Source organism: Corynebacterium sp. LK10 (assembly GCF_008042455.1).
Taxonomy (GTDB): Bacteria; Actinomycetota; Actinomycetes; order Mycobacteriales; family Mycobacteriaceae; genus Corynebacterium; species Corynebacterium jeikeium_D.
Window position 1 is genome coordinate 115011 of record NZ_NOVT01000022.1, and the last position, 57671, is coordinate 172681.

Annotated in this window: 47 protein-coding genes and 1 tRNA gene (2 of these 48 cut by a window edge); 27 read left to right on the plus strand and 21 right to left on the minus strand. The window is 58.5% G+C overall.

The genetic code is table 11. The features are described 5' to 3' along the window. Positions 1–938 carry the start of a transketolase gene (tkt, locus tag CHU70_RS09950; protein WP_147719042.1) on the minus strand. The gene continues 1162 nt to the left of window position 1, outside the view, so 938 of the gene's 2100 nt are visible here — the first part of the coding sequence; its start codon is at positions 936–938; the stop codon falls past the left edge of the window. A 289-nt stretch (positions 939–1227) separates the two neighbouring features. On the opposite strand from tkt, the gene CHU70_RS09955 reads away from it, so the two are divergent. Beyond that, positions 1228–2142, plus strand: a complete 915-nt coding sequence (locus CHU70_RS09955) for a heme o synthase (RefSeq protein ID WP_172954651.1) — start codon at positions 1228–1230, stop codon at positions 2140–2142. Between the two features lie 382 nt (positions 2143–2524). On the opposite strand, the gene CHU70_RS09960 is transcribed toward CHU70_RS09955, so the two are convergent. The 4 genes from CHU70_RS09960 to mptB all read right to left on the minus strand — a co-directional run bounded on the left by CHU70_RS09960 (position 2525) and on the right by mptB (position 7168). Then, positions 2525–3538: a heme A synthase gene (locus tag CHU70_RS09960; RefSeq protein ID WP_016422745.1), complete on the minus strand. Its 1014-nt coding sequence runs from the start codon at positions 3536–3538 to the stop codon at positions 2525–2527. Positions 3539–3631: 93 nt separating this feature from the next. Then, positions 3632–4435: an ABC transporter permease gene (locus tag CHU70_RS09965; protein WP_147719041.1), complete on the minus strand. Its 804-nt coding sequence runs from the start codon at positions 4433–4435 to the stop codon at positions 3632–3634. Next, complete coding sequence (locus tag CHU70_RS09970) at positions 4435–5403, minus strand: ABC transporter ATP-binding protein (RefSeq protein WP_147719040.1); 969 nt, start codon at positions 5401–5403, stop codon at positions 4435–4437. The genes CHU70_RS09965 and CHU70_RS09970 overlap by 1 nt, the downstream gene beginning before the upstream one ends. A gap of 25 nt (positions 5404–5428) precedes the next feature. Then, positions 5429–7168, minus strand: a complete 1740-nt coding sequence (mptB, locus tag CHU70_RS09975) for a polyprenol phosphomannose-dependent alpha 1,6 mannosyltransferase MptB (protein ID WP_048734179.1) — start codon at positions 7166–7168, stop codon at positions 5429–5431. Between the two features lie 185 nt (positions 7169–7353). Here mptB and CHU70_RS09980 point away from each other — a divergent pair, with 185 nt between their 5' ends. The 7 genes from CHU70_RS09980 (at position 7354) to CHU70_RS10010 (ending at position 13804) form a co-directional block, all read left to right on the plus strand. After that, a complete protein-coding gene (locus tag CHU70_RS09980) occupies positions 7354–8052 on the plus strand; it encodes a metalloregulator ArsR/SmtB family transcription factor (protein ID WP_048734176.1) in 699 nt (232 codons plus the stop codon). Next, complete coding sequence (sufB, locus tag CHU70_RS09985; protein ID WP_016422750.1) at positions 8049–9515, plus strand: Fe-S cluster assembly protein SufB; 1467 nt, start codon at positions 8049–8051, stop codon at positions 9513–9515. The genes CHU70_RS09980 and sufB overlap by 4 nt, the downstream gene beginning before the upstream one ends. Positions 9516–9520: 5 nt before the next feature. Further along, the gene (gene sufD / locus CHU70_RS09990) at positions 9521–10711 is read left to right on the plus strand and encodes a Fe-S cluster assembly protein SufD (RefSeq protein WP_048734172.1); all 1191 of its coding nucleotides are present in this window, start codon (positions 9521–9523) and stop codon (positions 10709–10711) included. Positions 10712–10803: 92 nt separating this feature from the next. Continuing rightward, on the plus strand, positions 10804–11565 hold the full coding sequence (gene sufC / locus CHU70_RS09995; RefSeq protein ID WP_049190726.1) for a Fe-S cluster assembly ATPase SufC: 762 nt from the start codon (positions 10804–10806) through the stop codon (positions 11563–11565). After that, positions 11558–12811, plus strand: coding sequence for a cysteine desulfurase (locus CHU70_RS10000; RefSeq protein ID WP_147719039.1), 1254 nt, complete (start codon positions 11558–11560; stop codon positions 12809–12811). The genes sufC and CHU70_RS10000 overlap by 8 nt, the downstream gene beginning before the upstream one ends. A gap of 20 nt (positions 12812–12831) precedes the next feature. Next, positions 12832–13347, plus strand: a complete 516-nt coding sequence (gene sufU / locus CHU70_RS10005) for a Fe-S cluster assembly sulfur transfer protein SufU (protein WP_016422754.1) — start codon at positions 12832–12834, stop codon at positions 13345–13347. Further along, on the plus strand, positions 13340–13804 hold the full coding sequence (locus CHU70_RS10010) for a metal-sulfur cluster assembly factor (RefSeq protein ID WP_016422755.1): 465 nt from the start codon (positions 13340–13342) through the stop codon (positions 13802–13804). The genes sufU and CHU70_RS10010 overlap by 8 nt, the downstream gene beginning before the upstream one ends. A 404-nt stretch (positions 13805–14208) precedes the next feature. Here CHU70_RS10010 and CHU70_RS10015 read toward each other — a convergent pair whose 3' ends face one another. Both CHU70_RS10015 and CHU70_RS10020 read right to left on the minus strand, forming a co-directional pair. Then, positions 14209–15672: an amino acid permease gene (locus CHU70_RS10015; protein WP_070429720.1), complete on the minus strand. Its 1464-nt coding sequence runs from the start codon at positions 15670–15672 to the stop codon at positions 14209–14211. 98 nt (positions 15673–15770) lie between these two features. After that, positions 15771–16979, minus strand: coding sequence for a lycopene cyclase family protein (locus CHU70_RS10020; RefSeq protein WP_147719038.1), 1209 nt, complete (start codon positions 16977–16979; stop codon positions 15771–15773). Between the two features lie 20 nt (positions 16980–16999). Here CHU70_RS10020 and CHU70_RS10025 point away from each other — a divergent pair, with 20 nt between their 5' ends. Further along, complete coding sequence (locus CHU70_RS10025; protein ID WP_038625400.1) at positions 17000–18631, plus strand: ABC-F family ATP-binding cassette domain-containing protein; 1632 nt, start codon at positions 17000–17002, stop codon at positions 18629–18631. Here the strand turns inward: CHU70_RS10025 and CHU70_RS10030 are convergent. The 6 genes from CHU70_RS10030 to acnA form a co-directional block, all read right to left on the minus strand. Then, positions 18628–19386 (minus strand): response regulator transcription factor, encoded by a 759-nt coding sequence (locus tag CHU70_RS10030; RefSeq protein ID WP_224433497.1) that lies wholly within the window; start codon positions 19384–19386, stop codon positions 18628–18630. The genes CHU70_RS10025 and CHU70_RS10030 overlap by 4 nt on opposite strands. After that, on the minus strand, positions 19379–21655 hold the full coding sequence (locus tag CHU70_RS10035; RefSeq protein WP_147719037.1) for a sensor histidine kinase: 2277 nt from the start codon (positions 21653–21655) through the stop codon (positions 19379–19381). Before CHU70_RS10035 ends, CHU70_RS10030 begins: the two co-directional genes overlap by 8 nt. Positions 21656–21700: 45 nt before the next feature. Then, positions 21701–22447: a glutamine amidotransferase gene (locus tag CHU70_RS10040; RefSeq protein WP_080969614.1), complete on the minus strand. Its 747-nt coding sequence runs from the start codon at positions 22445–22447 to the stop codon at positions 21701–21703. 47 nt (positions 22448–22494) lie between these two features. After that, positions 22495–23244 (minus strand): glutamine amidotransferase-related protein, encoded by a 750-nt coding sequence (locus tag CHU70_RS10045; protein ID WP_016422762.1) that lies wholly within the window; start codon positions 23242–23244, stop codon positions 22495–22497. Positions 23245–23386: 142 nt separating this feature from the next. Then, positions 23387–23953 (minus strand): TetR/AcrR family transcriptional regulator, encoded by a 567-nt coding sequence (locus CHU70_RS10050; RefSeq protein WP_016422763.1) that lies wholly within the window; start codon positions 23951–23953, stop codon positions 23387–23389. A 222-nt stretch (positions 23954–24175) separates the two neighbouring features. After that, the gene (gene acnA, locus CHU70_RS10055; RefSeq protein WP_080971469.1) at positions 24176–26962 is read right to left on the minus strand and encodes an aconitate hydratase AcnA; all 2787 of its coding nucleotides are present in this window, start codon (positions 26960–26962) and stop codon (positions 24176–24178) included. Between the two features lie 367 nt (positions 26963–27329). On the opposite strand from acnA, the gene CHU70_RS10060 reads away from it, so the two are divergent. The 6 genes from CHU70_RS10060 to CHU70_RS10085 all read left to right on the plus strand — a co-directional run bounded on the left by CHU70_RS10060 (position 27330) and on the right by CHU70_RS10085 (position 34282). Next, complete coding sequence (locus tag CHU70_RS10060) at positions 27330–27839, plus strand: DUF6676 family protein (protein ID WP_016422765.1); 510 nt, start codon at positions 27330–27332, stop codon at positions 27837–27839. A 630-nt stretch (positions 27840–28469) separates the two neighbouring features. Then, positions 28470–30089, plus strand: coding sequence for a DIP1281 family NlpC/P60 protein (locus CHU70_RS11470; protein ID WP_016422766.1), 1620 nt, complete (start codon positions 28470–28472; stop codon positions 30087–30089). A gap of 54 nt (positions 30090–30143) precedes the next feature. Then, positions 30144–31148 carry a MoxR family ATPase gene (locus tag CHU70_RS10070; protein WP_070567091.1) on the plus strand — a complete coding sequence of 335 codons (1005 nt, stop codon included), beginning with the start codon at positions 30144–30146 and terminating at the stop codon, positions 31146–31148. Further along, positions 31148–31996: a DUF58 domain-containing protein gene (locus CHU70_RS10075; protein ID WP_070567087.1), complete on the plus strand. Its 849-nt coding sequence runs from the start codon at positions 31148–31150 to the stop codon at positions 31994–31996. Before CHU70_RS10070 ends, CHU70_RS10075 begins: the two co-directional genes overlap by 1 nt. Positions 31997–32111: 115 nt before the next feature. After that, the gene (locus CHU70_RS10080; RefSeq protein ID WP_049190713.1) at positions 32112–33104 is read left to right on the plus strand and encodes a VWA domain-containing protein; all 993 of its coding nucleotides are present in this window, start codon (positions 32112–32114) and stop codon (positions 33102–33104) included. Positions 33105–33223: 119 nt separating this feature from the next. Beyond that, positions 33224–34282 (plus strand): ferrochelatase, encoded by a 1059-nt coding sequence (locus tag CHU70_RS10085; RefSeq protein ID WP_069359553.1) that lies wholly within the window; start codon positions 33224–33226, stop codon positions 34280–34282. Positions 34283–34322: 40 nt separating this feature from the next. Here the strand turns inward: CHU70_RS10085 and CHU70_RS10090 are convergent, their stop codons facing one another. After that, complete coding sequence (locus CHU70_RS10090; RefSeq protein ID WP_147719035.1) at positions 34323–35180, minus strand: hypothetical protein; 858 nt, start codon at positions 35178–35180, stop codon at positions 34323–34325. A gap of 65 nt (positions 35181–35245) precedes the next feature. On the opposite strand from CHU70_RS10090, the gene CHU70_RS10095 reads away from it, so the two are divergent. From CHU70_RS10095 to CHU70_RS10105, 3 genes are all read left to right on the plus strand, one after another. Next, positions 35246–36100, plus strand: a complete 855-nt coding sequence (locus tag CHU70_RS10095) for a DUF3097 domain-containing protein (RefSeq protein ID WP_048734135.1) — start codon at positions 35246–35248, stop codon at positions 36098–36100. 60 nt (positions 36101–36160) lie between these two features. Next, entirely contained in the window at positions 36161–36598 is a 438-nt protein-coding gene (locus tag CHU70_RS10100; RefSeq protein WP_042388696.1) for an NfeD family protein, read from the plus strand. Between the two features lie 91 nt (positions 36599–36689). Beyond that, entirely contained in the window at positions 36690–38090 is a 1401-nt protein-coding gene (locus CHU70_RS10105) for an SPFH domain-containing protein (protein WP_048734130.1), read from the plus strand. A gap of 4 nt (positions 38091–38094) precedes the next feature. Here CHU70_RS10105 and CHU70_RS10110 read toward each other — a convergent pair whose 3' ends face one another. Both CHU70_RS10110 and CHU70_RS10115 read right to left on the minus strand, forming a co-directional pair. Then, a complete protein-coding gene (locus tag CHU70_RS10110; RefSeq protein WP_049190712.1) occupies positions 38095–38667 on the minus strand; it encodes a hypothetical protein in 573 nt (190 codons plus the stop codon). A gap of 127 nt (positions 38668–38794) precedes the next feature. Beyond that, entirely contained in the window at positions 38795–39466 is a 672-nt protein-coding gene (locus CHU70_RS10115) for a TVP38/TMEM64 family protein (RefSeq protein WP_052317814.1), read from the minus strand. Between the two features lie 386 nt (positions 39467–39852). Between CHU70_RS10115 and CHU70_RS10120 the strand changes: the two genes are divergently transcribed. The 3 genes from CHU70_RS10120 to meaB all read left to right on the plus strand — a co-directional run bounded on the left by CHU70_RS10120 (position 39853) and on the right by meaB (position 45152). Then, a complete protein-coding gene (locus tag CHU70_RS10120; protein WP_070858592.1) occupies positions 39853–41745 on the plus strand; it encodes a methylmalonyl-CoA mutase family protein in 1893 nt (630 codons plus the stop codon). A gap of 8 nt (positions 41746–41753) precedes the next feature. Beyond that, entirely contained in the window at positions 41754–43973 is a 2220-nt protein-coding gene (gene scpA / locus CHU70_RS10125; protein WP_070862621.1) for a methylmalonyl-CoA mutase, read from the plus strand. A gap of 66 nt (positions 43974–44039) precedes the next feature. Beyond that, positions 44040–45152 (plus strand): methylmalonyl Co-A mutase-associated GTPase MeaB, encoded by a 1113-nt coding sequence (gene meaB, locus CHU70_RS10130; protein ID WP_147719034.1) that lies wholly within the window; start codon positions 44040–44042, stop codon positions 45150–45152. Between the two features lie 60 nt (positions 45153–45212). Here the strand turns inward: meaB and CHU70_RS10135 are convergent, their stop codons facing one another. Then, positions 45213–45545: a metalloregulator ArsR/SmtB family transcription factor gene (locus CHU70_RS10135; protein ID WP_048734120.1), complete on the minus strand. Its 333-nt coding sequence runs from the start codon at positions 45543–45545 to the stop codon at positions 45213–45215. Between the two features lie 186 nt (positions 45546–45731). On the opposite strand from CHU70_RS10135, the gene cls reads away from it, so the two are divergent. Next, the gene (cls, locus tag CHU70_RS10140) at positions 45732–47225 is read left to right on the plus strand and encodes a cardiolipin synthase (protein ID WP_070862619.1); all 1494 of its coding nucleotides are present in this window, start codon (positions 45732–45734) and stop codon (positions 47223–47225) included. Between the two features lie 77 nt (positions 47226–47302). On the opposite strand, the gene CHU70_RS10145 is transcribed toward cls, so the two are convergent. Further along, positions 47303–47388 (minus strand) — tRNA-Leu (locus CHU70_RS10145). A 226-nt stretch (positions 47389–47614) separates the two neighbouring features. Here CHU70_RS10145 and CHU70_RS10150 point away from each other — a divergent pair. After that, entirely contained in the window at positions 47615–48187 is a 573-nt protein-coding gene (locus CHU70_RS10150) for a YbhB/YbcL family Raf kinase inhibitor-like protein (protein ID WP_049170574.1), read from the plus strand. Between the two features lie 138 nt (positions 48188–48325). Here the strand turns inward: CHU70_RS10150 and CHU70_RS10155 are convergent, their stop codons facing one another. The 3 genes from CHU70_RS10155 to CHU70_RS10165 form a co-directional block, all read right to left on the minus strand. Continuing rightward, positions 48326–49426: a quinone-dependent dihydroorotate dehydrogenase gene (locus CHU70_RS10155; RefSeq protein ID WP_049189276.1), complete on the minus strand. Its 1101-nt coding sequence runs from the start codon at positions 49424–49426 to the stop codon at positions 48326–48328. After that, positions 49427–50590, minus strand: a complete 1164-nt coding sequence (locus CHU70_RS10160) for a hypothetical protein (RefSeq protein WP_179078157.1) — start codon at positions 50588–50590, stop codon at positions 49427–49429. It lies immediately after the preceding gene. Between the two features lie 108 nt (positions 50591–50698). Further along, positions 50699–51634: an aldo/keto reductase gene (locus CHU70_RS10165; RefSeq protein WP_070862694.1), complete on the minus strand. Its 936-nt coding sequence runs from the start codon at positions 51632–51634 to the stop codon at positions 50699–50701. 132 nt (positions 51635–51766) lie between these two features. On the opposite strand from CHU70_RS10165, the gene CHU70_RS10170 reads away from it, so the two are divergent. The 4 genes in view from CHU70_RS10170 to metH are tightly spaced (at most 49 nt apart) and all read left to right on the plus strand, a layout consistent with a single transcriptional unit that may run on beyond the window. Beyond that, positions 51767–52648 (plus strand): undecaprenyl-diphosphate phosphatase, encoded by an 882-nt coding sequence (locus CHU70_RS10170; protein ID WP_040361409.1) that lies wholly within the window; start codon positions 51767–51769, stop codon positions 52646–52648. Between the two features lie 18 nt (positions 52649–52666). Then, positions 52667–54022, plus strand: a complete 1356-nt coding sequence (gene mshC / locus CHU70_RS10175) for a cysteine--1-D-myo-inosityl 2-amino-2-deoxy-alpha-D-glucopyranoside ligase (RefSeq protein WP_070604591.1) — start codon at positions 52667–52669, stop codon at positions 54020–54022. 2 nt (positions 54023–54024) lie between these two features. Then, complete coding sequence (locus tag CHU70_RS10180) at positions 54025–54432, plus strand: hypothetical protein (RefSeq protein WP_016422788.1); 408 nt, start codon at positions 54025–54027, stop codon at positions 54430–54432. A gap of 49 nt (positions 54433–54481) precedes the next feature. Next, a protein-coding gene (gene metH / locus CHU70_RS10185; protein WP_070429709.1) for a methionine synthase crosses the window boundary here: on the plus strand, positions 54482–57671 show its 5' portion. Its footprint extends 470 nt past the window's final position; 3190 of the gene's 3660 nt are visible here — the first part of the coding sequence; it begins with the start codon at positions 54482–54484; the stop codon falls past the right edge of the window.

Below are 57671 nucleotides of genomic sequence, written 5' to 3' on the forward strand. Positions count from 1 at the left end.
ACCTCGTCAGCGACGTCAAAGCTCTTGTCGGTATCGAAGCCGAGAGCTTCCTTGATGCCGACAATCTCCTCGCCACCAAGAGCAGCACCGTGCGATGCGCCGGTGTTCATCTTCGTCGGAGCCGGGTAAGCGATCACAGTACGAACGCGAATGAAGGTCGGACGCTCCGTATCCTTCTTGGCCTCCTCGACAGCAGCCTCGAGTGCCGCGACGTCCTCGCCGCCGTCAACCTCAATGACCTGCCAGCCATAAGCACGGTAGCGGTCCGCGACATTCTCGGTGAAAGCAATGGTGGTGTCGTCCTCGATGGAGATGCCGTTGTCATCCCAGAAGACAATCAGGTTGCCCAGCTGCTGAGTGCCGGCCAGCGAGCCGGCCTCGGCAGTGACACCCTCCTGAACGTCACCATCAGAAGCGATGACGTACACGTAGTGATCGAACGGAGACTCACCCGGAGCAGCTTCCGGGTCGAACAGCCCACGTTCCCGTCGCGAAGCCATGGCAAAACCGACAGCCGACGCCAGCCCCTGACCCAGCGGGCCAGTGGTGATTTCCACGCCGTCAGTGTGGCCGTACTCCGGGTGACCCGGGGTGAGAGCGTCCCACGTACGCAGCGCCTTCAGGTCATCGAGCTCCAGGCCAAAACCGCCGAGGTACAGCTGGACGTACTGCGTCAGAGAGGTGTGACCACAGGAGAGAATGAAACGGTCACGGCCGATCCACTTCGTATCCTTCGGGTCATGGCGCATAACGCGCTGGTAAAGAGAGTAAGCCAGCGGTGCGAGGCTCATCGCAGTGCCGGGGTGCCCCGAACCTGCCTTTTCAACGGCGTCTGCGGCCAGCACACGGGCCGTATCAACGGCCTTCGTATCAAAGTCAGACCAGTCCGAGGGGTAGTTGCGCACAACCCGTGCTTCATGCTCAGTCGACAGTGTCACGTGAATGACTCCTAGTATCCAAATGGATTAGTAAAATTCTCCTCCATACTAACTAGGATTGCGCGCTCCGGGTTCAAACCGGGCCGAATAGCTGAGAGATAAGTCTCAGAGGGCGCGCCGCACATGCTTTACGACGGTCATTATTGGAACCGTTATGATTACCGGTAAACTGATTGCCTGCCCCTCATTTAATTTTGCGGAAAAACTCGTCGGGAACTTTCCGACCGTTACATCCGACTATCTGTAAACGGGGGGTTTGTTTATGGCGCGTGAAAGGGACATTGCTTTGTTGGAAACAGTCAAGGCGTATATTGCACTGACTAAGCCAAGAATTATCGAGCTCCTGCTCGTCGCGGCCATTCCCGCAATGCTTCAGGCTGATCGCGGTCATGTTCACGTTGGACTGATTCTTCTCACCTTGTTCGGTGGTTGGTTGGGTGCCGCAGCTGCGCACACCTTCAACATGGTCATGGATTACGACATTGACCAGAAGATGCGCCGTACTCGCCGTCGCCCGCTCGCGCGCAACCAGGTTAGCCGTCGAGCGGCAGCGATTTTCGGCACTGTCTTGATGATTGCGTCGTTCCTATGGCTGTGGTTGCTGTGTAACTCGCTGCTGGCCGCCGTTTTCATTCTGATTACGATTGCCTTCTACATCTTCGTCTACACGTTGTGGCTGAAGCGCCGTACTGATCAGAACGTAATTTGGGGTGGCGCTGCGGGTTGTATGCCGGTGATGGTCGGCTGGGCCGTGATCACTGACAACAACCCGGAGATTACGGGGCTGGCTCACTGGTGGCAGGCATTCATCCTGTTCCTGCTTATCTTCTTCTGGACTCCGCCGCACACCTGGGCATTGGGCCTGCGCTACAAGGAGGACTACAAGGCCGCTGGCGTGCCGATGATGCCAGTGGTCAAGCCGGCAATCGTCGTTTCCAAGCGCATTATTTACTACACCGCCGCGACCGTGATTACCACTCTGCTGTTGGTTCCGTACGCGGGTTGGATCTATCTGATTGGCGCCGTTGGCGCTGGTGCCTGGTTCCTGTGGGGCGCCATTGACCTGCACCGCCACGTTAAGACCGGTGGCAAGATCAAGCCGATGAAGCTGTTCTTCATGTCGAACAACTACTTGTCTATCGTCTGTGTGGCGCTTTCTCTCGATGCCGTACTCGGATTGCAGACAATTTCGAGCATGTTCTAGGGCAGCTGCTGAGCTCCTTTGAAGAGGCCCTTTCCGGTTGCGGGAAGGGCCTCTTTTTGTGTGTGGAGATGGGCACGGGCTGCAAATGTGAAACTGTGCGAGTTTATGACACTTTCAGGCCATTTTTCGCGCGATTTCTGTCATAAACATAGTCAGTAACTCGGATCGATAGGTGGGCAGACCGCCCCCTTGCACCGCCCGCGCAGCCCGCACCGCCCGCGCAGCCCGCTAGCCACTGGGAAACGCACATCCGAGCACACGGAGCCGAGCAGACAGCAGAACCGCCTAAACACGCACAACCAAAGCGCGTGTTTAGGCGGTTCAAGCAGGAATCAACAGCCGGTAACCACAGTGGTTAATACAGCCGCTGACCGGCAGCTAGCTACGCGGTAACCTCGACGTTCTTCTCCGAAGCAACAGTGGCGGCAGCCGCATCGCCTTCAAGCGAGCCAGTGACTTCTGCGCTCCCACCGACAGTGCGGTAACCGTGCTGGAAAAGTACTGCAGTCAAAGCGGTGCAGATACCAGATCCGGCAACGTGAACCGGCACCAATGCCTCCGGTACACCGGACCAATACTGAATCATTCCAACTACGCCCTGAGCCAAAATGAACACAACGAGTGCGATGGCAACCTTACGCACAGGTGCAAAGGCTTCCGAGGCCAGCAGACCGAAAATGAGGCCGATAACCAGGCCAAGGTAGAGGTACATAAAACCAGCGTGGATATGCGCCAGGTCAACAATCGGTAGCTGGAGGCGATCCTCCGGGAGCACCGAAGCATCTCCAGCGTGTGGTCCGGCACCGGTGACCATAGTTCCGGTAATCAGCGTCATCGTCAGGGCCAAGCCGGAGGCGGCAGCCAGATAGCGCAGATAGCGCGGGTACATGCGGGTAGCAGTGCCGTCGTCAGGCTCAGAAATCTTGACGAAAAGCATGCCAGCGAGCCAGACCAGAATCATCGAAGGCAGGAAGTGCAGCGCTACGGCGTACCACTTCAGGTCAACCCAAACGGAGATACCGCCGATAACAGCCTGGACGATAACGCCGAGACCGTTGAGGAAAGCCAGCAACTTGATTTCCTGACGGCGACCGACACGCATAACCGAAAGGAAGAGCAGAAGTGTCAGCGCAACCAGCACAAAGGTGAGCAGCCGGTTGCCAAACTCAATAATCTGATGGAGCATTTCTGCTTCCCCCGCGACAGGAACGAAGCTGCCTGGGTGACATTCAGGCCACGAAGCACAACCGAGACCTGAACCAGTAACACGGACGATAGAACCGGTTACCGCAATTGCCGCCTGCGCAATCAAAACCAGCAGGGCATAGAGCTTCTGGCGCCCGATTGGTGTCAGCGGCAAAAACGATAGGGGCAAACTTCGATCTGCAGTATTCACATTAAGAAATTCTACCCATGCTGGCGGAAAATGGTAATAAGCGAAACCCCTGCGTTGGGCTGCGCTTTTCTATGCAGATTCCCCGACAGATTCCTAGTCATTCGGCATATCAAAACGGAACCAGCGGGCCGCGAATGCAGCGACAAGGACGCCCCACACAAGTAGCACCCCGACAGCTGACCAATGGACGGACATGGCCAATGCCGCGGAGATCACGTCGGTAAGCGCGACGGACGGCAAGAGGTGCAGCAGTACAGAGCTGATGCCATCTAGCGACGGTGCGACGGCCACATAAGTAGTAGCACCAATAAGGAGGAACCAGATCAGGTTGGCGAGACCTAGGATTAGCTCGGCCCCCAACGTGCCGCCCATGAGCAAGCCCAATGAAGTAAAAACGAACGTTCCCAGAAGCATCCCCACATAAGCCAATAGCCAGCCGCCAATCGAGAGCTCTGCGCCAAGAGCGAGCCCCACGAGGCTGAACAGTATGTATTGCAACGTGACAGTAGTGCAGACCGACACAATCTTGCCTGCAATAATGCCCCACGGTGGCACGCCTGAGGCACCGATGCGCTTCAGGGCTCCGTAACGACGGTCAAAGCCCACGGCAATTGCCTGCCCCGTAAAACCTGCAGACATGACGGAAATCGCCAGCACCATGGGGAAGATGCGCTCGAGCGGATCATCGAGTTCCAACACAGGCACCATCACCAGTCCGATGAGCATCGCCAACGGGATAATGATGGTGAGGAGCATTTGCTCACCGTGCCGCCAGAAGAGCTTCGTCTCCAACCACGCCTGCGACATGACCAACGTCGCCATGTCGGAACGCTGCGGCTCCGGGGCGAAAGTGCCCTTAGCAAAGCGGGAGGCATCAGACCTCGGTGCGGTAGTCATTAGCTCCTCATCTCCGTTCCAGTGATCTGCAAGAAGACATCTTCAAGCGATTGCGTCGCCTTATTCAACGAGGTGATCAACACCTCTTGTCGCTCGCAACTCTGCGCCAATACAGTCAAGGCGCGCGGTGAAGCCTCACCAATCAGTGAGAACTCTCCACCGCCAGAACGCTGCAGACGCTGCGAAAGACCAGACTCGCTAAAGCTGCGGTTGACCTCTTCGAAGTCAAGGCTGCCTCGAACGCTGACCTTCATAGCAGTGCTTGACGACGTCCCATGGAGCGCCGATGCGCCTGCGCTAGTGATTTCCTCGGTGGTGCCGGCCACAACTAAATGGCCTCGGTCGATAATCGCAACGTCGTCGGCAAGCGATTCGGCCTCGTCCATCAGATGCGTTGTCAGGACTACGGTGACCCCATCCCGGCGCAGCGACGAGATGAGATCCCAGACGGCTAGACGGGACTGAGCATCGAGGCCTGCTGTCGGCTCGTCGAGGAACACAAGCTCCGGACGTCCGACCAGGGCACATGCGAGCGACAGTCGCTGCTGCTGACCGCCAGAGAGCCTGCGGTAGTTCGTCTTACGATGGCGTTCTAGGCCAACGATTTCAAGGAGCCAATCAGTGTCCAGCGGGTTTGCGGAGTAACTGGCAACGAGGTTCAGCATTTCGCCAACGCGAACACCGGGGTAGGCACCTCCGCCCTGGAGCATGATGCCAATGCGGCTGCGCAGTGCTGTGGTTTGAGTGACCGGGTCGAGATCGAGAATGCGAATTCGCCCTTCATCCGGCTTGATGAAGCCCTCACACATTTCAACGGTTGTGGTCTTACCAGCGCCGTTGGGGCCGAGGAGCGCAAGAACCCTACCTCGATCCAGGGAAAGCGAAAGGTCTGATACAGCCTCAACGTCATCGAATTTCTTCGTTACGTTCTCAAGGCGCAGAGCAGGAGAATTGGCAGCGTTATTCACGGTTAGTCAGTCTAATCTCACAGTTTTAATGAAGGCGAAATACCTTAGATCGCGTCGAGTACGCCAAGATGACGAACATGACTGCGACGAAGAATACCAACGCCAGTAGGTAAATCTGAGCGACGGTGCCCGGAGGCAACCCCAGGCCGCGTGGTAGTACTACAAAACTGAAAATTGCCGAGTACAGAACCACGGCAATGCGAAATTGTACCCGGTTGGCCCAAGCGGACAGGGGCACGATGGCCCATAGCAGGTACCAGGGGTGCACGACGGGGAAGAGGATTACTAGAGCGAACATCGCGAGGCCGTAGCCGCCGAGCGGGTGAATGCGCCCACGGAACGTCGCTAACAGCATGCGCAGGAGCCAGGCAGCCACCAGCACTACGCCAATGCCGCGGGTAAACAGCAAAGCACTGTCGCTGATATCGCCGAGCCCCAGAAGCCTGCCGAAGAAACCAGCGATGATCCCGAGCAGGGTAGTCAACGACATCCAACTGCGCACCGTTGCGGCGCCACCCTGCGCGGTGATCCAACCAAAGCCCAGACCAGTTCCTAAGGAAACAACGACTGCCGTGACGACGGTTATTGCGCCCGTCACTACCGCGGAAAGAGCAACGGCCTTCCAAGTGCTGCCAAACTTTCGGGCCAGCCACATGCCGGCAAAGCCGAGCGCCACGAAACCGGTGACTTTGACCATTCCGGCAAGGCTGATGAGCACGATACCGCCTGCATACAGCGCCCACGATCTACCTCGGCTTTGGTTCTCGTGTCCGATCGGTCCGGGTTCTGGCAGCTCATCGGGCACCATCGATTGCGCAGGGCCGTGGATAGCTCGCAGACACAGTTCGAGACCAACGAGCAGGAGAGCCAGCAGCAGGGCCTCATTGTGGATACCGCCCACCAGGTGCAGCAATACCAACGGATTGAGCGTGCCCAGCCAGAGGGTGAACTGAGAGCTAACGCCGCAGCGGCGACCAAGCTGCACCAGCGCCCAGGACACCACGAGAAGCGAAACAATGGCGACAAGTCGATGCAGAAAGACGGAAGCGATGACCCCGTCGCTGGTTATCTTGGCGATACCCCATGCCACTGCGAGGGCCGTGGGACCGTATGGGCTCGGCGAGTGCGACCAAATCAATGGCACCGATCGGGCAAGTGGGTCGTTGGCTCCCAATAGGTCAACAGGTCCTGCGAGGTAGGGATCCATACCCCGCTCCACAATTGCAGCCTGCGCCAAATAGGAATAGATATCCTGCGTAAACAGGGGAGCGGTAAACATCAAGGGCAATACCCATGCCGCGTAGGTGCGTATGAGCATCGGAGTAGTCACTGCGGTGACGCGAGTCCGCGCACCGGCCAGAACGAAAGCGCCGACACCCAACCAGGCTGTGACTAACATGCCAATGCCCACGAAGGTGACGATTGTCGTTGCCACCAACATTCGACCGAGGATTAGCCCAAGTGGTGTACCCCAAAACTCATTTCCAACCACCGGTGTCGCGCCTGCGCCAATCCCAGCGACCATAATAAAGATCGCACCGAGAGCACCCAGCCAACGCAGCCAGGTGAAGCGTCTGAGTTCGCGGTAATTGATGCGGTGTTGGAGCGGCTGTTCTGAGCCCTGGTGGAGGGTTGCCGACCTAGAACCGGCCAGACCAATTTTCGGAATGGCGTCACGCACCCCGAGAGCGTCGTCGAAGGCGGACGAGCGGCGCGGGGTAGGTCGGTTAGTTTTCACAAAGTCACATAGTAGACGATTCGACACGCCGAAAGGGCGTTCTAATCAGCGACGTTGCATTGATATTTAAATGCGTTGGACATTGTGGCCCAATTACGACACAATTATGTTGTCTAATACACCAGCGGCGCAAGTGGGATACTTGCCTCGCTGAGCCACCTAGACACCCATTATTATCCAGCAGTCCAATCGCAGGAGGTGACTCACCAGTCATGGCAGATCGGAAGCCGACAGTCAATGATGGTGATACGCGCAAGCGCATTCTCCAATTGCTTCTGGAACACAACCCGGCGTCCGCGACTTTTATCGCAGACACCCTGGGACTATCCGCTGCAGGCGTCCGCCGTCATATTGACATTCTGGTGGACGAAGGTCTTGCCGAAACCGCTCCGGCACCCAGCACCGGCCCCCGGGGCCGAGGCAGGCCAGCAAAGTCCTATCGCCTGACAGATCGGGGCCGCGCTAGATTCGGGCACGCTTACGACGATCTTGCCAGTGCAGCTCTGACCGCACTGCGCAAGGCCGGTGGTGAGCAGGCAGTTGCCCAGTTTGCCCGTCAGCGCATTGATGACATTCTGCTCGGCGTCACCCCAGTGGGGCAGGACGCAGAGAAGGAAGAGGTCGTAGAGGCCGTCGTCGATGCTTTCCGACGGGCCGGGTACGCGGCAACTATCAACCAGAACACTGGCGGCGTGCAAATTTGCCAGCACCATTGCCCAATTAGCCACGTAGCCTCCGAGTTTCCGGAGCTCTGCGCGGCGGAGCATGAAGCCGTTAGTAAATTATTAGGTCAGCACACCCAACCGTTGGCGACTATCGCTGATGGAAACGGTATCTGCACTACGAATATCCCACTCACTCCCGTAACAAAGACACTTACTGAATCGCCACAAGAAAGGAGCGGAGAATGACCCTCGCCCATGAGAACTCCACCGACGTGGCTGAATCCACGAAGGCTGCCACTCCGCAGACTGACGAAGAGATTATCGAGTCCATTGGTGCCTACCAGTTCGGTTGGCACGACCCGGATACCGCTGGCGCTTCCGCGAAGCGTGGCCTGTCTGAAGCGGTCGTTCGCGATATTTCGGCTAAGAAGAACGAGCCGGAGTGGATGCTTGAACGTCGCTTGAAGGCTTTGGAAATCTTCGACCGCAAGCCGCTGCCCACCTGGGGCGCGGATCTGTCGGGCATCGACTTCGACAACATTAAGTACTTCGTTCGCTCCACCGAGAAGCAGGCCCAGACCTGGGAAGACCTGCCGGAGGATATTAAGAACACCTACGACAAGCTCGGCATTCCGGAGGCTGAGAAGCAGCGCCTGGTCGCAGGTGTCGCCGCTCAGTACGAGTCTGAGGTTGTCTACCACCAGATTCGCGAGGATCTGGAGGCCCAGGGCGTTATCTTCCTGGACACCGACACCGCTCTCAAGGAGCACCCGGAGCTGTTTAAGGAGTACTTCGGCACCGTCATTCCGTCCGGTGACAACAAGTTCTCCGCTCTTAACACCGCAGTCTGGTCCGGCGGCTCCTTCATTTACGTGCCGAAGGGCGTCCACGTGGACATCCCGCTGCAGGCATACTTCCGTATCAACACGGAAAACATGGGACAGTTCGAGCGCACGCTCATTATTGTCGACGAAGATGCCTACGTGCACTACGTCGAGGGCTGTACCGCTCCGATTTACAAGTCCGACTCGCTGCACTCGGCTGTTGTGGAGATCATCGTGAAGAAGGGTGGCCGCTGCCGCTACACCACGATCCAGAACTGGTCGAACAACGTCTACAACCTGGTTACCAAGCGCACCAAGTGCGAAGAGGGCGCAACCATGGAGTGGATTGACGGCAACATCGGTTCCAAGGTCACCATGAAGTACCCGGCAGTGTGGATGACCGGTCCGCATGCCAAGGGCGAGGTGCTGTCCGTGGCTATGGCTGGCGAGGGCCAGTTCCAGGACACCGGCGCCAAGATGGTGCACATGGCTCCGCACACGAGCTCCAACATCGTGTCCAAGTCCGTGGCCCGCAACGGTGGCCGCGCTGCCTACCGCGGTCTGGTGCAGGTCAACAAGGGTGCCAAGCACTCGCACTCCAACGTCGAGTGTGACGCACTCCTGGTGGACACGATTTCACGTTCGGACACGTACCCATACGTGGATGTCCGCGAGGACGACGTCACCCTCGGCCACGAGGCAACGGTTTCCAAGGTCTCTGACGATCAGCTTTTCTACCTGATGAGTCGCGGCATCGAAGAAGAAGATGCAATGGCCATGGTCGTGCGCGGCTTTGTCGAGCCCATCGCCAAGGAGCTCCCGATGGAATACGCCCTCGAGCTCAACCGCCTCATTGAACTGCAGATGGAAGGTTCGGTCGGTTAATACCAATGACTACGACGATTAACAACGAAAACCAGGCTGCTCATAGCCGTCGCGTGCTGGCGAACAAGGGCGACGTTTTCTCATCCTTCAACGTGGAGGACTTCGCCGTGCCGCATGGCAAGGATGAAGAGTGGAAGTTCACGCCGCTGCGTAAGCTCCGCGGTCTCCACAACGGCACCGCAGCAGAGCCGGTTGCAGCCTCAATTTCGGTCGAGACTGCTGGTCAGGATGGCGTCGCTGTGGACGTCGTCAAGCGTGCCGACGAGCGTCTTGGTCGCGCCGGCGCCCCAACGGACCGCGTGGCAGCACAGGCGTACTCCAACTTCGACGATGCGCACATCGTGACCTTCGCGAAGAACTCGGTGTCCAAGGAGCCTGTCGTCATCGACATCGATGGTCCGGGCGAGGACAAGGTGTCCTACGGCCACATTGTCATTGACGTGCAGTCCCATGCCGAGGCCGTCTGCGTCATTAACTACCGAGGCAGTGGCACGTTCGCGGACAACATCGAGTTCGTAATCGGCGACGGCGCCAAGCTGGGCGTCGTGACCATGGTGAACTGGAACGAAGATGCCGTTCATGGTTCGGCGCACCACGTTCGTGTCGGCCGGGATGCTACGCTGCGCCACACTGTCGCAACGTTTGGCGGCGAGGTTGTCCGTATCGTTCCGCGCGTTGCTTTCACGGCACCCGGCGGCGACGTCGATCTGCTGGGCGTGTACTTCGCCGATGCCGGTCAGTACTTTGAAAACCGCATGCTGGTCGACCACGCTGTGCCGAACTGCCGCTCCAACGTGATGTACAAGGGCGCGCTGCAGGGCGAGCCGAATGTCGCTCATCGTGAGGCCCGCACCGCGTGGGTGGGAGACGTGCTCATTCGTGCAGAAGCTACTGGCACCGACACCTACGAGCTCAACCGCAACCTGCTGCTCACCGAGGGCGCGCGTGCCGACGCAGTTCCGAACCTGGAGATTGAAACCGGTGAGATTGCCGGTGCTGGTCACGCTGCCACCGTCGGCCGCTTCGACGAGGAACAGCTCTTCTACCTGCTCTCGCGTGGTATTCCGGAGCTGGCCGCTCGCCGTCTGGTGGTTCGCGGCTTCTTCAGCGAGGTCATCAACCTGATTCCGGTCGAGTCCGTTCGCGAGAAGCTTGAAAAGCTCGTTGACGAAGAGCTCAACACCGCTGGCTTCTAACCGCTTATCTTCTTTCTCACCCTTTCCGTCCTGTCACCCCGGAAGTGCCGGGGGACAGGCCACTTACACCGATTAAAGGAAAAGATTTCACTATGAGCACTTTGGAAATCCGTAACCTCCACGCGCAGGTGCTGCCGACCGACGAGTCCGCCGAGCCCAAGGAGATTTTGAAGGGCGTCAACCTGACGATTAAATCCGGCGAAACCCACGCTGTGATGGGGCCGAACGGCTCTGGTAAGTCCACCCTGAGCTACACCATCGCAGGTCACCCGCGTTACGAAGTCACCGAGGGCGAGATTCTCCTCGACGGCGAAAACGTGCTGGAGATGAGCGTCGACGAGCGTGCTCGCGCTGGCCTCTTCCTGGCAATGCAGTACCCGGTCGAGGTCACCGGCGTGTCCATGTCCAACTTCCTGCGCTCTGCAGCGACCGCTGTCCGTGGCGAGGCACCGAAGCTGCGTCACTGGGTCAAGGAGGTCCGTGAGGCAATGGCTGACCTGGAGATCGATTCGTCGTTCTCCGAGCGCTCCGTCAACGAGGGCTTCTCCGGTGGCGAGAAGAAGCGTCACGAGATTCTGCAGCTCGACCTGCTGAAGCCGAAGTTCGCCATCCTGGACGAGACCGACTCCGGCCTGGACGTCGACGCTCTGCGCGTTGTCTCTGACGGCATTAACCGCTACCAGGACGAAAACGACGGCGGCATTCTGATCATTACTCACTACCAGCGCATCCTGAACTACGTGAAGCCGGACTTCGTCCACGTCTTCCACGATGGTCGCTTCATCACCTCCGGTGGCCCGGAGCTTGCAGACGAGCTGGAAGAGCACGGCTACGAGAAGTACATCAATGCCTAACGCCGAACTACTCACCCCATCACTCCGCGAGGACTTTCCGATTCTGTCGCGCACTGTCCGTGACGGAAAGCGGCTGGTCTACCTGGACTCCGGAGCGACCTCGCAGCGCCCCAAGCAAGTCATCGATGCTGAGGTGGAGTTCCTAACCCACCACAATGCACCGGTGCACCGCGGTGCCTACGAGATTGCTGAGGAGGCCACGGACGCCTACGAAGATGCCCGCGAAGCCATCGCTGGCTTCATCGGCGCCGACTATGACGAGCTGGTCTTCACCAAGAACGCCACCGAAGCGTTGAACACAGTGGCATTCGTGCTTGGCGACGACCGCGCAGGTCAGTACCAGGTCGGCGAAGGTGACGAGATTGTCGTCACCGAGCTGGAGCATCACGCGAACTTGGTGCCGTGGCAGGAGCTGGCTCGCCGCACCGGTGCGACACTGCGTTGGTATGGCGTGACTGAAGACGGCCGCATTGATATGGACTCGCTGGAGCTCAGCGAGAAGACCAAAGTTGTGGCCTTTACCCATCAGTCAAACGTCACCGGTGCAGTAACCGATGTGAAGGAAATGGTGCGCCGTGCTCGCGAGGTCGGAGCGCTGGTAGTCCTCGATGCCTGCCAGTCGGTGCCGCATATGCCTGTCGACGTCAAGGAGCTCGATGTGGACTTCCTGGCGTTCTCCGGCCACAAGATGCTCGGCCCCAACGGGGTCGGCGCGCTCTACGGTCGCCGGGAACTGCTCGAGGCACTGCCGCCGTTCCTCACTGGTGGCTCGATGATTGAGGTCGTCACCATGGAGAAGACCACCTTCGCGGCGCCTCCGCAGCGCTTCGAGGCGGGTACCATGATGACCTCCCAGGTCGTCGGCCTGGGGGCTGCGGTGAAGTACCTGGATGCCATCGGTATGGATAAGGTAGCTGCTCATGAGCACCACCTGACCGCGCTCGCACTGGAGAAGCTGCAGGAAATTGATGGCGTGACCATCATCGGTCCGACTACTCCAGAACAGCGTGGCTCTGCAGTCTCCTTCAAGGTCGAGGGCATTCACCCGCACGATCTTGGCCAGGTTTTAGACGACCAGGGCGTGTGCATCCGCGTCGGTCACCATTGCGCGTGGCCAATTCACCAAATCCTCAACGCCCAGTCGACCGCCCGGGCATCCTTCTACATCTACAACACGGAAGAGGACGTTCAGGCGCTTGCCGACGCAGTGCGCCATGCACAGAAGTTCTTCGGTGTCACCCCGTAACTTTAAGAAAGGAGAAGGACATGAAGCTCGAGCAGATGTACCAGGAAGTTATCCTGGATCACTACAAGCATCCGCAGCATGCGGGTTTGCGGGAGCCTTTCAATACGGAAGTGCATCACGTCAACCCGTCGTGTGGCGATGAACTCACGCTTCGCGTCACTCTGAACGACGACCTCACCGTCGTCAATGACGTCTCCTATGACGCCGTGGGCTGTTCTATCTCGCAAGCCTCTACCTCAGTTATGGCTGAGGAGATTGTCGGCAAGACTGTCGACGAGGCCATGGCCAAGCTTGCCGAGTTCGAGAAGATGGTCACCTCCCGAGGCAAGATTGAGGGCGATGAGGACATTATCGGCGATGGGATTGCCTTCGCTGGAGTTTCTAAGTACCCCGCCCGCGTGAAGTGCGCACTTCTCGGATGGAAAGCTTTCCAGGCCGCAACCGCTGAGGCCCTGGCCAACGCTGCTGAAGGCAACGGCGTTGGTACCGCGACTGTAACCGTTACCAATGACGAGGAAGGCCATCGCCATGACTGAACCAATCGCTAATGACGCCACCTCGCCCGCACAGCCTGATGCTGTCGACGAGGACACCATGACTACTGGTGCTCCCATTGATGAGGGGGATGCGTACGAGTCCATCACCGTCCCGCCGGCACCGGAGCAGACCGAAGCCGATAACAAGCTGGCCATCCAGGTTGAAGAGGCAATGTACGAGGTTGTTGATCCGGAACTCGGAGTCAACGTCGTGGACCTGGGCCTGGTATATGACATCTGGATTGAAGAAGGCGACATTGCCGCTATCTTCATGACACTCACGTCCCCGGCCTGCCCGCTGACCGATATGCTCACCGACCAGACTGCCTCCGAGGTTATGAAGGTCGAGGGTATCCGCGACTTCCGCCTCAACTGGGTCTGGTCTCCGGCATGGGGCCCACACATGATCACTGAGGACGGCCGCGAGCAGATGCGCGCTCTCGGCTTCTCGGTCTAGATGATCAGTGACAGCGGTGATTAGAGAACCGCTACGTTAAAAGTGCTTGGCGACGAGCTCCTGGCTCGTTCAGCTAGGCACTTTTTCGTTTGTTTATGAGTTGCTGACTGCGTTTATGGCCGGGATCGGTAGGGCGATGCGAGTTACTGACTGCATTTATGTCAAAAATGGCTCAAAAAATGGCCTGAACGCGTCATAAACTTGCACAGTTTCACATCTGCAGCCCGTATTCACACGAGCATCCCCGCAATTTTTTCAAGCTGTCCGACTCGGAGTTAAAAACGACCCCACCTGGCACTGAAAAGTGCCAAGCGGGGTCGCTATTGTCTTCGACTGCTAATCCAAGTTGTGAGAGTTAGATGCGAGATGCATAGCTACTCGCATCTATTCACAGCCCTTCGCAGCTATTCGCGAGTCATGTCTGCGGTGGCCGGGTCAACGAGCTTGGAGCCCGTGACCTTCTTATGGATGAACCACAGCAGGACGAATACCGGAATACCCAGGTACGGAGTGAGGATAGCAAAGATATTCTCGCCAGTACGGATCGGATCAAGTGCCTGTCCTGCCACCACAAAGAAGCACATAATCAGTGCCAGCACAGCACCGGCGGGGAAAAAGTTCGCCTTGTAGGGAAGCGAATCCAACGGGATATTTTGGGCTTTCAGACACTTGCGGAAGCGGTAGTGGCTGAAAGAGATACCAAACCAGGTGATAAAGCCCGCGAGCGCAGACAGCGTCAGCAAGAAGGTGTACGCCACACCATCGCCTACCAATGAGGTAATGAAGCCAGCCATACCGATGACAGCGGTGGCAATCAGAGCGCGCAGCGGAACGCCATGCCCAGAAAGCTTGCCAAAGTAACGCGGAGCGTGTCCCTGACGGGCCAGGGAAAACAGCATACGAGTGGACACATACATACCGGAGTTACCCGCGGACAACACCGAAGTCAGAATGACAGCGTTCATCAGGCCAGCGGCAATCGCGATACCTGCGCGTTCAAAGACCAGGGTGAACGGTGAAATGGAAATATTGTCCTCGGCGGCATTCAGAAGATTCGGGTCCGTGTACGCAATAAGGAAACCAATAACAGCGATGGCACCGATGTAGAACAGCAAGATACGCCAGAAGATAGTGCGAATCGCGCGGGGAATCGTGCGCTCAGGATCTTCAGCCTCACCTGCTGCTACACCAACCATCTCGGTGCCCTGGAAGGAATAGCCAGCTACGACGAAAACGGCCAGCAGTCCCATTCCGCCATTGACGAATGGGGCGTCGCCCGTGGTCCAGTTTTCGAAGCCGGGGGAGGCCCCACCCAAGATGCCGAAAATCATGCCGACACCAAGAACGAGGAAGACGATGACGGTAATGACCTTGATGGTCGCAAACCAAAACTCACCCTCGCCGAATGCACGTGCGGACAGGGCATTCAGCCCGAATAGAATCGCGAGGAAGAGCGCGGACCAGATGATTGAAGGCACATCCGGGAACCAATAGCGCATCACCAGCGCAGCAGCGACGAGCTCTGCGGCCACAGTAATCGCCCAGTTAAACCAGTAGTTCCAGCCCATGGCAAAGCCGAAGGATTCTGAGACGTATCGGCGACCGTACTCCTGGAAGGAACCGGGCACCGGCAGGTAAGCGGCCATCTCGCCGAGAGACTGCATAACCAGCCACACCATGATGCCGATAAGAGCGTAAGCGATAAGCGCACCGCCTGGACCGGCCTGCGAAATGGTCGCACCGGAGGCAACAAACAGGCCCGTACCAATGGCACCACCAATGGCAATCATGTTCAGGTGGCGAGCTCTCAGCCTGCGCTGAAGCTTATGGTTTTGTGAGGAAGTCTCCTCAGATTGCGTCGAAGTCATTCATTTATCATAAGCGTTTGTACTCCGGTGAATGCAAAAACCACACCGCTTTAATTGTTGGTATCACCCCACAAATCGGCTGATGTATATGCTCCCGGTCAACGAGTTCTCCATCTCCCAGGTCCCCGCACAAACCCAGCGATGAGCTTTCCGCACGTACGCGGACTCATTTTCAGCAAAGGCACGGCCACTTTCGCCATAGCGCGAAGCGTCGTCAGTGGGGATGTCCCTATCAAATAGGCAAAAACGTCCTTCTCCGGCAACGAAAAGAACGCCCGGAAAAACGTACCCGTCTGTCGTGCATCGAACCCCAGCAACGCCGCGAGCCCACGTTCGCGTAGCCATCGCTGCAATCGCATGCTTAACGACGTCCCCAGCGTCCGGCTTCCCTTCTTTTCCATATCGGCCAAGAAGCGGTCGACATCTTCGATAACCGAACCCACCGAGTAACCAGTGGCAGGATGCATCCAACCACCAGCAAAGCCGAAGAGAGTGCCCATGGATGGTCCACTGTGCGTCACGTCACCGCGGCGAGAGGGAAGGTTTGCCAGTAGGGGAAAGGACACCACTTCTTCGTCGATGGCCAGATCTTCCGAAAGCCCCAGGGACTTCAACCGTACACTTTGGCGTCTACGCAACAGCGCTAGAAGTACGGAGTCATCGGCCTCACCGCCGCTGCCGACTGGCGCACCGGCTTCGCCACGATACCCGTCAACCATAGGAGTCGGAGTAGCGAGGATAGTCTCTTCAATGAGGAAGGTCCTGTCATCCAAGAAAATGCGATAGGAGAAACTAGCCGGCTCTGTCGCTGGGGCAACCGGTTCGGCCGGAGTGAAGTCCATGAGGACTGCGCGGCGGTGGGCGCTGGGGACGTCGTCAAGCGAAAAGATGTGCCCGATGGCGAGCTGCCGTACCTGCCCACCTCGCCCGACTGCGGCGTGCGTGCGCCCGGTGGTGACAATTGTGATGTCAGTACCCGTGGTTTCGGAATCGGTGAGCGCGCGGCGTTCGATGTGGAAACCGCCCAGTTTTTGCAGGCAGTCCTTGTTAACAACGCCGTAGTTGCGGGCGAGCTGACGTTCGGTGCCGTCGGCAAGAATGACGCTGGGTTGAAAAGTGGCGGCAAGGAAGTCGCTGGGCAACCAGTCGGGGAGTTGGTCGCACCAGAGACCAATCGTCGAGGGCAGTGTGCCACCGGCTGGGTCATAAGCGGTGACATCCCAGCCGCGAGCGGATGCACGGTGGGCGGCGATTCTTCCGGCGGGCCCGAGGCCGACGACGGAGGCGGTCACGGGAAATGAAGTCATAACTGGTAGGCTACTCGTTCGTGATTGTGACCCATGACCTTGAAGTCCGAGTCGGCGCCCGTACCCTGCTCACTGCTCCGGGTGAGCAGCTGCGCGTCCAGCCGGGAGACCGGATTGGACTCGTCGGGCGAAATGGTGCTGGCAAAACGACGACTATGCGTATTCTCTCCGGTGAAACTGAACCCTATGGCGGTTCAGTAGTGCGCTCTGGCTCGATTGGTTACCTGCCACAGGACTCGCGCGAGGGCAACATCGACATCTCCGCCCGCGACCGTGTGCTGTCGGCGCGAGGTCTTGACCAAATCCGCCGCAGCATGGATCGCCAACAGGAGATCATGGAGACCGCGACCACTGACACGAAACGCGATGCGGCGATTCGGAAGTTTTCGCGTCTCGAGGAGCGCTACCACGACCTCGGCGGCTACGAGGCGAACGCCGAGGCAGCCCGCATTTGCGACGCGCTGGGGTTGCCGGAGCGCGTACTCGACCAGCCGCTGAAGACGCTTTCGGGTGGTCAGCGCCGCCGCGTCGAGCTTGCTCAGATTCTCTTCGCCGCTACCGAAGGCTCGGGCAAGTCCGCCACGACGCTGCTTCTCGACGAGCCGACGAACCACCTCGATGCGGATTCGATTACCTGGCTGCGCGAATTCCTCAGTAAGCATGAGGGCGGCTTGATCATGATTTCGCACGATGTCGAGCTGCTCGAGGCCGTGTGTAACAAAGTCTGGTTCCTCGATGCGGTGCGCGCCGAAGCTGATGTGTACAACATGGGCTGGAAGAACTACCTGTCGGCACGCGCGACCGATGAGGCTCGACGTCGCCGTGAATTCGCTAACGCGGAGAAGAAGGCCAGCGCACTGCGCAAGCAGGCCGAGAAGCTAGGCGCGAAGGCGACGAAGGCTCGTGCGGCCAAGCAGATGGTGGCTCGTGCTGAGCGCATGATGGACAGTCTCGACGAGGTCCGCGTCGAGGATAAAGTCGCCCACATTTCCTTCCCAGAGCCGGCCCCCTGTGGCAAGACTCCGCTCAACGCCACGGGACTGACCAAGATGTATGGCTCGTTGGAGGTCTTCGCCGGTGTTGATCTTGCGATTGACAAGGGTTCCCGCGTGGTTGTCCTCGGCTTCAATGGTGCTGGTAAGACGACGCTGCTGAAGCTACTCGCCGGTGTGGAGCGCACCGATGGCGAAGGCGGCATTGTCTCCGGCCACGGCCTGCGCATCGGCTACTTCGCCCAGGAGCACGACACGATTGATCCGGACAAGACTGTCTGGGAAAACACCGTCTACGCCTGCCCTGACGTCAACGAGCCGGAGCTGCGGAGCCTGCTCGGTGCCTTTATGTTCTCCGGCGACAAGCTGCAGCAGCCAGCGGGAACCCTCTCCGGTGGTGAGAAGACGCGTCTGGCGCTGGCGACGCTGGTTAGCTCCCGCGCAAACGTCCTGCTTCTCGACGAGCCCACTAACAACCTCGACCCGCAGTCCCGCGAACAGGTTCTCGATGCACTTCGCACTTACACCGGGGCCGTCGTTCTGGTTACCCACGATCCAGGTGCGGTCAAGGCGCTAGAGCCCGAGCGCGTCATCGTGCTTCCCGACGGCACCGAAGACCTCTGGAGCGACGACTACATGGAAATCGTCGAGCTGGCTTAAGACGGATCCATTGGCCCTGGCAGGTAACCGTCCTGCTGAGCGAGCCTATACATCTCCGACTTGTTAAGGCTGTTCTCGGCCCGGCCAGCTGCCGCATACTTGGCTCGAATACGACCCAAGTAGTCCAACACGGTGTTCGGTGTCAGCCCTGTCATCGACGCGACTCGCTTCGTCGACTCACCGGAGGCGTAAAGCTCCAGTACCTCACGCTGGCGTTCTGACAAATCGACAGAGTCGAGCAGGGGATCAGAGTCAACTACCGATGCCCATTCTGTAGTCAGCGCACCCTTGCCAAGTGCCGCCAGCCGTACTGCAGACACGATTGTCTCCGGGGTTTCCGATTTTTGCACAACCCCCATCACTCCGGTACGCACTGCCTTTCGGACAAGGTATGGGCTTTCAGCTGACGAGAGGATGAGCACGTGATCGGTAACCAATTCCAGCGACAGAACGTTCTGCGCTGGATCTGAATTATCCGCCAGCCGTAGATCCAGCACGACCACATCCAGGCGGTCATCGGTGCCCACATCGGCCAGTAGCTCCGGCACAGTTTGATAACAGCCGACGAGCTCAAAGTCTGGCTCTGCAGAAAGCAGGGTTTCGAGCCCCTGCAGAGTCAAGGCATGATCATCAATCGCAGCAACGCGAAGCAAACGATCCGACTGCACGCTGTAATCTCCGATGTTGTCGGAGTCAATTGCAGCCGAGACGTCGATGGAAGCATTGCTCATTCCCGCAATATTCTCCCTAGTCACGTGACATCACTATCCTCTCACCGGCTTCATCAAACCTTTGCACTCCATTGTCATCAGAAATAGATGCAAATGCACGTCTGCCCGGGGGCAATAGGCGAATTGTTACCGATCCTTCTTCGGCGTTATCGATTGCTTCGAGGAAGTTCGGCATCAACTTGGCCACCGCGAAATCGTCGTCGACAAGCGGAATACGGCGCACATCGGTGCTATCGGAAACGGCCTGCGTGTGATTGCGGTCATCGAGGAGCCGGACATGAACACCTCTTGCGCGGGCATCCCAAACAGCTTGGTGAAGGGACCCAACATTTAGATGCGGCGAACGTAGGACGTCTCGGAGAAGCTGCTCTGTAAGCCGCGCACGCAACTGCAGTCGCGGGGTCGGTTCTTCCAAAACTGCAGCGGCGCTAAAAATGGGGCCGACCCGGCGCTGCAGCCATTCGTAGTTACTCTGGCTGCTAATTTCGTACTCTTTTGCGGCCCCGGCAGCGTACAGCGCACGATTATAATCCTGAATAGACTGCGGAACGGTGCGCATAAAAAAGCGGACCATGATGGACGTCAAAATTCCCGCGACCAACATCACGGAGCGAACTAACAGGTCAACTCCAGAGATACTGATGTGGGTCGTATCCGAGGGGGCAAAGGGGAAGAACTTGAGAAGCTCCACCATGATCGCGCCACCGAGCACTGAATTCAGCGCAACCCAGGGGCGGCCGCGGATGGCGAGCAATGCAGATGCAAAAGAAATTAAGCTAAAGTGCCAGAAATACGACCATTCCAAATTATTTGGAATGGGCTGGTAGAGCCCCACCACAGCTAATACAACGATCGCGACACCAGTTACGATTGCACGGGCTAACGGCAATTGTGAATGGCGGCCATACATAATCAGCCCGAGAAGGCCGATCGCTAATGCCAGACTGATTTGCCCGGCCGCGGTAAATAATTGTCCATTACTGACTAGAACCATGAACAACACGCCGACGATCGCGCCGTAGAACTGCCAGGAAAAAACAATTGACATTCCCATGAGGTCATACAGCGATGTCGTGTGAGCGGAGGAATCGACTACATCTTCCTCTTCCACAGGAGAGGTATTACCGTGCCATTTGAGAATAACCTGAGTACCTTTCCCAGGCTTTGAGTTAACGAGAGCATCTCCACCGCGAAGGGCCTCCATTCGCCCTTTAACGCTCAACCGGATACCTGCACGATGCGGGTCAATTCCCTCGGGGTCGAACCCGGTGCCATCGTCACGAAAATCAATGGACACCTCTCCCGAGGCAACACGAATGTGGCATTTCTTTTCCGCTGCGGCACCTGCGTGACGCTTGGCATTATTTGCCACCTCGGTTGCGGCTAATAGGAACGTGTTAGCAACTTCTCCTGGCAGCCGAACTGGACCGCCTTCTTCGCTGGTGTCTAGCGTTACCGAAATGTCGGGGCTCACCGACATCAATTGCGCCCGTACAGCCTCAGCAAAAGTTCTACCGCTTACTGTTTGCCGAGGCGAGAAAAACAGCCCAGTCTGCTCGTCTAGCGAGAAGTCAATCTTAGAGCCCTTACCGATTGCAGACAGTGCGGCCAATACATAGTCATGGACATAGGCGTTGAAGCTGCTCATCGCCTCGCCGCGGACACGCATACGCTCCGCTCTCTCATTGACCTTCCGAGAGTTCTCGTAGGTGAAGTCAATAAGCCTTGCGACGGGTTGTGCAGAGCCTGCAATAATCACAAATGGAAAAGTGTTGATGAGATTGAAACCAACATCCGACAACATGTCGAGCCAAAAAGTGTGTCCCAGCAACCACGAATTAATGACCGCAATAAGTCCGGGAACAAATACCATCACGGACAAACTGATGTGGAGTGGCACTGTCAGAGCAAATGCAGCGAGGGCTAAACCTGAAAATGGGCTATACCAGAGCGCATTTCCAACGAGGTTATGAGGGAGATCCCAATAGGTTGAAACCAACATCAGGAAAACCAACATGATGTACATCGGCACACGCAGTGCGGTAATAAGGCCTCGCCGCGTATTATTAATCACAGCCCAAATCAGCAACATATCGCTGAGAATGAATATGAGCAGTGATGCAAAAGGGAACCAGTGGCTCAGAAAGTTTTCAAAGGGGACAGAACGAACAGCCGATTCAACCTGCCACAAAAAGCCGGTGACGGCAATAATAATCGCGCCGGATCGCAGCACAGACATTTCAATTGATGGTGACTGTCCGGCAAGTGCCGAATCGGGATTCCACCTCTCCATGCGACAATCACATTCCTTTTGCTTATTGCCACTAGATAAAACTAATTAGTCTCTACATGCGGTATGGAGCCGAGCGAAATTCTGAAGAATACGCCCACTTCGAGCAACATCCAACTGTCGCGCGGCCGACACCGCTTTAAGATCTGTTCCTGGTAAATAGTAGCCCTCATTTGCGTAAATCTGGAGACGCTGGGCAAATGTGTTGGCATCTAATTCCGGGTGAAACTGCGTCGCATATGCATTGCGGCCCAACCGAAACATCTGTACGGGGCAGTCCTTACCAGTTGCCAACAACGTAGCGTCGCCAGGCAGTTCTTCGATGGCCTCCTTGTGGCCGACGATGGCGTGAAAGTGGGCCGGTAAACCATCAAGAATTGGATCTGATTCGCCATCTGGAGTTGCAGCTACTTCGATTACAGCTGCCTGCTCCCCGTGCTTGCGGGAGACACGGCCATGGCCAGCAGTACCGAGCAGGCCGACGCCATAACAAGCTCCGAAGAAGGGGAAGTCTCGTTCGAGCACTTCTGCCAACAAATCCTCGAACCAGGTCTCGACTTCCTTCTGTAGATAGCTCTTATCGTCATCAGAGGCGTTAAAGGGTCCTCCGCCAACGATTACGCCCGAGTAGTTATCTAGATTCAGATTCCCCGGACGAGACTGTTCCAGGCGAATTTGATGCAACTTTGCCGGCGCCAATGCACACCTCCTGGCAAATGAGAGATGTTCAGCGTGAGCTGCGGCATCTTCGCCGCGTGTGGAAAGCAAGAGGAAGGGCTTGGCGGAGGTAGACATTTGCGGGAACAAATTTCGTGAAAAAGGGAGCTAGAGGGGGACGGAGACTACTGCACCACTAGCAGGCTCGGATTGGCTGCATGCGTACATACGTGCATAAATCGGGGGATGATTGACGAGACGGCCTGGAGGTCCACATCAGATACCTTTAGTCGAATCGCGTCGACTTCCAACGGGTCAAAGTAACCGACGTCGGTGTAGAAAGACATTCTGCGGAGCAGTCCGTTAGCATTCATCTCCGGATGAAATTGGGTAACCCAGTTATTCGATCCGATCGAGTACATCTGCACCGGACAGGTTGGACCTGTGGCAAGCAAAGTTGCGTGATTGGGAAGTTCCGCAACGGATTCCTTGTGGCCAGTCAACGCATAAAAAACCGGAGGCAACACCGAAGCTATTGGATCTTGAGTGGCGGCTTCGGTGAGCTCTACCCGGGTAGAACCCGCTACTTCGCCGTGGCGCAGGTTAACCAAACCACCCGAAGTAAAGGCTGTGTAGCTAGCGCCGTAGCAGATAAGCAGTGCGGGGACAGGACTCCTAAGTACGTCGTAAAGCACATCGTGCGAATACTTCTGCAAACCCGAATGCTCAAGGTCGGTGATGTTAAATGGGCTGCCTCCGACAAATACGCCGTCATAGGAGGTCAGGTCGGGCAACTTAGCGCCGACAGCGTCGATGGTAAACAGATCCAACTGGCTGGGCTCAAGCCCGGTGGAATCCAGAAAGTCCTGGTACTCGGCTTGCCCCGCACCATCTGCGGGGCGGAGCGCCACCAACAAAAACTTACCCACACTCATAAATAGACAGCTTAGTCCATATTGAGTGAAATCTATGCATCTTCACCGGTCAAACGGGGTAAATGCACGGCAGAAAGCCGAAACCCGCTCCCGTATTAGGGGAGCGGGTGGTACGTAACGCTATCAGGCCTAGCCTGAGTGGCTAGTCCTTGCGCCGTAAGCTGTCTTCAACTAAATCAAGCACGGAATCCAATTCGTCGACAGTGCGACCAGATGCCAGACGAACGATGATGCCATCGAGCATCAGCTCGAGAAAAAGCTGCATCGTGCGAACCGAATAATCCGACCGTAGGGAGCCGGATGAGGATGTCTGGGTCAATCGGTGGGCAACAGCGTCATCCAATTGATCCTGATGGCCCAACCATTGGCCCTTAAACTCCGGATCGCTGCGAAGGCGACGGGCAATCTCAAGGCGAGTTCCCAGCCAGCCATGCTTGTCTGGGTTCGCCACGATGTCACGCATTACTTCCACTAAGCCGGAAGCCTCCGCGACTTCCGCCATATTTGCGGCATCTTCTTCGGCCAATGCTAAGAACAGACCTTCTTTGGATCCGAAGTGATGGAAAATAGCACCGCGAGACTTACCGGTAGCGGACTCCAGACGAGAGACCGTTGCGCCGTCGTAGCCGAATTCTGCAAAGCACTGCCGAGCGCCGTCGAGAATTTCGTGCCGCCGTTGAGCTAAATCCTGGTTACTCACTTTTGGCATAAGGAAACTCTTTTCTTGCCGGCGACGCCCAGGGACATGTTTCACTGCATGACGTGGCAGCGCCATTCCTATACTTCCCAAGCCTCATTTTGGTTGGGGTAGAGAAACCCGAGGCCGGCAGGGCGCTAGCCCGTGGGGTATGAATCCGCGGGCTAGCGCTACCTACCGGCCTCTAGAAGCGCTGCTTGTAACAAGCCCTAGCGCGCACGAGTCAAAGGGAAACTAGTTGCCCTTGATCATGTTGCGCAGGACGTACTGCAGAATACCGCCGTGGCGGTAGTAGTCAGCCTCACCAGGGGTATCGATGCGGACCACAGCGTCGAAGTCGAAGGACTCGCCGTTTTCCTTGGTAACCGTAACCTTGACGGTCTTCGGGATGGAGCCGTTGTTCAGCTCCTCCAGACCAGCGATGTCGAAGGTCTCAGTGCCATCGATGCCCAGGGACTTCCAGGACTCACCCTCCGGGAACTGCAGCGGAACAACGCCCATGCCGATGAGGTTCGAGCGGTGGATACGCTCGAAGGACTCAGCGATAACAGCCTTGACGCCCAGCAGCAGGGTGCCCTTAGCTGCCCAGTCACGGGAGGAACCGGTGCCGTATTCCTTACCACCAACGACGACCAGCGGAGTGCCAGCCTCCTTGTAGTTCATGGCAGCGTCGTAGATGAAGGCCTGCGGGCCACCCTCCTGGGTGAAGTCGCGGGTGTAGCCACCGGTAACACCGTCAAGCAGCTGGTTCTGCAGGCGGATGTTAGCGAAGGTGCCGCGCACCATGACCTCGTGGTTACCACGACGGGAACCCAGGGAGTTGTAGTCCTTGCGCTCAACGCCCATGGAGTCGAGGTACTGAGCAGCCGGGGTGCCCGGCTTAATGGAGGAAGCCGGGGAGATGTGGTCGGTGGTCACCGAGTCACCCAGGGCAGCAAGGACGCGAGCGCCCTTGATGTCGGAAACCGGTGCCGGCTCCATTTCCATCTCGTCGAAGTACGGTGCCTTGCGGATGTAGGAGGACTTGTCGTCCCAAGCGAAGGTCTTGCCCTCCGGGGTCGGCAGGTTCTGCCAGCGCTCGTCACCAGCGAAGACATCCTTGTAGTCCTCGTCGTACAGCTCGGAAGAGATGGAGGCCTCGATGGTTGCTTCGATCTCTTCGGTGGACGGCCAAATGTCGCGCAGGAAGACATCGTTGCCCTCTGCGTCCTGACCCAGGGCGTCGGTTTCAAAGTCGAAGTCCATGGTACCGGCGATCGAGTAGGCGATAACCAGGATCGGGGAGGCCAGGTAGTTCATCTTCACGTCAGGGGAGATGCGGCCTTCGAAGTTACGGTTACCGGACAGAACCGCGGTAGCAGCCAGGTCGGCCTCGTTGATGGCGGAGGAAATCTCAGCCGGCAGCGGACCGGAGTTACCGATACAGGTTGCACAACCGAAGCCGGACAGGTAGAAGCCCAGAGCCTCGAGGTCCTTCCACAGGTCAGCACGCTTGAAGTAGCCGTTAACAACCTGGGAGCCCGGAGCACAAATGGTCTTGACCCACGGCTTAGCCTGCAGACCCTTCTCGACTGCCTTGCGTGCCAACAGACCAGCACCAATCATGACCGACGGGTTGGAGGTGTTGGTACAAGAGGTGATGGAAGCGATAGCGACCATACCGTGGTCGAGCGTGTACTCGCCGCCCTTCGGGGAAGTGACGGTAATCGGGGAGCTCGGGCGACCTTCAGCGCCGTTAGCGGCGGACTCGCCGTGGCCCTCGCGGGACTCGTTGTAGTCTGCGGCCAGCTCGGAGGTCGGTGCGGAAGCCTTGACAGCGCCCTTAATCTCGCCGTCGGAGTAGTTGTGCAGGTCCTTGCGGAACTGCTCCTTGGCGGAAGCCAACTCGATGCGGTCCTGCGGGCGCTTCGGGCCAGCGATGGACGGAACGACGGTGGACAGGTCCAGCTCGAGGTACTCGGAGTACTCAGCCTCCGGAGTGTTCTCGTCCAACCACATGCCCTGAGCCTTGGCGTAAGCCTCGACGCGCTCCAGGGTCTCCTTGTCACGGCCAGTCAGGGCCAGGTACTTGACGGTCTCATCGTCGATCGGGAAGATTGCGGCGGTGGAACCGAACTCTGGCGACATGTTACCGATGGTCGCACGGTTGGCCAGCGGCAGCTTGGAGACGCCAGCGCCGTAGAACTCTACGAACTTGCCGACGACGCCGTGCTGGCGCAGCATATCGGTGACGGTGAGCACAACGTCGGTTGCGGTAACACCCGGCTGAATGTCGCCAGTCAGCTTGAAGCCAACGACGCGCGGAATGAGCATGGAGATTGGCTGGCCAAGCATTGCGGCCTCAGCCTCAATACCACCGACACCCCAGCCCAGGATGCCCAGGCCGTTCTGCATGGTCGTGTGAGAGTCAGTACCAACACAGGTGTCCGGGTATGCCAGGCCGTTGTTCTCGAAGACGACGCGAGCCAGGTACTCGATGTTGACCTGGTGGACAATACCGGTTCCCGGAGGAACAACGCGGAAGTTGGAGAATGCGCCAGTACCCCAACGGAGGAACTTGTAGCGCTCATCATTGCGCTGGTACTCAATTTCGACGTTCTTAGCCAGAGCGTCTTCGCTACCGAAGGCCTCGATGATGACCGAGTGGTCGATGACCATCTCTGCCGGGTTCAGCGGGTTAACCTGATCCGGGTCGCCGCCGAGAGTCTTAACAGCCTCACGCATGGTAGCCAGGTCAACAACACAGGCGACGCCGGTGAAGTCCTGCATAATAACGCGAGCAGGGGTGAACTGAATCTCGATCGACGGATCAGCCGAAGGAACCCAGTTGGCGACAGCCTTGATGTGCTCCTCAGTGATGTTGGCGCCATCTTCGTTGCGCAGCAGGTTCTCACCGAGAACCTTCAACGAGTAAGGCAGCTTCTCCATACCCGGCACGGCGTCAAGAGCGAAGTAGTCATAAGACTTGTCTCCGACCTCAAGCTTGCGCAGGGCGTTGAAAGAGTTCTTGCTTTCAGCCACAGTCAGCTCCATTTCTATTCGGGTGAATTGTCGCCTTAACTGAAGAGTCCGGCACTCGAATTTCGGCTCTCCACAAGGCATAGGTGCGATCACGCCGCCCCTTATCAACCAATTAAAGCAATAATCACGACGCGGGGCACACGAGCCCACACACACGTTTTTAAGGAAGCGTTACCGTCCTTGCATTAACAATAACAGTACGAACGTTCTGTATGTAGATTGCTCGCGGCGCGCCGAGTCACGCTACCCCCGTTCACATCCAGAGCAGGCCATTATAGATAGGACAAACGAAGCAGCATCTCCGCCAAATTGGGGCGCGTGGAAACCATTCTCACGCAAAACAGGAGCACGATACGGAAGGCAGTTAATGCATACGCCAGCAGATTCACAGGCAGCGAAAGAAACCGTCGAAAAGGCGGTCGCTCAGCTACGCACCGACAACATCGTGACAAATAACCCACAGCTCCGAGAAGCAGTCCAGCCAATTGTCGACGATGCAGCAAATCGGGGGGTGCCCAATTTCAATATCATCTACCTAGATAGCGAGAAGATTTACCCCGTCGCCGAACAAAAGAACACCGACATCTTTTCCTTTGCCCGCCAAGTAGCGGACCAAGTCGGCGGCACCACTGTCGTGCGCACACCGGGCAATGTGGCCACCGCATCTGCCGATTTCCCCCGCGCAGCCATTGAACGCGCCGACCACGCAATGATGGAGACTCCACGAGACTATCCGGCGGGTCTCGATGCCTATTTGCACGAGCTCACTAACTACGTCGTTCCGTGGACTCTTTACAGCCTCATCGCAGGCGTCGTTATCGTCGCACTCTTCGTCGGACTGACGTTCTACTGGCTACGCACACGCCCAACCGCCTAAGAGTTCGCTTTACGACGGACGCTGAAGCTAACGGTCTCACTGAATACATTCACCGTCCCCGGTTTTCCACCCCCAGGCGAAAGACAGGGCAAATGCCCCAAAAACTGGTAGCAGTAGAGAAATCAGCCACTATCTGAATTGGATAACACTGTTGCAGCCACCGTAACCGTGTCAACGATTTTCACAAAGGTCAAGCATTAAAGCTTGACCTTTTCTTATGTCCGGCACCCCAGGTAAAGGCCTACGACACTCCGGCACGCCGATAAGTCATCTAATAGTGACATAATTCACATAGAAACCTAGGGCTCACCATAACCGCAGGCCACGACATATAACGAAACGGTCACAAAGTGGGGGACAGTTGGTAATTTTGTTACTTATGTTTTTTTAGAGCTTTTTGACCCGTAAAGTGCTTCGTGATGCCAATAGTGGACTCAAGGGTCCAGTATTGACCGAAGAAAACTCGCGGGAGCGCCGCTGTTGCTTTTGGTTCTGGTTTCGGTTCGACGTTTTTCGAAGTTCCACTCAAGACCTGGAGGCAACAACAGGAAGATATCCAACGATGGGGAAGTCGCTGGTGTCGATTCTGAGGCGTGAACGCACCCATAGGAGAAATGTAGGAGTAACGCGGTGCCGAGTAATCGCAAAGTCCGTGCATCATATTGGACTCGTCCAATTGCCGGTATTATCACGGCGGGTCTTCTGGCGACGAACACTCAGGTCGCAGCTGCACAACCACTAAATCCGAGCGACGCCCAGATCCGTCAAGCGCGCGAGGCGGCCTCTAACGCCGAGTCGTACTTGCAGTCCCTGGTCGCCGAGGTAACTTCCAGCGAGCGCCGGGTATCTGACCTCGAGCTACGCATGGGCACTCTCCGCGAGGATGTCAACAAGGCCATGGTAGACCTTGAGAACGCTCGAGATGCCGCTAACCGTGCGCGCGAGGCGGTCGACGAGGCACGGATCCAACTCGACCGTTCCCGCGCTGAGCTCGCTAGTGCCCAGAAGCAGTTCGACGAGCTAGCACGCACCATCATGCGCCAGGGACGTTCCAGCGGCTCGATTCTCGAGGGTGCGCGAGATGCATCCGAGGCTATTAACCGCCTGTCCGCTTTGCGTCGCGAAGCTGATCGTCAAGAGCAGACCGTTGACTCTCTGGATAAGAATCGAACCGAGGCTGCTAACCAAGAGTCCACGCTTCGCAAGAAGAGTGACGAGGCTCAGCAGGCGGAAGCCACCGCAAACCAGCGAAACACCGATGCTCAGAACGCGTACTCCGAGGCAAACGAGGAGCTTCAAAAGGAGCAAGCTGATTACCAGCAGGCTCAGGTCGATCGCGATGCCGCAAAGGCATCTTTGGATGCAGCCCGAAACGCGGTCAACGAGCTGAACTCCCAGCGCCAGAATTATGAGAACGAGCAGGCCCGCAAGGAAGCGGAAGACGCCGCTGCCAAGAAGGCCGCTGAGGAAGCCGCAGCTAAGACTCGCGCCGAGGCGCAGTCGAACCAGACTGATGAGGATTCCTCTTCTGAGTCCACAGATGAAAGCTCTAGCACCACTGGTTCTACGGGCTCGACTGATTCCACTAGCTCTACCGACTCGACTGGTTCTACGGCCTCCACTGGCTCTGACAGCTCCACCGGCTCCACTGGCTCTAGCAGCTCCACCGGCTCCACCAGTTCCTCTGAGACGACCGAATCTTCGGACTCCTCTGAGTCCACCGAGACTTCGGAATCGTCTAGCACCGGCAGCTCGTCGTCAAGCGGCACCCCGGCACAGACTGTGGCGCCAACGAATCCGGAGACCGGTCAGAGCACCTCGGGTTCTTCCAGCCAGAAGGTTGAGACTGTCATCGCACGTGCGATGGGGCAGCTCGGTGTCCCATACGCATGGGGTGGCGGCAACGCCAACGGCCCGACCAAGGGCATCCGCGACGGCGGAGTAGCTGACTCCCACGGCGACTACAACAAGATTGGTTTCGACTGCTCGGGCCTGACTCTGTACGCCTACGCCGCTGTCGGCATTGACCTGCCTCACTACACCGGCTACCAGTACCAGCGCGGAAAGCACTACCCGGCATCTCAGATGAAGCGTGGTGACCTGCTGTTCTGGGGCCCGAATGGTCATGGCCACGTCGCTATCTACCTGGGCGATGGCAAGATGATTGAGGCACCGCAGTCCGGTTCTGTGGTTAAGATCTCGCCAGTCCGTTATAACGGAATGACACCGAACGTTGTCCGCCTCGTCTAGTTTCTAACGACGTGTTCTACAGGTCGGGCGACCGACCTAAAGAAGGGTTTCTCTGTGACCTACCCAACGCCCACTGACCACACGGACCTCGAGCGCGCATACGCGGAGCTGGGGAAGATTGTGGTTGGCCAGGAGCACCTGATTAAGCAGCTCTTCATCGCGATGCTCGCAGGAGGTCATGTCCTGCTCGAAGGTGTTCCGGGTGTTGCGAAAACTCTGGCAGTGTCTACTTTTGCCACAGTGATGGGTGGGTCCTACTCCCGCATCCAGTTCACTCCGGATTTGGTGCCATCAGATATTGTCGGCACCCGGATTTTCCGCCAGGACACCTCGGAGTTCATTGTCGAGCCCGGCCCGGTCATGTCAAATATCGTGCTCGCTGATGAAATCAACCGCGCACCGGCGAAGGTGCAGTCGGCTCTGCTGGAAGTCATGGCAGAGCACCAGGTGTCCATCGCAGGGGAGTCCACGCCAGTACCGGAGCCGTTTTTGGTTCTGGCCACGCAAAACCCAATCGAAAACCAGGGTGTCTACCCACTGCCGGAGGCCCAGCGGGACCGTTTCCTATTTAAGGTCCTCGTGGGTTACCCCACTCCGGCGGAAGAGCGGGAGATTGTCTACCGCATGGGAGCCACCCCTCCAGTCGCGCAGCAGATTCTCACCCCAGAGAGTGTTCGGGAACTGCAGCGCGCTACCCGCGAAGTCTTTGTCCACCACACACTGATTGACTACATCGTGGCCGTCATCGAACTCACCCGCAATCCGATGCGGGCGGAGTTGAAGGATGTCGACCGCTGGCTTTCCTATGGCGCATCACCGCGTGCAACTCTTGGTGCTGTCGCGGCTGCCCGCGCCCACGCGCTGTTTTCCGGTCGCGACTATGTCGTGCCGGACGATGTGGTTTCCGTGCTTCCCGACGTGCTGCGTCATCGCTTGGTCCTGTCCTATGAGGGCCTGGCCGATGGCGTTACTCCCGAACGGATTATTGACATCGTGTTGTCTCACGTGCGCCTTCCCCAAGGCGCGAGCACTGGCTCCGATGAGGGCACTGCCTCCTAATGTCAGCTCGTGAAGACGATCTTCCACGCGTCCTGGCGTACTTAGAGCTAACTGTTACGCGTAAGCTCAACGGACTTTTGCGCGGCAGCTTTCTCTCCACCGCTACTGGAGATGGCTCTGAGCCGGTTGGCTCCCGCGAATATGTCATCGGCGATGATGTTCGCCAGATGAACTGGGCAGTGACAGCCCGTACTGGAGTGCCGCATGTTCGCACCTCCGAGGCCGAGCGCGAGCTGGAGTGCTGGATTGTCGCCGAACCCGCCGCACGTCTGTCCACGGGCTTGGCCGATACCACCAAACGACATCTGCTCACCGCCGCTGCCGGCGCTGTAACGATGCTTAACGACGCCCCGGGGTCCCGAACTGGATTAATCGCCGGCGGCACTCCAGTGCCCGCGGGCCAGGGCCGTGCCCACAGCTTGATGCTGCTCAAGCAGTTGGCTGACGCGACTGCTGAGCATAACCTCGCAGCGGATATTGACACAGTAATGACTCAGGCTCCGCGCGCTGGGCTGTTGGTTGTCATCTCGGATTTCCTTGGATCACTCGATTGGGCGCGCCCGCTGCGCGTTGCCTCGGCCTCGACAGAGATTATGGCGATTCGCCTGGTAGATCCAGCCGATGAAGCCTTACCCGGCGAAGGCCCGGTGGTCATGGCGGATTCAGCAACCGGCGAGACCATTGAACTCAACATCAACGACAAGACCCGCGCCGAGTATGCGGCTCAGGCTCGTGCCCACCACGAACGTGTAATCAATGAACTGCGCAAATGCCGTGCTCGCGTTATTACCTTGCGTACGGATTCCGATTGGGTACTGGATTTTGCTCGACAAATTGGCCAACATTAGCGTCTGAGTAACCGTTTGTTAGTGCTATCTTTTTTGGGCCACCGACTAACCGGCTATAGCCACTGGTTTATACGCGGCTGTTTAGGCGACTGGATGTGAGGAAACTGATACCGCGATGACGTTCCTAAACTCAACTTTTGCGCACCCAGGGTGGCTGCTCGCACTCGCTCTGCCTCTCGTGGCAGCCGTGGCCTATTGGATCAGCACTAAGCAGCGAAAGCAACGTGCCATTGCCTTTGGCAACTTCACCATCGTTGGGTCACTGGGGAATAAGTCGTCGGCACGCCTGCGCCATGTCGTGGCTATCAGTGCGCTGTTGTCGCTAGTTCTGGTCATCATTTCATTGGCTGGTCCGATTTCGGAGACCAAAGTCGCCCGCAACCGAGCGACGGTCATGCTGGTGGTCGACGTTTCGCTGTCTATGTCGGCGACAGATGTTGCGCCAGACCGCATCACTGCCGCTAAAGAAGCCGGCCAAGAGTTCGTGGAGAACCTTCCCGACGACCTCAATATCGGCCTGGTGACGTTCTCTGGTCGCGCTCGCACTGCTGTTAGCCCGACTACCAACCATGACACCGTGAATCGAGCGCTCCAGGCTGCTGAGTTAGATCAGGCGACTGCGACCGGTGATGCCATCGCAGCCGCGCTCGATGCCATCAATCAGTTCAGCGACTCAGTTCAGGGCGGGGGAGAAGGCGCCCCACCAGCTACAATCGTGCTGCTTTCCGACGGCAAACAGACCGTCCCACAAGAACTCGACGATCCCCGCGGCGCATATACCGCCGCCGCCGAAGCCGCCAAGGCCGGGGTGCCAGTCAACACGATTTCGTTCGGTACCGCGCAAGGCGCAATCACGGTTCAGGGCGAATTAATTCCAGTGCCTAACGACGACGATTCGCTGCGAGAAATCGCCCGTCGAACAAAAGGTGAGTTCTTCAGCGCTGGCTCCCTCGAGCAGCTCCGCGATGCCTATGGCTCACTGGAAGATGACATCGGTTACGAACTCAAGCGGGCCGAGAATCCGAGGCCCTATCTGATCGCAGCCTTCGCGATGCTGCTAGTGACCGTGGGCTCACTGCTTGTGACCAATCGTCGAATTCCGCAGTAGGGCTGGGTTAGGGTGCCGTCGTAAAGCGATTTGTATGGAACCCGATTGGCAGGAGACGCCGGGGGCATTGAGCAGTCGTCTTATGGAGTCCTCAGACTGCGCTACTAACATGATTAGCTATGTCTTCTGATAATTTTGACGCTATTTTGCTGTTGTCTTTCGGCGGTCCCGAAAAGATGGCCGATGTGCGTCCCTTCCTGGAGAATGTCACCCGCGGCCGCGGAATTCCGCCGGAGAGGTTGGACGAAGTCGGTGCTCACTACGCGCACTTTGGCGGTAAGTCCCCGCTCAACGATTTAAACCGCGAAATTGTCTCCAACCTTAAGGCTGAGCTCACTCGCCGTGGCTATGACTTGCCTGTTTATTTCGGCAATCGCAATTGGCATCCGATGGCTGAAGACACCGCGGCAAAGATGGCTGATGACGGTGTTAAGCGAGCGCTCGTTTTCGCCACTAGCGCCTGGGGCGGCTACTCCGGCTGCCGCCAGTATCACGAAGACATTGCTCGGATGCGCGAATCTCTGGGCGACCGTGCTTTTGACATGGAGAAAATCCGGAGCTTCTACGATCATCCGCTCTTTATAAAAGCCTATGCAGACGCAGTGCGTGAGGCGTTTGCCAAGCTACCGGATGACCGCCGTGAGGACGCCCGGCTTATTTTCACCGCTCACTCTATTCCGGTCTCGGCGGACAAGGCATCCGGGCCGGTAGAGCTCGGCGGAAATCTTTACTCCCGCCAGGTCAACGAAGCAGCACGGCTCGTCGCCGACGCAGTGGGTATCACCGACTTTGACGTCGTCTGGCAGTCCCGCTCTGGCCCGGAGCACGTGCCGTGGTTGGAGCCTGACATCGTCGACCACGTTGAAGCGAAGGTCGCCAACGGCCTCCGATCCGCAATAGTGTGCCCGATTGGCTTCATCTCGGATCATGTTGAGGTCGCCTGGGATTTGGATGCTGAGCTTCAGGATGAAATGGCTCATCACGACATCGTCATCGAGCGGGTCGCAACGCCTGGTCCGACGGCTACTTTCACTGACATGCTCGTGGAGCTCATCGAAGAGCGCATCGCAGATGTCAAGCCCCGCCATCTGGGAAGTGAACCGCTACTCGGCTCGGCCTGCAACGGCGCTCCCTGCGCCGCATCCTGTTGTACCCCGGCAAAGCGCCGCCCACACTGATTCCTTTGGTTTCAATCGGGCCTCGGGGCAGGGCAAATCTCTAGCGGGTCCACTCCTGAATCGCGTATTCCACCGCGCTCATCCGCGCCTGCCGGATCTTTCGCCACAGCGGGATGAGCTGCGCGTCAAACGCGGCGCTGCCGTGCCCGGACTCGCTGCCCTGTGCCACCGCCAGAATCGACGACACCCGATCAGCTCTGGCGAGCACTCCCAGTGCACGGCGCGGCACATCATCCGGCACAAAGGCCATGTCCAGGTGGTCATCGAGCATGCCGACCATCAGCCGGGGATCCAATTTCGGGGCACCACTGCTTGGCGACGTCAGCGGTGAACGCGGCATCGCCGCAATCGTGGCAGCCGCAACCCGCGCCGCATCTGCCAGCTGTAAATCCGCCTCGCCAGGGGAGAGATAGGCCGGCTCGGGAATGTGGCCTTCCAGTGTGTACCAATGCCACTGCGGTAGGCCTGGCACCGGCGTTGTCACTGGTATGAGCACATGGTTCCAGCCCGGCTCCGCATCCGCAATCACAATGGCCGAGCCTGCTGCGCGTGCAGCTTCAGCGGCGTCGGTTCCCGCAGGCAGTGCAGGTGCATCACCGGGCCCGGAGAGAATGAGGCGGACGAGGGGACGGTGGTCACTGTGCCAATCTCCCGCTTCAGTAACCGCTCGAAGAAGGCGGAGCATGTCGCTTCGATCGAGATCAGCGTCGCAATCGATGACATTCGGAACCGTGGCGTCGGCAAGCACGAACGTCCCCGGAACTGACGTGGGTCCGCCGAGCGAGTCTAGCGCGTCGAGGAGATGATCGTAGTTTTCCAAACCCGACAACCACGCGCCCAGCCAAAGGGCGATGTGCTGAGTTGGACTCCAGACCTGGTCGAGAACACTGCGCTGCATAGTGCAGCTCATCCTAGTGCAGCGTGTCGTTGGTCCCGTAACCGATGCTGTTAATCTCAGTACCCATGAGCTTTCAAGACCCGTACCGCAATCAGGACGTGTTCGCTGGCGCACGTGGCCACCGCCGTCGTATCCCACAGCCGGCACGCGAGGTGACAGCAGAAAATGGTGTTGTCGTCGAGGCGTCCTATGACGGATTCGTCGGTGCGATTATCGGGTTGGAGAAAACTTTCGACGGCTGGTGCGTCCGGCTGGAGGACCGCCACGGCAAGTCGCGGCTATTTCCCATGCACGAGCGCGGATTTCTCATCGACGGCAAACCTGTGACTCTGGTGCGTCCGAAGGCACAACCCAAAAAGCCCTCACAGGATCTATCGGCATCGGGCTCGCGCAAGGTTCACAACGTCAAGGCGAAAGTTGCTCTCCCCAGCCGTATTTGGGTCGAGGGTATTCATGACGCGGCAATTGTCGAGAAGGTATGGGGCCACGATTTGCGTGTCGAAGGCGTAGTCGTGGAGTATCTGGAGGGCTTGGACAACCTTCCAGAACGCTTGGCCGAATTTGGTCCGGGTCCGAAGCGCCGCGTCGGAGTCCTGGCAGACCACTTGGTGGAGGGCAGTAAGGAAAGCCGCATGACTCAGCAGCTCGGCCCGCACGTGATGGTCACAGGCCACCCGTTTATCGATGTCTGGCAAGCGGTCAAACCCTCGTCGGTAGGCATCGAGGCATGGCCGGAAGTTCCCTACGGGGAGGACTGGAAGACAGGAATCTGCCGTCGCTTGGGCTGGGGAGACGACCCCAAGGAGGGCTGGCGACGTGTCTACGCAGGTGTACACACCTACCGTGATCTGGAGTCAGATTTGATTGGCGCAGTTGAGCGCCTGGTCGACTTCGTAACTGAGCCACATATGCAGTACTGACCCCGGAATACTGGCTCCACTCGCCCCACATTTGTTCTGCAAAGTAGGTAGGGTGAGGGCGTGATTCCTCTCCTTTGGCTCGGAGCAAGCCTCCTACTGGTTCTCGGTGAACTCGCAGTCGGAGATTTAGCACTGTTAATGCTCGGAGGTGGTGCACTGGCAGCGTCCGGTGCGAGCCAGCTTGGAGCGCCGCTTTGGCTATCAGTGGTTATCTTCGCCGTTGTGTCCGCCGCACTTGTGCTGACAGTTCGCCCTGTGTTGCGCAAAAAGATGGCAAAACCGGACAAGTCCGCCGAACTGGAGTCGCGTCCGGAATTGCTAGCGGGCCGTCATGCTGAGGTCATCGAGCCAGTTTCCTCGTCAGCGGGTCTGATTAAGGTCAATGGCGAGTTGTGGAGCGCGCGCAGTCTTCTGACTGCGCAGACCTTCGATGCGAAGGAAAGAGTCACGATTGTAGAGATTTCGGGCAATACCGCAGTAGTGGACAAGCTGCTCTGAGCAGCCAACTCACTTAAAGGGCGCTCGGAGCACTCTTAGTTACTGACCATTAAATAACTGACCACACAGTTTCTAGCTACGAGGGAATCCCATGGAAGGCTTTATCATCCTCGTCGTTTTCATTCTCGTGGTTGTTACCTTGGTTCTCAAAGCGATTGTCCTGGTTCCTCAGGGTGAAGCGGCAATCGTAGAGCGACTGGGACGATACACGCAGACACTGAACAGCGGCCTGAACTTCATCATCCCGATCATTGACCGAGTGCGCGAGAAGGTCGATACCCGTGAGCGTATGGTTACCTTCCCGCCACAGGCAGTGATCACCGAAGACAACCTGACTGTGGCTATCGATACCGTCGTGACCTTCCAGGTCAATGAACCGGATCGGGCAATTTACGGTATCGATGACTACATCTTCGGCGTCGAACAGATCACCACCGCAACGCTTCGCGACGTCGTGGGTGGCCTGACACTGGAAGAGACACTGACTTCCCGTGACTACATCAACCGCCGTCTGCGCGGCGAGCTGGACGAGGCCACTGCCAAGTGGGGTCTTCGTATCGCTCGTGTGGAGCTGAAGGCCATTGAGCCGCCACCGTCGATTCAGCAGTCGATGGAAAAGCAGATGAAGGCCGATCGCGAGAAGCGCGCCATGATTCTGACTGCGGAAGGTACCCGCGAAGCCGATATTAAAACTGCTGAGGGCCGTAAGCAGGCACAGATTCTGGCCGCCGAAGGTAACAAGCACGCAGCAATTCTGGCTGCTGAGGCTGAGCGTCAGGCAACCATTCTGCGCGCTGAGGGTACTCGCGCCGCTACCTACCTTGAGGCACAGGGTAATGCTCGCGCTATCCAGAAGGTCAACGCAGCTGTTAAGGCTTCACAGTTGACACCTGAGATTCTTGCCTGGCAGTACCTGGAGAAGCTGCCTGAGCTGGCAAATAAGGACGGCAATACTGTTTGGATGATTCCGTCGCAGTTCGGCGACAGTCTCGAGAGCTTCGCTAGGGCTTTCGGCAAGAAGGATGCCGACGGTGTCTTCCGCTACGAGCCTCCGGCCGTGAGCCGAGAGACCAAGGAAGAGGCTGAGCAGGGCCGCGACGAGAACTGGTTCGACATGTCGACTAACCCGGAGTTGGCTCGTGCAGTTGCCGCGGCGAACGAGGTCGCTAACCGCCCGGTTGATGATCCGGTAGCTGCAGCAGCTGGTAATACCCCTGAGAGGAAGAAGAATCGCCGCGCTGATTCGGCTCAGCCCGCTCAGCCTGAACAGTTGGGTGGCCAGAACGGCCCGGCAGCGGTTGAACCTGCGACACCGGCTGCGCCCGCTGCGCCGGCCACACCGGCTGCGCCGTCAGTTCCTTCCGGCAAACGTGACCTGCCCTCGGCTCCTGGCACCGGCAATACCAATGCAGGCGGCGGTACACACTCCGCCGAGCGTCCAGATTTTTCAGGATGGTCACGTGACCCTTACGCCCCAGAAAATGGGCAGTAAGCTTTTATAACTCATCAGCTCGCTGAAGCAGGTGGACGGCCAGGTTCCATCCGGCCAGCTCCGCCTGCCAGCCAGCTGCTGCGAGGCGCTGATTGACGGCCTGCTTTGAAACTCCCAATTCTTCCGCGGCCTCTACCTGTGAATAACCAGCGCGAACCAAACCAGTTGCCTCGCGGCCTTCGGGGGACCTGCGAGAGATAACGTGGTGCAGCAATGTGAATGCTGCACCAATATCCTCCGAGTAATCCTTACCACGCGGATTGTTAGTCCGAATGCGGGTTTTTACCGTGCCGGCCCTGCCTCCCTTACCGATGACTGAGCTCGATGCCAGATGCGCTTGCTCAATGTCGTCCTGAGGACAAACACCGATACCTATCGCCCAGTCACCTGCGGCCAATAGCGCCAGCACAAGCGTGGTGACTCCCACAGCATTTTCAGGAGCTGCGCGAAGCTCTTCGATACCTGCAACCTCAACAGTTCCTACGCCTTCCAGGCCGGAAAGTGCCTGCGCAGAGGCCTGAACGTGATCTGCCCTGCGAGTAGATCGACCGCGATACCTGGCAAAGACTGAATACATACGCTCTAGTCTAGCCCCACCCCTTGACAGTTGGGCTAAGACACTTTCCTTCCCTCCGCACACTCACGGGCGCCCCACACCAACTCGCCGAAAACTCACGTCTAGCTCAAGAGCGCCAAGCGGTGTTTTAACGTTTCGAAGAACCGGTTACGACAGGGAACTTGGCGTCCGCAAGAAGTCCCAGCAAGCCAAGCACGAGCAGAATTCCCGTGGCCACCGCAAAGCGCACGTCGAAGCCGACCAACAGCGCGTCGCCAAGCAGAACGACGGCGAGTGTGTTCGGCGCCGAACCTAGGGCAGTGGCGATGATATACGGCACGATGCGTATCGACGACAGTCCACAGGCGTAGTTGAGAAACGAAAATGGCACGCCAGCAATCATGCGCAAGCTGAGCACTGTGAGCCAGCCGCGTTGCTCCAACCGATGGTCGAGACTGAGAAGACGGCGGTTGGTCAGGTGCGTGCGAAACCAATCGCGTCCCAAAAACCGCACAATGCAGAGGGAGAGAAGGGCAGAAACCGTCGTCGCAGTAATTGCCAGCAGGAAACCGAGCACTGGCCCGAAGAGAATTCCGGAAGCCAAAGTGAATACGGTGCGGGGGATTGGGAACTGAGTCAGTGCAACGTATGCGAGAAAGTAGAGGAGCGGGAACCAGTCACCGGCATCGATGGACCACTGCCGGATGGTAGCGACCGTGGGAACATCGACGTACAGCGTGACGACGACCCCCACACCTACGGCTAGCACCAGTAGAACCTTTTTGAGTGTAGGGGTAATTCGCACATCGGATACGTTCACCCATTTGAGGTTACCGGGGATTGCGGGGAAGCGTGTGACCTGCGCATTGGAGGCTCTGCGAGGAGGGCTAGTCAGCGGCTAAAGGCGTTTGCCCATTATTTCACTAGGATGGGAATCAAGGTCACTATGCCTTGGCTCGAGCACTTGACGTGCCCGTCAGCACAAAACCGAACGTAAGGGTATTGCACAAATAGCTGAAAAGTTCAGTGCATGGACACTCGGGTGAGTCTTAGCGTCTGACTAGTGGCTCTTATTGACTATTGGAGGAAGCCAACGCCTTTAGATCCCTTTCCGTCGCGGAGAATTCGGAAGTTGTCGCAGCCGAATTTCCTCGGTCATGGATTGATAGAGGCGTTGCTTAGAACATGTAAGGGAGAAGGTCTGTCGTGACTGACCGAACGACCCCCGAATCACCTTCCACGCTGCCACCAAACTTCGAGGAATTGCAGAATTCCTGGTATCAGGGCGTGGCCAAGGTATTCGCGCGGGTGCACAAGCAAGACGTTGCAGATGTACCGCTCGATATTTGGAAACGACTGATTCAGACCACCTATGACGGTGTCGATGTTCGCCCGCTCTACACCCGCGCGGACGAGCTCGCGGAAAGCCCAGCTCCGGGCCAGTTCCCATTCGTCCGTGGCGCAAAGGTCACTTCGGACAACACCAACGGTTGGGGCGTTCGGGAAACCTTCGGTCGCCAGTACCCAGGTGAGGATGCACTTGACCCAAAGGCCGTCAACGAGACTCTGCTGACTGCCCTGGAAAACGGCACCACGGACATCCGCCTGGACTTCACCGGCTCCCTCGAAGCCGCTGATGTGCCGGCTCTGCTCAACAACGTCTACGTCGACCTTGCTCCGATTGCCGTGCATGCTGGTAAGAAGACTGCGCAGGTTGCGGAAGCACTGACGTCCTACATCGAGCAGGCGAACCCGACTAATCCGGATAACATCGCAGTCGAGCTTTCTGCAGCTCCGCTGACCTCCGCTTTTGCCGGTATTGACGATGTCTCTCTCGACGAGGCCACTCAGCTGGCCGTCAAGGCGGCTAAGCAGCCGGGCGACGTCCGCGCCCTGCTTGTCGACGGCGTTGTTTTCTCCAACCTGGGTGCAAACAACATCCAGGAGATTGGCTACAGTCTCGCCGTTGGTGTCGCCTACTTGCGTGCGCTGACCGAAGCGGGCTTGAGCGCTGAAGAAGCCCTCGGCCAGATCGCTTTCCGCTTTGCCGCTACCGACGACCAATTCGACACCATTGCGAAGTTCCGCGCCGCTCGCGTTCTGTGGGCCCGCGTTGCTGAGGTTATCGGCGCCCCTGAAGCTGGCCGCGCTCCGATGCACGCTGTGACCGCCCCGGTCATGTTCAGCCAGCGCGATCCGTGGGTCAACATGCTGCGTGTGACTGTCGCCTCCTTCGCCGCAGGTGTCGGCGGTGCCTCCTCAGTTGAGGTTCTGCCGTTTGATTACGCAGTTGTCGGCGGCATGCCGAACGTCTCCAAGACTTTCAAGGCTCGCATCGCTCGCAACACCAACCTGTTGCTGCTGGAAGAGTCTCACCTTGGGTACGTCGCCGACCCAGCAGGTGGCTCCTACTTCGTCGAAGACCTGACCGAGGAAATGGCCGACAAGGCGTGGGAGATCTTCACTGCCACTGAGGCCGGCGGCGGTTTCGCCTCCGCGCAGGCCGATATTCGCACCGCCCTGGACGCTACCTGGGAAAAGCGCCGCGCCGACATCGCACACCGCCGCACCAAGGTCACCGCTATCAACGAGTTCCCGAACCTGGCTGAAGCCCCACTGGCTCCCGAGGCTCGCCCGGAGGGCGACCCGATTCGCCGTTGGGCCAGCGACTTCGAGGCACTGCGCAACCGCTCCGATGACTTCCTGGCTGAAAAGGGCAACCGTCCGCTGATTGCCATGCTGCCGCTGGGTCCGCTGGCCAAGCACAACATCCGCACTGGTTTTACCTCCAACCTGCTGGCTTCCGGCGGTATCGCCGTCGCCAACCCCGGCCAGGTTGTGCCGGGCGAGGCCGGTTTCGAAGAGGCAGTGAAGGCCTCACCGATTGTCGTGCTGTGCGCAGCCGACAGCGAGTACGAGGCCTCGGGCCAGGACGCTGTCAAGGCCGCCCGCGCCGCCGGCGCTAAGGAGGTCTTGGTGGCCGGCTCCGAGAAGAGCTTCGCCAATGCCGCTGAGGACGCTCGCCCCGACGGATACCTGAACATGACCATCGATGCTGTCGCGGAGCTGTCCCGACTGCTGAACGAACTGGGAGCGTGAAGGAAGTAATGACCACCATCCCAAATTTCGCTGACATCTCCCGCAACACCGACGACGCGGCCGCTGCCACTAACAAGGCAGCTGCCGCGGAAGCTGGTGAAGTGTGGACCATTCCAGAGGGCATCGATGTCAAGCGCGTCTACGATCGCGCTGACCGCGACGCCGCTGCCGCCGAGGGCCACCCGGTAGATTCTTTCCCGGGTATCGCCCCATTCATGCGCGGGCCGTACCCGACCATGTACACCAACCAGCCGTGGACTATTCGCCAGTACGCTGGCTTCTCCACCGCAGCTGAGTCCAATGCCTTCTACCGCCGCAACCTCGCGGCCGGCCAGAAGGGCCTTTCGGTCGCTTTCGACCTGGCTACCCACCGTGGCTACGACTCGGACAACCCGCGTGTGTCCGGCGACGTCGGTATGGCCGGCGTGGCAATTGACTCGATTTACGACATGCGTGAGCTCTTCCAGGGCATTGACCTGGGCGGCGTCTCGGTGTCTATGACCATGAACGGCGCTGTGCTGCCGATTCTGGCCTTCTACATTGTCACCGCTGAAGAGCAGGGCGTTTCGACCGAGCAGCTGCGCGGTACGATCCAGAACGACATTCTCAAGGAGTTCATGGTTCGTAACACGTACATCTACCCGCCGAAGCCTTCGATGCGAATCATCTCCTCGATCTTCGAGTACACCTCGGCAAAGATGCCGAAGTTCAACTCGATTTCGATTTCCGGCTACCACATTCAGGAAGCGGGCGCGACGGCCGACCTTGAGCTCGCTTACACGCTTGCCGACGGCATCGAGTACCTACGGGCCGGTATTGACGCTGGCCTGGAAGTTGATAAGTTCGCTCCGCGTCTGTCCTTCTTCTGGGGCATCTCGATGAACACCTTCACCGAGATCGCCAAGCTGCGTGCAGGCCGCATCCTCTGGTCCGAGCTGGTTGGCAAGTTCGGCCCGAAGAACCCGAAGTCGCAGTCCCTGCGTACTCACTCGCAGACCTCCGGTTGGTCGCTGACCGCTCAGGATGTCTACAACAACGTCGCGCGTACTGCTGTTGAGGCTATGGCCGCAACACAGGGCCACACCCAGTCGCTGCACACCAACGCACTGGACGAGGCCCTGGCACTGCCGACTGACTTCTCAGCCCGTATTGCTCGTAACACTCAGCTGCTGCTTCAGCAGGAGTCCAACACCACGCGTCCGGTTGATCCGTGGGCTGGTTCCTACTACATCGAGTGGCTGACTAATGAGCTGGTCAAGCGTGCACGCCAGCACATCGACGAGGTCGAAGAGGCCGGCGGTATGGCACAGGCCACCATCGAGGGCATTCCGAAGCTGCGTATTGAAGAGGCCGCAGCTCGTACGCAGGCTCGTATTGACTCGGGCCGTCAGGCTCTCATCGGCGTGAATAAGTACCAGGTCGAAGAGGACGAGGCCATCGAGGTTCTCAAGGTTGAGAACTCCCGCGTGCGCCAGGAGCAGATTGACAAGCTGGCTCGCCTGCGCGCCGAGCGCGACGAGGAAGAGGTTCAGAAGGCACTGGCCGCTCTGACCGACGCTTGCCGTAACCCGGGTGAACCGGGGGACCTGGACAAGAACCTGTTGAAGCTCGCTGTCGACTGTGCTCGCGCCATGGCCTCCATCGGTGAAATCTCCGACGCCTTGGAAGAGGTCTTTGGCCGCCACCAGGCCGAGATTCGTACCCTCTCCGGCGTCTACAAGGACGAAGTTGGCAAGGAGGGTGCCGTGTCCAACGTCTCCAAGGCCATCGCCATGGCCGATAAGTTCGAAGAGCAGGAAGGTCGCCGTCCCCGTATCTTCCTGGCCAAGATGGGCCAGGATGGTCACGACCGTGGCCAGAAGGTCATCGCGTCCGCCTACGCGGACCTCGGCATGGACGTTGACGTGGGACCGCTGTTCCAGACTCCGGAGGAGGCCGCCAAATCGGCAGTCGACTCGGATGTCCACGTCGTCGGTGTTTCTTCACTAGCCGCCGGACACCTGACGCTCGTTCCTGCCCTGCGCGATGAGCTGGCAAAGCTGGGGCGCGAGGACATCATGATTGTTGTCGGTGGTGTTATCCCACCGGGCGACTTCCAGGAACTCTACGATGCCGGCGCCGCGGCTATTTACCCGCCGGGCACTGTCATCGCTGATTCGGCAATCGACATGATGACCAAGCTCTCTAACGAGCTGGGCCTCGACCTTGCCGTTGACGAAGAGTCCTAAATAACTACCGCATCCGCGCTGGGCTGACTGTTCAGCTCAGCGCGTTGTCGGAATTGAGAAGTAGCGATGAACGAGTATCTTGAAGAAAACCTGGGCACCCTCGTCACTACCGCTGGCACGGTCGTTGAGGGAAAGACCGCTGTAGCCCCCGAAGTCGTCCGCCGTGCGCGACGACGGATTGATGTCGACGACCTCTTTGAGGGCGTGCGGGCTGGAAACCGCACTAAGTTGGCTCGGGCAATCACGCTGCTGGAGTCGACTGCTCCGGCGCATAAGGTGCTGGCTCAGGAACTACTGGTGAAGTTGCTACCATTTTCCGGCAAGGCCATGCGCGTCGGACTTACCGGCGTCCCCGGCGTCGGTAAATCAACCACGATTGAAACCCTCGGGCTAAAGCTGATCGAGGAAGGCCACCGCGTTGCGGTGCTGGCCATCGACCCGTCGTCGACGAAGTCCGGTGGCTCGATTCTGGGCGACAAGACCCGTATGTCCCGGCTCTCGGCCGCGGATGAGGCCTTCATCCGTCCGTCGCCCTCTGCGGGCACGCTCGGTGGTGTCGCCAAGGCAACGCGTGAGGCCATGGTGGTGCTCGAGGCCGCAGGCTACGACATTGTCATCGTCGAAACTGTCGGCGTCGGCCAGTCCGAGGTCGCGGTGGCCCAGATGGTGGATACGTTTGCGTTTCTGGCACTCGCCGGCGCCGGTGACCAACTCCAGGGCATCAAGAAGGGTGTGCTGGAGATGGCCGACGTGATTTCTATCAACAAGGCGGATGGTAAGAACTTGCGTCCGGCAAAGCGCGCTGCGCGTGATCTGATGACGGCCATGAAGATGGTTCGCTCCTCAGACCAAGTCTGGACGCCACCGGTACTGACTATGTCGGCATTGGAGGACGACGGCATCGACAAGTTCTGGCAGGCCATCGAGGACCATGTCGCGGCTATGCACGAGAATCATCTCTTTGATGAAAACCGCGCTAACCAGCAGATTAAGTGGATGTGGTCCATGGTGCACGAAACGCTCTTGCAGCGGCTCAACACCAATGAGGCTGTGCAGACAGAGAGCACCCTGGTGGAAAAACAACTCCGCTCGGGGCAGCTGACACCGACGCTCGGCGCCCAGCGCATCATGGAGGCATTTGACCAGGGAAGGGCATCGAACCCCGGGCTCGCCAACTAGGTTCTGAAGGGCGCGGGGTTTTCGTCGTAAAGCGAGTAAAGCGGGCGTATCCGTGTGCGCCTACTGACCGCGGTGATGGGGCGGATCGCTGTAGAGCGTGTGTTCGGCGAAGTGGAGAGCGTTGACCACGAGGTTGGTAAGGTGCTCGTCGGGCTGAGAGTAGAAGCTAGACGTGCCCTCCTTACGGGTCTGCACCATATTGGCCATGCGCAACTTCGCCAGGTGCTGAGAAATCGCGGGGACGGGGCGATCGAGCGCGCTAGCGATGGCGGTGACGGTCATCTCCCCGTCACGGAGGAGCGACAGGATCGAGAGACGCGTCTTGTCGGCCATCAACTTCAGTACGTTAGTGGCAACGTCGAACTCGGTGCTCGTAGGAGCCTTCTCAGTCATTTGGAGGGGTAGTCCTTTCGAAGTCGACATGCCAAACGCTTGCGATGTTCAATGAGTTGAACCTTACTACGTATTGATACCAGTATTCAATTTCAGATGTCACAATAGGCTGTCACGAAAAGGGGAGAGTGCACCTAAGGGGCCGCGACCAAAGGTACTGAAAATTCCTTCAGTAATATCATCTGCATGGATTGGTTGATGGGTACCTTCCCGTGGCTGGTGGAGGACTTAACGTGGTGGCAAGTACTATTTTTCGCACTCGACTACACGATTAAGTTCATCGCGATTGGATGGGTGCCGGAAAACCGAAGCCCATCGGCTTCGACGGCGTGGCTGCTGCTGATTCTGCTGATTCCATTTATCGGCCTACCTCTGTTCCTCTTCCTGGGCTCGCAGCAGATTACGGGCCGTCGGCATGAGGTACAGGCACTGGCACAGGAGCTCATTGCGGAACGTACCGAGCATCTGCCCGACGTACCGGACGATGCCGAGATAGAAGATGACGTTGTCAACGTATTCAAGCTCTCGCGCCAGCTCACGGGAATGCCGGCAATTGCCAGCGCGGAAAAGGGACTTTTCACCGAATTCGACGCCTCCATTGACCGCATGATTGAGACCATCGATGCGGCCCAGAAATCAATCCACGTGCAGTCCTACATCTTTGCACTGGATTCCAGCACGGAGCCTTTCATACAGGCTCTTGAACGCGCGCACGACAGGGGACTAGAGGTCAAGGTACTGGTCGATCCAATTGGTTCGTGGAAGTACCCCGGCTACTACAAGCTGAAAAAGCGCCTGGACCAGGCTAAAATCTCCTGGCACCCGATGCTGCCCGTGAGCTTGCTGAAGCTCACCTGGCGCCGCCTGGATCTGCGTAATCACCGCAAGCTCGTAGTTGTTGACGGCGACATTGTATTCATGGGCTCGCAGAATTTGATTGAGCCCGAATATCAGAAGAAAAGGAACCATAAGATCGGCCGTCGCTGGGTGGACACGTGGATTGAGCTCGAGGGCGATATTGCGCTGGCCTTCGACGCAATTTTCGCGGTTGATTGGACCAGCGAGCTATACAAGACCCCAGACGCCACCAGGGACTATTCACTCCACAACACCGAAGTCAACGACAACTACAACGTTGTCCAGGTGCTGCCGTCGGGTCCGGGCTTCAGCACGGAGCCGAACCTGCGCGTCTTCAATAACATGATCTACCAGGCACACGAGCGGATTATCGCCGTCAGCCCGTACTTCGTCCCCGACGAATCCATGCTCATGGCGCTGACCTCTGCCGCATATGGAGGCATCGACGTCCAGCTCTACGTCAACGAAGAGTCCGATCAGTTCATGGTCGGCCACGCGCAGCAGTCCTACTACCAGGCACTGCTAACCGCTGGCGTGAAGATCTACCGCTATCCGGCGCCTGCGGTCCTGCACTCCAAGTTCATGGTTATCGACGACCGCATGGCCATGTTCGGCTCCTCCAATCTGGATATGCGCTCGTTCGGCCTCAACTACGAGATCACGCTTCTTTCCGCCGCCGGTTCCATCGTGGACAAACTGATCATGCTTGCCGACGAGTACCGCGACAAATCTTTCCTGCTCACCCAGGAGGAATGGAATGACCGGCCCCTTCGTCAGCGCTACCTGGACTCTGTTTTCCGCTTGACCTCGGCGCTGCAATAGGGCAGTCCCATTGGTCCGACAGACAAAGCAAAAATCCCGAGAGCTGCACTAATTGCAGTTTCTCGGGATTTATCTTGTGTCCGGAGGGGGACTTGAACCCCCACGCCCGTTAATAGGGCACTAGCACCTCAAGCTAGCGCGTCTGCCATTCCGCCACCCGGACCGGGTAGGAAGCACTTCCGTGCTGACCTGTGATACTGTATCCCGACTACATAATGAAACACAAATTGCCAGGTCAGAGGGGCATTAGCGCGCCAAACCTGGGTGTAATTACATCAGCGGTGTTAGCCCCGCATCCGCCTTGGATTCGCACTGAGAATCAGGCCCTGCAGATAGGGAGTCTTGTAAAGTCCCTGCAGCGCGCTCATAAAGTAGGCACACTGGTAGTTATGACTACGAATTCCAACGACACCGCAAACGACACTGCAAATGCTCCGGTTTTCCCGGGACCAGATCCGTACGCACCGCTGAAGGATTTGCCAACCTTCGAGCTGTCCTCGCCAGATATCAAGGACGGCGAGAAGATTGCGGATGAATTCCGCGCTCCGTCGAATGTTTCCCCACAACTGGATTGGGCAAATCTGCCGGAGGGCACTAAGTCCATTGCCGTGACCTGCTTCGATCCGGATGCTCCGACCGCTTCGGGCTTCTGGCACTGGGCTGTCTTCAACATTCCAGCGACCGAAAAGGGTCTGCCACAGGGAGCTGGCTCCGAAGACGGCTCTAAGCTGCCAGAAGGCGCTATCCAGCTTGTCGGCGACTCGGGCATGCGTGGTCACTACGGAGCTAACCCACCGGCGCAGCATGCCCCACACCGTTACATGTATGCGGTGCACGCGGTCGACGTGGAGAAGCTTGAAGTTCCGGAAGATGCGACGCCGACCGTGCTTGGCTTCAATCTGTACTTCCACTCGATTGCGCGTGCCATCATCACGCCGTGGTGGGAGAACGTCGGGGAGTAGGGATACGCCGCCCACACGGGCAACTCAACCGACCGGGCACGCTACTCATACAGAAAACCCCGGGGCCAGCGCCTTCATGGCAGCTGGCCCCGGGGTCACGTGTTTATTGGGTTAGGAAGCCTCAACGGCTTTCAGCAATTAACCACGCCACGGCAGACCACAGCCGACTGCCTCCGAAATGGAGTAGAATCCCTGAGCTCGAATCTGGCGAGCCAACCCTTGGTGAATGTCACGAATCCAGTCTGGACCGCCATAAATCAACGGTGTGTAGCCCTGCAACAGGGAAGCGCCGTTGGCAATCCGCTCCCACGCCTGCTCAGCAGTTTCAATGCCGCCGACGCTGATGAGAACTAGTTTGTCTCCGACGCGCTCGTGCAGCAGCTTCAGCACCTCTAGTGACCGAGCTGCCACAGGAGCACCCGAGACTCCACCGGCCCCCATCTCCGCGACCTCATCCGCGGGCGTACGCAGACCCTCACGAGAAATGGTGGTGTTGGTAGCCACAATGCCTGCCAGCCCCAGGTCAACAGCCAGGTCAGCAACCGCGATGACATCATCGTCAGAGAGATCAGGAGCGATTTTGACCAGCACCGGCGAGTCGGTCTCCTCAGTCACCGCTGCCAGAATCGGGCGCAGTGACTCCACCGCCTGAAGGTCGCGCAGACCCGGCGTGTTCGGTGAGGAGACATTGACAACAACGTAGTCCGCCAAGCCGCCGAGCTGGCTGGCCGACTCTCGATAGTCATCGACGGCCTCTTCCAGCGGAGTCACCTTGGTCTTGCCAATGTTGATACCAATCACGTCGTCACTGCGACGCGACCGCAAGTTCTCCGCTACAGCAGCTGCGCCGGGGTTGTTGAAACCCATACGGTTCAAAATGGCGCGGTCTTCCTTCAGACGGAACAGACGCGGGCGATCATTGCCCGGCTGCGGCTTGGCAGTCACGGTTCCCAGTTCCGCGTAGCCAAAACCAATTGGCCCCCAGCAATCCGGAGCAATAGCAGCCTTGTCGAAGCCTGCGGCGAGCCCCAGCGGACGCGGGAAGTCCACGCCGAACACGGTTTGACGCAGCACAGCATCGTCAACAACGAGTAACTTGCTCACCGCCCGCTGTAGACTCTCCGACTTCTGCAGCCCCTTCAGGGTCTTCGAGATGGCCTCGTGAATCTGCTCCGGTGGGACCTGGAACATTGCCTTTAGCGCGAGTTGATAGGACTTGGCGCGAAGTTTCGAAGGCATCTACTTAGTCTCTCCCTCGGAGTCGTCTGCTCCCTTGGTGTCACCTGCACCGGTCGGTAGTTTATCGGCTGGTTCCCGAACCGACATCTCCTCACGAATCTTCTCTGCATCCTGCTTGAAATCAGCAATTGCCTTATCGACGTCCGCGGAGTCAAAAATCTGGGCCCCGTCACCGGTAGCCGAGAAGACGCCAATCTGGCCATCCTCGGTGGCAACAATCGACTGTGGATCTGCAACCGTGTTGATGTCCGCGACCTTGACTGGGGTACCCGAGCTGATGTCGTAGCCAGTCAGCTTGTTCACCTTCGTCGAAGTCACCCAGACAATTCCGCGCGATTCATCGACCGCTACCGCCCACGGAGCCTCCGGGGCCGGAGCTGCCTGGTGGAGGCGAATGACGTCAGTGGCAGTGTAAATAAGAAGCTGGTTGCCCTTGGTGTCTGCGGCAGCAATGACATGATCACCGGAAGCTACCTTGCCGACGCCGATACCCGCACGCAGCGCAGAGCCAGCGCGGGACTCATCGAGCTTGAGCTCATGCACCGAAGTCTCCGGACGGTTGACCTCTAACAGCTTGACGTCCGCGTCATTGTCCGCTTTGGGAATCTCAACGAGCTGCGACCCGTTATTGGCAGCCTTGAAGTCACTGGCCAACTCACCATCAGCGCCGAACACATCGACGACATTGCTATCCGCATGGGCACCGATGATGCGGCCGCCTTCCAGGCCAACTGCGGCGGAGTAGTTGGTGCCACGGCCGACAACGGCCGTTTCCGTAGCCTGGTCAGTAATGACGTGGATGCCATCTTCACACGGCAGCAAAGCGTTAGGGCCGCCCGGCGCGAGCTCACCACACTTCGCGCCCAGCTTCATTGATCGCTCAATTGGGTTATTCAGCGGACCGGCAAAGATTTTGTCCCCGGCCTTCAGGACAACTCGGTCGCCGACCAGCACGGCATCGGTAACGTCCTCATCAATCTTCTTGGCCCTCCCGATAGCAGTATCGGGAGCAGCGGGTGAAGCGGCCGGCACTGGCGTGGCGTTGCCCATTCCGGCATCGATGTCTCCTTCCACATCGGAGGAGCACCCTGCCAGGACCACTGCGCTAGCGGAAAGCCCCGCTAGAAGGGAGGTTATGACACGTCGACGACTGTTTTCACTCACGCTATAGAAACTACCACCCCGGCCTGATTACTTTGTGGACGCCTCCAGCCGTGGGAGGCTCTCGCATTCGTTGTGCCTTATAAGTCTTTATAAGAATGCGGTTACTGATTACAGCGTGACGTCGTCAAGCGCGTTGCAAATCTGCGGTGGCAGCGTGAGTTGTTCGGCGGTGAGGTTTTCGCGTAGCTGAGCGCGGTCTCGAGCGCCAACGAGGATCGAGGTGACGCCCGGCCGATCGCGTGCCCAGGAAATCGCTGCGACGGCAGCACTGACGCCGAGCCCCTTGGCTGCGGTGGTCAGCGCGCCTGCAACCGTGACGCCGCGCGTGTCGAGATAGTCCTGTACCTCTGCGTCGGCGTGTTCGGAAGCAGCGCGGGAGTCCTCGGGAATGATGTGCTGGTATTTGGCGGTCAAAACGCCTTGGGCCAGTGGGGCGCCACCGATAAAGCCGAGCCCCAAATGCTCACAGGCGAGCAGTAGTTCAGCCTCAGGGCTTCGCTGGAGCAGCGAGTACTCATGCTGTGCGAACACCGGAGCGATTCGATCCGCGGCGGCATGCGTCACCGCCGCCTGCCAACCGCTGTATCCACGCACTCCGGCGTAACGTACTTTCCCCGTGAGCACAGCCCATTCCAGGGTATCGGCGACCTCTTCCGGTGGGGTCAGCCCATCCCAGTAGCCGGGCGACCACAGATCAATGTGTTCGACGCCGAGGCGTGCGAGCGTATCGTCGAGGTCCTTTTGCAGTGTCTTACGCGAGCAGTCCACGCGCCTGCCGACGGGCCGCTCGGGGTGTATGCCAGATGCGACCGAGAGCACCAATTCGTCGGCGACACCGCGCTTTGCGATGACTGCACCCAGCATGTCGGCAACAGTGTCGCCGCCGTGGAGTGGGGAAGCGTCGACAAGGTTGCCTCCGGCGTCGAGGAAGTCCGTCAGGATGCGTCCGGCTTCGTCTTGCCTGGTACCCGCACCCCAGGTGGCCGTACCCAGCCCCAAGGCGGAGACGCGTAAACCGCTGTTGCCCAGAATTCGTTGTTGCACGATTTTTACTTTAGGACACCCGTGTGCGGTCGCGGGAAAAGTTCCGCGGGAGAGGTCTCGCTATCGCCGCACCGAAACCTCGCTATAGCCACAACACAAACCGGACGAGTAGCCTATACACCCGTGACTATCATGACGACACTAAGCGCCTCAGCAGATACCGCTGCCGATACCGCCGGCACCGGTATGACCTGGGCGCAGACAATCATCCTGTCCGTAGTGCAAGGTCTGACGGAATTTCTCCCGGTGAGTTCCTCGGGGCACCTTCGGATTGTCTCCGAGCTGCTGTGGGGCCAGGACGCCGGTGCATCCTTCACCGCTGTGGTGCAGCTTGGCACCGAATTGGCTGTGTTGGTGTTCTTCGCCAAGGACATCTGGCAGATCCTCACTGGCTGGTTTGCCGGTCTGTTCAATAAGGAAGCCCGCGGTTTCAACTACCGCATGGGTTGGATGGTGATTGTCGGTACGCTGCCGATTGCCATCATCGGTGTGCTGGGGAAGGACCTCATCCGCGATAACCTGCGCAATCTCTGGATTACAGCCGCTGTGTTGGTGCTTTTCTCCTTTGTCTTTATCGCCGCAGAGAAGTTCGGCCGTCGTGAGCGCAACTATGAAGAGCTGACCATGCGAGATGCCATCGTCATGGGTTTCGCGCAGTGCCTGGCGCTCATTCCGGGTGTGTCGCGCTCGGGCGGTACGGTGTCTGCCGGCCTGTTCTTGCACTTGGACCGAGAGGTTGCAACGCGTTTTTCCTTCCTGCTGGCTATCCCCGCTGTTTTCGCTGCTGGAATTTTTTCGCTTCCAGACGCGTTTGACCCTGCGGCGGGACAGGCCGCTAGTGGAGCGCAATTGGCCATCGGTACGCTGATTGCCTTCGTCGTCGGCTATGCGTCTATTGCATGGCTGCTGAAGTTCGTGTCGAACCACTCCTTCGCTTGGTTCGCCGCGTACCGCATCCCGGTCGGTTTGATTGTTATGGTGTTGCTCGGCTTCGGCACGATCAACGCTGTTTAGTGAGGTAGTGAGTATTTAATGCATTCGTGGCCCCAACCACAGGTTCCCAGTCTCGGCGATGCGCGTTTCGATGTGTTCAACCGCGCCAGCAATACAGGTAAGGCGCATTCGCTTGACGACGAAAGCTCAACATCGGTACCCCTACGCCTCTACGACACCGCGGATCAGAAGGTCTCCCAGGTGGAAGCGGGACCGGAGGCGACCATGTACGTGTGTGGCATCACACCCTATGACGCCACGCACCTGGGGCACGCAGCAACCTACCTCACCTTTGATCTGATTTACCGTCAGCTGCTGGATAATGGACACTCGGTGCATTACGTGCAGAACATCACCGATGTCGATGACCCGTTGTTCGAACGTGCGGAGCGCGATGGGGTGGACTGGCGCGAGCTGGGCACCTCGCAGATTGATTTGTTTCGCTCGGATATGGAAAACCTGTCGGTGATTCCACCGCGCGACTACATCGGCGCCATTGAGTCCGTGGGCGAGGTCGTGGAAATGGTCGAGAAGCTGCTGGAGAATGGCTCGGCCTACCAGCTCACCGATGACGAGTACCCGGATGTGTACTTCCGCAAGAGTGCCACTGAGAACTTTGGTTACGAGTCCAATTACTCGGCAGAGCAGATGGCGGAGTTCTTTGCGGAGCGCGGTGGCGACCCGGATCGCCCGGGCAAGGAGGACCCACTGGACGCGCTGGTGTGGCGTGCCGCTCGCCCCGGGGAGCCAAGCTGGGAGGCTCCTTTTGGTGCGGGCCGGCCGGGTTGGCACATTGAGTGCTCGGCGATTGCCACCAACCGCCTGGGTAAGAGCTTCGACATTCAGGGCGGTGGCTCGGATCTCGCGTTCCCGCACCACGAGTTCTCGGCGGCTCACGCTGAAGCCGCTACTGGCTGTGCACGTATGGCGCGCCATTATGTTCACGCTGGCATGATTGCGCTCGACGGCGTGAAGATGTCCAAGTCGCTGGGCAACCTGGTGTTTGTCTCCAAGCTGGTGGCCGCCGGCGTCGACCCGAGTGCTATTCGCATTGGCGTCTTCGCCAGCCATTACCGCTCTGATCGCGATTGGTCGGACGAGGTGCTGGAGGCGGCCAAGGCACGTCACGAGGCCTGGCGTGCGGCTTGCGCAACTACAAAGACTGCCACCGATGAGAAGGCTGTGAGCGCAGCAGCGGCACTGGTTGCCGATGTGCGCGCAAGCCTGGCCAATGACCTGGATACGCCGGCTGCTCTGGCCGCTATCGATGCCTGGGCTGCGGAGTGGTCCTCGGATACCAGCAACAAGGCAGATGCTGGCACAGTAACCGGCGCAGCGGGTGCCGGAGAATTCGTTGCCGCCGCGCTGGACGCGCTGCTTGGCGTTAAAATTTGAGCATGAGCAACTCAGATCTGTCTGCTGTCGAAGTAACGCAAGAGAACATCGATAAGCTAGTTGCCGATTTGCGCATGTTTGCCACCGGCAGCTACCTGCAGCCCGAGGAACGCGAGTTCTGGGAGCCACTTTTTGACGAATCGGTAGCCGACCAGGTCGGGGAAGCCCTCCGTGAGGCCGCCGCTGGTATTGATCAGGCGGCGGAACTGGCCGTCGATAAGCGAGAAGAAGCCGCAACGCAGGCGGTAGAGAACTGCCTACAGCGCGTGGCTGCGATTGAGCATGAGCACGGTGGCTCGATTTTTGATGAGGAGCTCGACGAGATTCTCGCGATTATCAATTCCGCAACGAAGGCTGTCGGTTTGGACCTGCCTGCGGTGAAGGCGGAAAGCTACTTTGAGATGGAATAACCAGCCCGATTAACGGCGCGGTTATGAAAGTAGACTAAGGTGTCTATTCATGACTGATCGCCACTCTTCCGAGTTCCTCACCGCACTGCACAGCCGTGTACTCATTGGCGATGGCGCCATGGGTACCCAGCTGCAGTCTTTTGACCTCGACGTTGACGCGGACTTCCTCGGCTACGAGGGCTGTAATGAGATTCTCAATGACACTCGTCCCGACATCATCGAGACGATTCACCGGCGTTATTTCGAGGCCGGCGCCGACCTGGTGGAAACCAATACCTTCGGCTGCAACTTCCCGAACCTCGCGGATTACGACATTGAAGACCGTATCCAGGAGCTAGCGCACAAGGGCACCGCAATCGCCCGCAAGGTCGCTGACGAAATGGGGCCGGGGCGCGAGGGTATGCGACGCTTTGTCCTTGGTTCGCTGGGCCCGGGCACGAAGCTGCCGTCTTTGGGGCACGCTCCGTACGCTCAGCTTCGCGACGCTTACACGGAGGCCGGACTCGGCATGATTTCCGGTGGCGCGGATGCGTTTTTGATTGAGACCTGTCAAGACTTGCTGCAGGTCAAGGCAGCAGTCAATGGCGTCAAGGCCGCCATGCGACAGGCTGAGAAGAAGATTCCGATTGTCGTCCACGTGACTGTCGAGACCACAGGCACCATGCTGATGGGCTCGGAGATTGGTGCAGCCCTGGCAGCGCTGCAGCCGCTGGGTATCGACATGATTGGCCTAAACTGTGCGACCGGCCCGGACGAGATGAGCGAGCACCTACGCTACCTGTCCAACTTCGCCTCCATTCCGGTATCGGTAATGCCGAATGCGGGTCTGCCAGTGCTGGGTAAGAACGGTGCGACCTACCCGCTGACCGCCCCAGAGCTGGCCACAGCGCTGCGCGGCTTTGTTGAAGAGTTTGGCCTGGCGATGGTCGGTGGCTGCTGTGGTACCACACCGGAGCATGTTTCCGCTGTTCGCGATGCTATTACCGGTGCAGGCGCTTACGCTGAGCAGGGCCCTGCTGTTCAGGCAGCACGCCCATCGACGGATCCGGATGCAAAGCCAATCGATGAGGTCGCTTCTCTGTACTCGGCAGCCCCGCTGACGCAGACAACCGGCATCACCATGATTGGTGAGCGCACCAACGCCAACGGTTCCAAGGCTTTCCGCGAGGCCATGCTGGCCGGCGATTGGGAGAAGTGCCTTAACACCGCCCGCGGTCAGGTCACCGATGGCGCACACATGATTGACCTGTGTGTGGACTACGTGGGGCGCGACGGTCGCGATGACATGGCAACCCTGGCATCGCAGATCGCCACCTCGGTGACGTTGCCGGTCATGCTGGACTCCACGGAACCGGAGGTTTTGAAGACTGGCCTGGAGCACCTCGGTGGTCGCTGCGCGGTCAACTCTGTGAACTTTGAAGACGGCGATGGCCCGGACTCGCGTTACCAGCGCATTATGCGCCAGGTTGTTGAGCACGGTGCTGCCGTGGTCGCTTTGACTATCGACGAAGAAGGTCAGGCGCGTACAAAGGACAAGAAGATTGAGATCGCCGAGCGTCTCATCGCCGACATCACCGGCACGTGGGGACTGCGCGAGCAGGACATTATTGTCGACTGTCTGACTTTCCCGATTTCCACTGGCCAGGAGGAAACTCGCCGCGACGGCATCGAAACCATCGAAGCCATCCGCGAACTTAAGCGTCGCCACCCGAACGTGCACACCACGCTCGGTCTGTCCAACATTTCCTTCGGTCTGAACCCGGCGGCTCGCCAGGTACTCAACTCGGTGTTCCTCAACGAGTGCATCGAGGCCGGCCTGGACTCCGCCATTGCCCACAGCTCCAAGATCTTGCCGATGAACAAGATTGACAACAAGCAGCGCGAAGTCGCTCTCGATATGGTGTACGACCGCCGTCGTGAAGCGGGACACCCCGACGGGGAGTACGACCCACTGCAGGTATTCATGGAGCTCTTTGAAGGAGTCTCCGCCGCTGACGCGAAGGACGCCCGGGCCGAAAAGCTTGCCGCCATGCCGCTGTTCGACCGCCTGGCGCAGCGCATCATCGACGGTGAGCGCACGGGTATCGAGGCTGACCTCGATGAGGGCATGAAGGAAAAGGAACCGCTGGCGATTGTTAACGAGGACCTGCTGCGTGGCATGCAGACCGTTGGTGACCTGTTCGGTTCCGGCCAGATGCAGCTGCCATTCGTGCTGCAGTCGGCCGAGACGATGAAGGCCGCGGTGGGCTACCTCGAGGGCTTTATGGATGCCGAGGATGCCACGGGCTCCAAGGGTTCGATTGTGCTGGCCACGGTGAAGGGCGATGTCCACGACATCGGCAAGAACCTGGTGGAGATTATTCTCTCCAACAACGGCTACACCGTGCATAACCTGGGCATTAAGCAGCCGATCGCTACGATTCTGTCCGCCGCCAAGGAACTGGATGTCGACGCCATCGGCATGTCCGGCCTGCTGGTGAAGTCCACTGTGGTGATGAAGGACAACCTGCTGGAGATCAACTCCGCCGGCGATGCCACCCGCTTCCCAGTACTGCTCGGCGGCGCCGCGCTGACGCGTAGCTACGTGGAAGACGACCTGTCCGAGCTCTACCACGGCGATGTCTACTACGGCAGGGATGCCTTCGAAGGACTGCGCATCATGGACGAGCTGATGGCAGCTAAGAAGGGCCTCGGCCCAGACGAGAATTCGCCAGAGGCCATTGCTGCCCGCGAGAAGAAGGAAGCTCGCCGCGCCCGCCGTGAGCGCTCCAAGCGCATCGCCGCGCAGCGCGCCGCCAAGGCTGCTGCTGAAGCCCCCGAGGTGCCGGAGCGTTCCGATGTCGCCGCTGATGTCCCCGTTGCGACACCGCCGTTCTGGGGAACCCGCATTGTCAAGGGCCTGCCCCTCGACGACTACCTGACCACCCTCGACGAACGCGCTCTGTTCATGGGGCAGTGGGGTCTGCGCGGCACCCGCGGCGACGAGGGACCGAGTTACGAGGAACTGGTCGAATCCGATGGTCGTCCACGCCTGCGCGCATGGCTGCAGCGCCTGCGCGCCGAGAACATCCTCCAGCATGCGGCTGTCGTCTATGGCTACTTCCCAGCAGTTTCTGAGGGCGATACCGTACACGTACTGCCGCTACCTGCGGAAGGGGAGCAGCCCGACCCCGCGGCAGAGCCAGTGGTGTCCTGGACCTTCCCGCGCCAGCAGCGTGGTCGCTTCCTATGCATTGCTG

Coding starts and splice junctions, on each gene's coding strand:
- CHU70_RS10090 (WP_147719035.1), bottom strand. CDS start 35,180: ATGCAGCGCAGTGTTCTCGACCAGGTCTGGAGTCCAACTCAGCACATC.
- CHU70_RS10095 (WP_048734135.1), top strand. CDS start 35,246: ATGAGCTTTCAAGACCCGTACCGCAATCAGGACGTGTTCGCTGGCGCA.
- CHU70_RS10105 (WP_048734130.1), top strand. CDS start 36,690: ATGGAAGGCTTTATCATCCTCGTCGTTTTCATTCTCGTGGTTGTTACC.
- CHU70_RS10155 (WP_049189276.1), bottom strand. CDS start 49,426: ATGCCTTCGAAACTTCGCGCCAAGTCCTATCAACTCGCGCTAAAGGCA.
- CHU70_RS10010 (WP_016422755.1), top strand. CDS start 13,340: ATGACTGAACCAATCGCTAATGACGCCACCTCGCCCGCACAGCCTGAT.
- sufD (WP_048734172.1), top strand. CDS start 9,521: ATGACTACGACGATTAACAACGAAAACCAGGCTGCTCATAGCCGTCGC.
- CHU70_RS10150 (WP_049170574.1), top strand. CDS start 47,615: ATGACTACGAATTCCAACGACACCGCAAACGACACTGCAAATGCTCCG.
- CHU70_RS10020 (WP_147719038.1), bottom strand. CDS start 16,979: ATGACTTCATTTCCCGTGACCGCCTCCGTCGTCGGCCTCGGGCCCGCC.
- scpA (WP_070862621.1), top strand. CDS start 41,754: ATGACCACCATCCCAAATTTCGCTGACATCTCCCGCAACACCGACGAC.
- CHU70_RS10000 (WP_147719039.1), top strand. CDS start 11,558: ATGCCTAACGCCGAACTACTCACCCCATCACTCCGCGAGGACTTTCCG.
- CHU70_RS10040 (WP_080969614.1), bottom strand. CDS start 22,447: ATGTCTACCTCCGCCAAGCCCTTCCTCTTGCTTTCCACACGCGGCGAA.
- CHU70_RS09980 (WP_048734176.1), top strand. CDS start 7,354: ATGGCAGATCGGAAGCCGACAGTCAATGATGGTGATACGCGCAAGCGC.
- meaB (WP_147719034.1), top strand. CDS start 44,040: ATGAACGAGTATCTTGAAGAAAACCTGGGCACCCTCGTCACTACCGCT.
- CHU70_RS10110 (WP_049190712.1), bottom strand. CDS start 38,667: ATGTATTCAGTCTTTGCCAGGTATCGCGGTCGATCTACTCGCAGGGCA.
- sufC (WP_049190726.1), top strand. CDS start 10,804: ATGAGCACTTTGGAAATCCGTAACCTCCACGCGCAGGTGCTGCCGACC.
- cls (WP_070862619.1), top strand. CDS start 45,732: ATGGATTGGTTGATGGGTACCTTCCCGTGGCTGGTGGAGGACTTAACG.
- mshC (WP_070604591.1), top strand. CDS start 52,667: ATGCATTCGTGGCCCCAACCACAGGTTCCCAGTCTCGGCGATGCGCGT.
- sufB (WP_016422750.1), top strand. CDS start 8,049: ATGACCCTCGCCCATGAGAACTCCACCGACGTGGCTGAATCCACGAAG.
- CHU70_RS10135 (WP_048734120.1), bottom strand. CDS start 45,545: ATGACTGAGAAGGCTCCTACGAGCACCGAGTTCGACGTTGCCACTAAC.
- CHU70_RS10045 (WP_016422762.1), bottom strand. CDS start 23,244: ATGAGTGTGGGTAAGTTTTTGTTGGTGGCGCTCCGCCCCGCAGATGGT.
- CHU70_RS09965 (WP_147719041.1), bottom strand. CDS start 4,435: ATGACTACCGCACCGAGGTCTGATGCCTCCCGCTTTGCTAAGGGCACT.
- CHU70_RS10035 (WP_147719037.1), bottom strand. CDS start 21,655: ATGGAGAGGTGGAATCCCGATTCGGCACTTGCCGGACAGTCACCATCA.
- CHU70_RS10060 (WP_016422765.1), top strand. CDS start 27,330: ATGCATACGCCAGCAGATTCACAGGCAGCGAAAGAAACCGTCGAAAAG.
- CHU70_RS10085 (WP_069359553.1), top strand. CDS start 33,224: ATGTCTTCTGATAATTTTGACGCTATTTTGCTGTTGTCTTTCGGCGGT.
- sufU (WP_016422754.1), top strand. CDS start 12,832: ATGAAGCTCGAGCAGATGTACCAGGAAGTTATCCTGGATCACTACAAG.
- CHU70_RS10050 (WP_016422763.1), bottom strand. CDS start 23,953: ATGCCAAAAGTGAGTAACCAGGATTTAGCTCAACGGCGGCACGAAATT.
- CHU70_RS10080 (WP_049190713.1), top strand. CDS start 32,112: ATGACGTTCCTAAACTCAACTTTTGCGCACCCAGGGTGGCTGCTCGCA.
- CHU70_RS10170 (WP_040361409.1), top strand. CDS start 51,767: ATGACGACACTAAGCGCCTCAGCAGATACCGCTGCCGATACCGCCGGC.
- CHU70_RS10180 (WP_016422788.1), top strand. CDS start 54,025: ATGAGCAACTCAGATCTGTCTGCTGTCGAAGTAACGCAAGAGAACATC.
- CHU70_RS10015 (WP_070429720.1), bottom strand. CDS start 15,672: ATGACTTCGACGCAATCTGAGGAGACTTCCTCACAAAACCATAAGCTT.
- CHU70_RS10075 (WP_070567087.1), top strand. CDS start 31,148: ATGTCAGCTCGTGAAGACGATCTTCCACGCGTCCTGGCGTACTTAGAG.